Consider the following 57,671-nt stretch of genomic DNA (forward strand, 5'->3'; position numbering starts at 1 on the left):
AGAGATGAACCTAGTGAAAGAGGAGCGCAACCTGCTGATGGAGGACTGGCTTCAGGAGCTGAAAGAGCAGGGAGAAAAGGTGCTGTTTATCAGTCAGGATACAGCTGTGCATAAGGAACGGATCCTTGAAGTGCTCGGTGACAAGGCTGTCATTCCGGCCGCACCTTACCAGTTCGCGAGACCTTCCCTGGTCGCAGCTGCTGGAGCTGACAAGGAACCGGGGCCGCTGCATGACCTTGTCCCGAATTATCTCCGCCTTCCTGAAGCAGAGGCCAAATGGCTGGCCCAGCAGGAGAACAAGTAAAATGGCGTCCGTCCGGCGAATGACCATTGACGATGTCGAAGCTGTGATGCAGGTGGAGAAAGCATCTTTTGCTGTGCCGTGGTCACAGGAAACATTTGAAAAAGAAATGACCGACAATCCATACTCCTTCTACTATGTTGTGGAAGAGGATGAGAAAATCATCGGATATTGTGGATTGTGGTTAATTATCGATGAAGCGCATATAACCAACATTGCCATTCTTCCTGAGTACCGTGGATACAAGTACGGGGAACTGCTCTTCGGGCATACGTGCCGGGAAGCCGTCGAGCGGGGAGCTGTACAGCTTTCCCTTGAAGTCCGTGTCTCCAACATGGCTGCCCAGCATCTATACCGGAAATTCGGTCTTGTTCCCGGTGGTGTACGGAAGAGGTATTATACAGACAATGGAGAAGATGCGCTCGTTATGTGGGTGGGATTAAAATGAACGAAGATCAATACATTCTTGCGATTGAAACGAGTTGTGATGAAACAGCCGTCGCTGTCGTGAAAAATGAAACCGAACTGATTACAAACGTCGTTGCCTCACAAATAGAAAGTCATAAGCGCTTTGGCGGCGTCGTCCCGGAAATCGCGTCAAGGCATCATATTGAGCAGATGACCCTCACGCTTCAGCAGGCACTGGATGAGTCGGGTATGACGATTGATGATATGGATGCGATTGCTGTGACAGAAGGACCGGGGCTGGTCGGCGCGTTATTAGTCGGTGTGAACGCCGCGAAGTCGATAGCTTTTGCCAAGCAGAAGCCACTCGTTGGCGTGCATCATATCGCCGGCCATATCTATGCGAACCGTCTGGAAAAAGAATTTCAGTTTCCACTGCTGGCGCTCGTCGTTTCCGGTGGACACACAGAGCTCGTACTGATGCGCGAGCACGGTTCGTTTGAGATTATCGGGGAAACGCGCGATGATGCCGCAGGAGAAGCCTATGACAAAGTGGCCCGGACGCTGAAACTTCCCTATCCAGGTGGGCCGCATATCGACCGTCTCGCTCATGAAGGGGAAGAAACGATTGATTTTCCACGGGCATGGCTCGAGGAGGGTTCCTACGACTTCAGCTTCAGTGGATTGAAGTCAGCTGTCATCAACCGTCTTCATAAGGCGAAGCAGCGTGGGGAAGAGTTAAAGGCCGAGGACGTTGCGGCCAGCTTCCAGGCAAGTGTTGTCGATGTTTTATCTACGAAAGCTCTCCGGGCTGCGGAGGAATACGGTGTGAAACAGATGATCGTTGCTGGTGGGGTGGCCGCCAACAAAGGGTTAAGAAAAGCGTTGGAGGAAAAATTCCAGAACAGTGAGGCAGAACTGCTGATTCCGCCCCTTCATTTGTGTACGGATAATGCAGCCATGATTGCAGCAGCTGGTGCCGTAGCTTTCAATCAAGGCCATCGTTCCGGCTGGGATTTGAATGCCAACCCCGGGCTCGATCTTGAAAGGTACGGAGCAAGGAAAACAGGCTCTCCTTCCTAAAGGGGAGCCTTCTTTTGTTCAGTTATCCACATGTGTATAAGTTCTTTTTCCAGTAAAAGGCTGTGGGCAAGTAGATATTGGAAAGAAAACGTTACCATTATACGTGGATAAGTACGGGTTTTTCTGTGGATAATGTGAATAACCCTGTTGAGAACTGTAATTACGCGTGTGGATCTGTTGAAAACTTTGTGGATATTGAATAGTGGTTCACAGGGTTATGAGAAGGATCGCAGGTTGTCGGGAATTTTCTCGGCAGTTCATAAAAAAGACCGTTACTTTTTCTACAGTCTAAAAAAGCCGGCGTATGAGCGCCGGCTTTCTTGTTTACTCATGAAGAGCTTCCCATTCTTCCATTAAAGCTTCTAAACGAGCGTTCTTTTCTTTATTGTCTTCCGTAATCTCAAGAGAGCGTTCGTGGTCCTGGTAAATATCCGGATCACAAAGCAGTTCTTCGTTTTCTTCCAATACAGCTTCTACTTCTTCGATTTCCTTTTCGATTTCAGCAATCCGGCGGTTTTTCCGGCGTTCCTCACGCTTCGCAGCTTTATCCTCTTCAAAGCTGTTTTTCGGAGGCGCCTGCTTTTCCGCCGGTTTTTCCTGGGCACGTTCGGCTTCTTCCAACTGCTGCAGTTCGTATTCTTCCTGCTTCTTCTCCACATAATAGTCATAGTCCCCGAGGAACAGGCGTGTGTTCTCCGGTTTCATTTCCACGATTTGATCGGCAATCTTGTTGATGAAGTAACGGTCGTGGGAAACGAACAGCAGAGTGCCTGGATAATCGACGAGTGCCGCTTCCAGGACTTCTTTACTGTCCAGGTCCAGATGGTTGGTCGGCTCGTCGAGAATGAGGAAATTGGCTTCCTGCATCATCAGCTTGGCGAGGGACAATCGTGCTTTTTCCCCACCACTCAATGCGGAGACCGGCTTCAGCACGTCCTCCCCGGAAAACAGGAAGTTGCCGAGAATCGTCCGGATATCTCTTTCATTTTTCATCGGGTAATCGTCCCACAGCTCATTCAGCACCGTTTTCTTAGACTGAAGTTTGAGCTGTTCCTGGTCATAATAGCCGATCTGGACGTTTGTGCCAAGGAGTTTTTTCCCTTTCGTGCCTTCCAGTTCACCGACAAGCGTCTTCAGAAGGGTCGTTTTTCCGACCCCGTTCGGTCCGACGAGTGCTACAGAGTCCCCGCGGTTCAGATCAAGCGTCAGGTTATCGAATAAATAGGACGAGCTGTCCGAATAGCGGAAGGCATAGTCTCTCAGCTTCAGCACATCATTGCCGCTTCTTCTCGCAGCCTGGAAACTGAACTTCGCTGACAGGTTGTCTTCTTTTGGTTTGTCGAGCTTATCCATTTTCTCGAGCTGCTTGCGGCGGCTCTGCGCCCGTTTACTCGTTGTGGCCCGGACAAGGTTCTTCTGGATGAAGTCCTCCATCCGTTTGATTTCTTCCTGCTGCTTTTCAAAGCGTTTCATTTCCTGTTCGAAGTCGGCTTCCTTTTTCTTTAAATAATCGCTGTAGTTGCCATGATATTTCTTCGATGATTGAAAAGCGATCTCGTATACGGTATCGACGATTTTATCCAGGAAGTAGCGGTCGTGCGAGACGATGACCACAGCACCGGAATAGCCCTGAAGGTAGTTTTCCAGCCAGCTCAGCGTATCGATGTCCAGGTGGTTGGTCGGCTCATCAAGAATCAAAAGATCGGGACTGGTCAACAGCAGTTTCCCGAGTGCCAGCCGTGTTTTCTGACCGCCACTTAATGTAGAAATCGGTGTAGTCCAGTCAAAATCCTTGAAGTTAAGTCCGTTCAATACAGCCCGGATATCGGCTTCATAGTGGTAGCCGCCGGCAGTCTTGAACTGCTCCTGCTTCCGGTCGTAGTCCTTCAGCAGCTGCTGATAGCGGGTCTGATCTTCCACCAGGGCGGGATCGGCCATCTGCACTTCCATGGAACGGAGTTCTTTCTCCAGTGATTTCAAGTGGTCAAAAACCTGCTCCATCTCGTCCCAGATCGACTTTTCGGACTGCAGACCTGTATGCTGCTCCAGGTATCCGACCGATGCATCTTTCGGTTTGAACATATCTCCGGAATCGTAGCTCATCTCTCCGGCCATAATCTTCAACAGGGTCGATTTTCCTGCCCCGTTCCGGCCGACGATGGCAAGCCGGTCATTCTTTTGTACTTCCAATTTAATATTCGTTAAAATCAACTCGGCGCCGAAACGCTTCGTCAGTTGATTCAGCTGCATGAGAATCATGTCGTTTCACCTCGATGAACTAAGTGTATCTTATACGGATACCTGCTAGCAACAGAATGCCCTGTGTGAAAAGCGATCGTTGACGACTCCGGATTGATTTTTTGGTAGAATAAGAGTAGTGTTTCAATCAGAACCATGTAGAAAAAGGGGAACGTGCCAATGGCGGAATTTAGTCATTTCAATGAAGAGGGCCGTGCCCGGATGGTGGATATATCCGGCAAGGAAGATACCGTAAGGACAGCGGTCGCCTTCACAAGTGTAGAAGTGAACAAGGAGATTTATCATAAAATTACAGAGCGGACGATGGAAAAAGGGAACGTTCTGTCTGTAGCCCAGGTGGCCGGGATCATGGCAGCCAAAAAAACCCCGGACTGGATTCCGATGTGTCACCCTCTGCCGTTGAAGGGTGTCGATATCTCCTTTGACTGGGAGCTTGATGGAGAGAAACCGCGTTTGATCATCGAGGTTTCCGCCAGGACGAAAGGAAGCACGGGTGTGGAAATGGAAGCGCTCACGGCTGCATCTGCTGCTGCTCTTACAGTGTATGACATGTGTAAAGCCGTTGATAAAGGGATGGTCATCGGACCGACGTATTTGTCGGAGAAGACCGGTGGCAAAAATGGCGACTATAAACGAACGGATCGGTAAAGGAGGTCGGAGCCATGGATATGGAACAAGCAAAAATTCCACAGGCGACAGCCAAGCGGCTGCCGCTGTATTACCGCTTCTTGAATAACCTGCACAGTCAGGGAAAGCTGCGTGTATCATCGAAAGAGCTGAGTGAGGCGGTGAAAGTCGACTCCGCTACGATCCGCCGGGACTTTTCCTACTTCGGAGCACTCGGGAAGAAGGGCTACGGCTACAACGTGGAATACCTGCTGTCCTTCTTCAGAAAGACGCTCGATCAGGATGAAACGACGAAGGTCGCCCTGATTGGTGTAGGGAATCTGGGAACGGCTTTTCTGAATTATAATTTTACGAAAAACAACAATACGAAAATTGAAATGGCCTTTGATGCCAACGAGGATCGGGTCGGTACGGAAGTCGGCGGTGTCGAAGTGCACCACATCGACGACTTGGAAAACCAGCTCGGTGACCTTGAGGTGGCCATCTTAACAGTACCGGCATCTGCCGCCCAGGGCATTGCCGAACGCCTTGTAGAAGCGGGTGTGAGCGGAATTCTCAATTTCACGCCGGCGCGGATCAGCGTTCCATCGCGCGTGCGGGTGCATCATATCGACCTTGCGATTGAACTGCAGGCACTCGTTTACTTCCTGAAGCATTATCCGCTGATGGAGGATGAGCCGCTGGATGAAGCATAAAAAAGACTTAGAGCGTCGTCTGCTCTAAGTCTTTTTTATTACTTCGTCGTTTCTTTCCAACTGTTGTCCATCAGCATTTTACCCGGCCACGTGTAGGCGGTCAGTCCGCCGTCCACAGTAAGATCCTCACCGGTAATGAACGAGCTTTCCTCAGAAGCGAGGAAAAGGGCGGCGGAGGCGATTTCCTCCGGCTTTCCTAACCGGCCCATCGGCGTCACCCATTTCTGCGCCTCCCGGAACTCACGACCTTCCTCTTCTTTTTTCGTACCGGCGAGTTCATCAACGAGCGGCGTTTCAATTGTTCCGGGGGATACGGCATTCACGCGGATGCCCTGACGTGCGTAATCAATCGCCATGGCCCTGGTGAAGTTTGTGATTCCGCCCTTGGCTGCGTTGTAGCCGGAACGATCCAGGTCGGCCGCCTGTCCCGACATGGATGATGTATTGATGATCGAGCCACCATTTTCGAACATAAGCGGAAGTAGATATTTACTGACTAAAAAGGTGCCGCGGAGGTCGACAGAAATGATCTGGTCGAACAAATCGACCGGATATTCGTGCACCTTGCCGCCTTCTTCATCGACACCGGCGTTGTTGAACAGCACATCAATCGTTCCGTACGTTTCCTCTACATAATTGGCAAAGACGCGGACACTTTCCTGCTCGGATACATCCAGGGCGTAGGATTCCGCCTGCCCGCCATGGATGTTGATTTCCTCCACAGTTTTGCGGACATCCTCTTCATCGACGTCAGCACAGATGACGCGGGCGCCCTCCTGGGCAAAAAGCTTCACGGTAGCTTTCCCGATTCCTGTCGCGGCTCCTGTAACGACTGCCGTTTTATTGTTTAAACGTCCCATATGATCTTCCTCCTTTATTCGTCTGGTTGTATGGTACCCAGGGGTTAAAGACTGGAAACATAAGGGAACGCTTACACCGCTCATTTGATGAAAAACAAACTGGAACGGCCGATGGAAGGGGTTAATCCGGCTACGAGGTGGTATAGTAGATAATAGTGTACGAATCGACAGAAAGTGAGGGACATCTATGAGTAAACTGCCGAATAAATGGCTTGTCGTCATATCGGTTTTGTTTGGAACGTTTACCGTCATCTTAAATAATAGTATGCTGAACCCGATTTTACCGCGGTTCATTGAAATCTTTGATTCCAACGCCGTAGCCGTCGGGTGGATTTTAACGATCTTCATGGTCGCCATGGGGATGACGATGCCGCTGACGGGCTATTTCGGAGACCGGTTCGGGAAAAAGAAAGTCTACCTGACCGGTTTGTTTATTTTCATCCTTGGGTCGTTATCCGGATTCTTTTCCTCCACGCTCAGTATGGTGATCATCTCCCGGGCGATTCAAGGAATGGCCGGGGGCTTGATGCTGCCGATCGCCATGGCGCTCATTTTCAACTCGTTTCCGAGACATGAGCGCGGGCTGGCCGTCGGTGTATACGGGGTTGCGGCGATGGTCGCTCCGGCGATCGGCCCGACCGTCGGGGGGCTGCTTATTCAGTATGTGGACTGGCCGTGGCTGTTTGCCTTTAACATTCCATTCGGACTGACAGGTTTGATTCTATCCGCCAAGTTTCTGGAGCGGACGGAAACGCATCCGGAAAAAAAGTTCGACCTTGTCGGGTTTCTTATCATTACCTTAGGTATCGGGTCCGTGTTGTTTGCGCTCGGACGGGGGCGGACACTGGATAAATTGATGGATCCGCTGAACCTGACGCTCGTGGTGGTCGGCTTACTGGCGATTGTCCTGTTTGTTTTTTACGAAAACCGCCAGGACGACCCGCTTCTCAATTTATCGGTCTTCAAGGTGCCGACCTATTCCGTGTCCATCCTTGTCACCTCGGCTGCATCGATCGGATTATTCTCAGGAATTTTCCTGCTGCCGCTGCTCATTCAAAATGTCTACGGCTTGAATGAAGTCATGACAGGACTGTTGTTCCTGCCGGCAGCCGCGGCGAGCGGGGTGTTCATGTCGATTGGCGGACGGATCCTTGATAAGAAAGGACCGAAGTACGTCGTTCCGCCGGGTCTTGCGATTATGGCCCTGGCGACACTGGGTCTTGGGATGCTGAAGCTTTCCACCCCATACTGGATGATTCTCGCCTTGAACACGGTTCGCGGTCTCGGCATGGGGATGGGGAACATGCCGGCGACAACGTCGGGGATGAACGCCATTCCTGAGCATTTGGTCGCGCAGGGAAGTGCGATGAACAACATCATCCGGCAGATTTCCTCTTCGCTCGGTATCGTCTTTTTCTCTATTTATTATGAAGTCCGCCGCGCGCAGATTTCCGCAGGAGGGGATATCGATATGCAGGCGGCCACCCTGCAGACATTAAATGAAGCTTTCCTCGTGTCGGCGGTTGTGCTGCTGATTGCGCTGCCGTTTTCCTTTATTCTGAAGGGCGTTCCGGATGAGGACGAAAAACAAGCATAAATAAAGGGCTTGTTCTCACCTGGAACGTATGTGGAAGCTTGCCGCGGGCACGGCCACCTTAATAAACATAAAAAAACGCAGGCATCGCGCCTGCGTTTTTCTTATTTCTTCGTATTCTTAATTTTGTTATGAAGGTTGTATAAACGAACGGCCACGGCAATGTTAAAGGTGGCGACAAGCGACAAAATGATCGTCGTTGCATTCCAGATCGTTTCAGCCGCTGCCTGAGCGGCAATATACGTAAAGGCAATCCCTAAGGAAAAATACAGCAGCGCCATGAATAATGGAGATGTTTTCATAAGTTTAGAATAACCCTCCAATGAAGATCGTCTCGACCTGCTCCTGCATGCGGCGGATATCTTCCTCTGTCAAAAAGTACTGGGTGGCGACAACAAACGAGTTCATCGCCATATGAGCCACGATTGGTGTAATAATTCGTTTTGTTTTGACGTAAAGGAAGGCGAATACCACACCCATGGAGAAATAGACTAACATGTGCTTAAAGTCGAAGTGGAACGCACCGAATACAAGCGCGGAAACAAGAACCGCAAGCAGGAAGTTCGTGCGTTTGTAAATTTCTCCAAAAATAATTTTACGAAAAATAATCTCTTCTGTAATCGGAGCGAATACAACAGGGAGTAGAATGAAAAGCGGGGCTTCCCGGGCAATTTCCATCAAGCCCATCGTATTTTCCGAACCGGCCGGCACACCAAACACCTCACGTTCAATGGTGGCGGCAATCGCCTGTGCGAATAAAGCGAGAAACACCCCGGCGATCGACCAGAGAATGACTTTTCCGGCACCGGCTTTTTCATCGCGTGCGTACGTATTCTGTCTTTCCGGACGGAGCAGCAGCAGAATGATCAATGTCGCGATCGTAAAGCTGACGACAGACCAGATGGCAATCGCGTCAAACTGCTCAAGTCCCGCAGCCATCAGAAGCGGAGCGAATACAACTGTGGAAAGCTGTGTCACTACATAAGTTAAAATGATATACCAATATCGTTTGGGCATACGTTTACGACTCCTTTTATTCAGCAGCAGGAACACTTCCTGCACTACATACTTTATGTATTTTATCACAGTTTCAAAACCACACGTAAGCGATACGCAGGAACGTGCGATTTTTGTCGAAAAACTTGGATAAATTTCTAGAGTTTCTACTTGAAAAACAGTAGTGAATTGATTATGATAAGAATTGTGTTAGCACTCACCTATGTCGAGTGCTAATAAACGACTAAAATCTGAACAACCATATCAAGGAGGGTGTCCTAATTGTTAAAGCCACTTGGTGATCGTATTGTCATTGAACTTGTTGAAGAAGAGCAGACTACTGCAAGCGGAATCGTACTTCCGGATTCTGCGAAGGAAAAGCCGCTGGAAGGTAAAGTTGTTGCTGTCGGTAACGGCCGCGTAACCGAACACGGCGAGAAAGTAGCACTTGAAGTCGCAACCGGCGACCGCGTGATCTACTCCAAATTCGCAGGTACCGAAGTGAAGTATGAAGGCAGTGAATACTTGATTCTCCGCGAATCCGACGTACTTGCTGTCATTCAGTAAATTCTTCAAAAATACTTAAACATACGATATTAATGAGGAGGGCATTTTAAATGGCTAAAGAAATCAAATTTAGTGAAGACGCACGCCGCTCTATGCTGCGTGGTGTAGATACATTAGCAAATGCTGTTAAAGTTACACTCGGACCAAAAGGACGTAACGTCGTTCTTGATAAAAAATTCGGTTCTCCACTCATTACTAATGATGGTGTAACCATCGCAAAAGAGATCGAGCTTGAAGACCATTTCGAAAACATGGGTGCTCAGCTTGTATCTGAAGTTGCTTCCAAAACCAACGACGTTGCCGGTGACGGTACGACGACAGCAACGGTTCTTGCTCAGGCGATGATCCGTGAAGGTCTTAAAAACGTAACATCCGGTGCGAATCCTGTCGGTATCCGTAAAGGAATCGAGAAAGCGACAGCTGTAGCAACGGAAGAGCTTCGCAAAATCTCCAAGCCGATCGAAGGCCGCGATTCCATCGCGCAGGTCGCCAGCATCTCTGCTGCTGACAACGAAGTCGGCCAGCTGATCGCTGAAGCTATGGAGCGCGTAGGTAACGACGGTGTTATCACGATTGAAGAATCCAAAGGCTTCAACACCGAGCTTGAAGTGGTTGAAGGTATGCAGTTCGACCGCGGATATGCTTCTCCTTACATGGTCACTGACCAGGATAAGATGGAAGCGGTTCTTGAAGATCCTTACATCTTAATTACAGATAAGAAGATCAACAACATCCAGGAAGTTCTTCCTGTCCTTGAGCAAGTGGTTCAGCAGTCCAAGCCGCTTCTATTGATCTCTGAAGACGTTGAAGGCGAAGCACTTGCTACACTTGTAGTGAACAAGCTGCGCGGTACATTCAACGCAGTAGCTGTTAAGGCTCCAGGCTTCGGCGATCGTCGTAAAGCGATGCTTGAAGACATTGCAACACTTACGGGCGGCCAGGTCATCACAGAAGATCTTGGTCTTGAATTGAAGAATACAACCATCGATCAGCTTGGACGCGCGTCCAAAGCGGTCATTACTAAAGAAAACACAACGGTTGTCGAAGGTGCCGGAAACCCTGAGCAGATCTCTTCCCGTGTTGCTCAAATCCGTGCTCAGGCAGAAGAAACCACTTCTGAATTCGACAAGGAAAAACTGCAGGAGCGCCTTGCTAAACTTTCCGGCGGCGTAGCTGTCATCAAAGTCGGCGCTGCTACAGAAACAGAATTGAAAGAGCGTAAACTACGCATCGAAGACGCCTTGAACTCTACTCGAGCAGCTGTAGAAGAAGGCATCGTAGCCGGTGGTGGTACAGCGCTTGTCAACATCATTACCTCTGTCGAAGGCCTTGGCCTTGTCGACGACGAAGCGACAGGTGCAAGCATCGTTCTCCGTGCGCTTGAAGAGCCGGTCCGTCAGATCGTTCACAACGCGGGTCTTGAAGGATCCATCATCGTTGAGCGTCTGAAAGGCGAAGAAGTCGGCGTAGGCTTCAACGCAGCCACAGGCGAATGGGTAAACATGGTTGAACAGGGTATCGTTGACCCAACAAAAGTAACTCGTTCTGCGCTTCAAAACGCAGCTTCCGTAGCCGCTATGTTCTTGACTACTGAAGCGGTCGTAGCGGATCACCCAGAAGAAGATAACTCCGGTGGCGGTATGCCGGATATGGGTGGCATGGGCGGAATGGGCGGCATGATGTGATAGCTCCCAAACCCCTTTCAACCTAGACTTTGAGTACAATTAGACTGGATTATGACCGGTTTATAAAATCGCTTACTAAACCTAAAAGCCTCTCAAGAGTTAATAAACTTTTGAGGGGCTTTTCTTTTATTCTTAAATATAATTAGTGGGACAATAGTTTACACTAGGATTAATATTTTGGAGTTGCTTACAAGAAGAAAGTGAAGTCTACTTTTTAACATAAGTTGTTTGCTTTGGTTGCAGAAATATTTTGAGGCGCACACGGACCAAATGGATCGTTATTAGAGAGAGGGATTAAGAAGAAAATGAGTAACTTAATCTTCAACCAACGGTAAGGAATTCACAAAGTTGCTAGTGAATGATAATATATCGCTTTAAATACCTTATTCTCTATTCATAATAGGATATTGTATATTTTGTGCGTATTTTTACAATTCTACTAGGACTCACGTAGTGGAAGTTGGTGTGTTTTATAAAAAAGATTGAAAAGTAAATGGGTGAATATGGGAAATGAAAGTGTGTTAAAATCTTACTTTTATAGTGATCTATAAGTTATTCGTGTTATCATAGTTTATGAAAAATGTTTACTTCTGATAATTCGTATTAATAAATAAAGTTGAACCATTTATGATTGTGGTTGAAGTTTAGCTGGAGGTGACGATATGGCTGATAAGTCAAAAAAAATTCCTAAATATAAAAAAATCGAGAACTATTTATTACAAAATATAAAAACGGGTTACTATACACAAGGACAGCCGATTGAAACGGAACAGGAGTTAGCTGATAAATATGGTGTAAGTAGAGTGACTGTGCGACAAGCTACCAACAATCTTGTTGCGAGAGGGCTACTGTCTCGCAGCCAGGGCAGTGGTACTTACGTGTCTAGTCAAAATGTCGTGGGTAGGGCCACAAACGTGAAAAGTTTTACTGAAGAAATGGAAGAGATGGGAAAAGAGGTTACTTCTGAAATTCTGGATTTTAAGATCACCCCATCAAACAACGAAATAAGTGAGAAGCTTAAGGTTGACCCGGAAAGTCCTATTTACTTCATCAAGAGACTGAGAATGGCAGATGGTGAGCCAATGATGATTGAATCGACGCACATGAATGTGAAGGATTTTCCTGATTTAACTTACGAAAGTATCCAACAATCCAAGTACAAGTACGTGGAAGAAAAGAAAAAGTTAGTAATCGATCATTCCCACCATATTGTAGTTCCTGTTATGCCGACAGATGAAGATGTCAAATATTTTGATTGTGACCCCGGAGCGCCATTGTTGAAAATATTGAATACGACTTACTTATCTTCGGGAAACATACTCGATTTTACTGAGCTAATAATCAACGTTGAAAAATATCAATACCAATCAATAAGGGCAAAATAAAAGAGAGTGCTATGCTTATCGGTTTAGCACTCTTTTTTTATCGTTAAATGTTAATACAAATATTTTTTGTATTGACAAATAATTTAAGTTTGATAGTATTGAAACATGAAAACGTTATCATGAAACTTGTACTAGTACTGTTAGAAGGTTAGACCATATCTTTGGGAAATCTAAAAACAAGCAGGATGGTGAGGTAATGAAAGATAAAATTATGGGGTTTGGTCAGCAGCTCGGTAAAGCCATATTACTTCCTGTGGCAATACTGCCTGTAGCAGGATTGTTGCTTGGAATATCAGCCGCTTTGTCTGGACAGGCAGTTATTGAAACCTATTCATTCTTGGACAACGATGTGTTACAAGCGATTTTGAAAATAATGAATGCAGCTGGTGCTGGAGTATTCAATGCACTACCACTCATATTTGCAGTCGGAATTGCAACTGGTCTCGCTCGAAAAGAAAAGGGACCGGCAGGATTGGCTGCAGTAGTTGGTTACTTTGTATTAATAATCACAGTCAATGCTTTGTTGGAAATCACTGGTCAGATTGCTCCTGCTGATGTGGACCCCAGGACGTTGGGGCAAGGTACACAATTTGGGATAATGACACTGCAAATGGGGGTGTTTGGTGGTATTCTTTCAGGGATTGTAACGGGACTAGTCCATAACAAGTTTTATAACATTAAAATGCCTGAATTCCTTGCCTTTTTTGGTGGGTCGAGATTTGTCCCAATAGTAAATACATTCATATTCTTGGCTGTCGGTGCAGTCATGTTTATTGTTTGGCCTATCATCGGAAACGCTATTGCATCGTTTGGGGAGTTTGCTACCGGCCTAGGTACTTTTGGTGCTTTCTTGTATGGTTTAATGTTGCGGGTTCTTTACTTATTCGGATTGCATCACGTATTCTACCTGCCTTTCTGGACTACTGCCGCTGGTGGTTCAATGGAAGTAGGGGGACAAGTATATGAGGGGTTCCAAACCATCTTTTTGGCACAATTGTCAGACCCGAATACTACGAAGTTCTTCGGGAACTTGGCATTATTCAATAGTGGACGCTATCTGCACATGATGTTTGGAATGCTTGGAATCGTCTTGGCGATGTATAAGACTATTCCTAAGGGTCCTAAGCGTAAAGCGACTTCAGGATTCCTAATTTCAGTCGGATTAACTGCTTTTATTACAGGTGTAACTGAACCAATTTCCTTTGCATTACTGTTCGCTTCTCCTATCTTGTTTGTAGCAGAAGCATTGTTATTTGCAACTAGCTTTGTTGTAGCAAGTTTGTTTGACATTACCATCGGTTCCACATTTTCTGCCGGTGTGATCGAGTTCTTATTATTCGGTGTATTCCAAGGTGATGAAAAAACAAATTACTTGTGGGTTCTGGTTCTCGCAGTCCCTATTGTGTTGGTTTATTATTTCGTGTTTAAAACTTTGATCTTGAAATTAGATGCCAAGACTCCAGGACGTGATGAGGAAGAGGTTGGTGAAAATGAAGAACAGCATGTTATAAATACGGATATGACTCAAGCAGAAACGATTGTTAGCGCATTAGGAGGCCTTGATAACATCACCGAAATCGATAATTGTGCTACAAGATTGAGGGTAACTGTCCGTAAACCAAATGAAATAAGCGCTGACACGTTGAAGCGTACAGGCGCAATGAACACAGTTGTCAGAGGGAAGTCTATCCAGGTCATTTATGGACCGAAAGTTAACATGATACGAACGGACATAGATGAATTTTTGGAACATAAAGACGTTTCGAACAATCAATAATCCTGACATTAACGCTCGGAGGATTTATTCAACATTTTGGAAGGAAGATATAAAATGAGGAAAAATATCATCTACATTCATACACATGACAGCGGGAAGGTTTTGAGTCCGTATGGTTATAATGTGCCTACAGGATCCCTTCAAAAGTTTGCTGAAGAAGCTACACTTTTTAGACAGGCATACTGTGTCGGACCGACATGTTCGCCCAGCCGGGCAGGGATGCTAACTGGAACTTATCCACACAGCAATGGAATGTACGGACTGTCACAGCGCGGTTTCAAGTTACACAATTATAAGCAGCATATTGTGAATTATTTGAAGTCTAAAGATTATGAAACCATCTTGTGCGGCATTCAACATGAAGCAGGTAACTACACGGATCATGAGAAAGGAGCACGAATCATTGGTTACGACCAAGACATATCTTCTGATAATAAAAATTTGACTGAAGAAGAATTAGTTGAATGGGATTACAATAACGCGCTCAATGTAAAAGAATGGTTGAAAGAGTCAGAGAAAGAAAAGCCCTTCTTTTTATCATATGGTCTCTTTGCGACACACCGAAAGTTTCCGGAAGAAGGATATGACGGTGAATCATTTGATGAAAGGTATGTAATGCCTCCTAAGCCGCTACCAGAAAATGAAGAAATAAGAAAGGATTATTCAGGCTATCTTAATTCAGCTTCATGGTTCAATCATTCCTTCGATATTGTAATTAATGCATTGAAAGAGGAAGGGTTTTACGAAAATTCCATAATTATATTCACTACGGATCATGGAATACCTTTTCCGTTCAACAAATGCTCGTTGAATGATTCAGGTATTGGTGTTTCCTTAATCATGCGTGTTCCAGGAAGTGGTATGAACGGTGAATCTGTTGAATCATTGGTTTCACAAGTGGATGTCTTTCCTACCTTGTGTGACTTGCTGGGCTTGGAAAAACCACCTTATTTACAAGGAATCTCTTTTGCGGATATGTTCAAGATGAAAGGTATAGAGACTCGCGAAGAGGTTTTTTCTGAAATTAATTTTCATACTTCTTATGAACCTGCTAGAAGCATTAGAACAAAAAGGTATAAATATATCAGGTTCTATGATGATGATTATCTTAAGGTCAACCGTTCGAACATAGATAATTCCCCGACGAAGACTTTCTATCATCAAAATCGACTTACCGATAGGAGAAAGTCAAAAGAGAGCCTGTATGATCTTCTAATTGATCCGACTGAAAGAAACAATATAGCACATGAAGAAGAGTATTTAGAAATTCTTAAAGAAATGAGAGAAAAATTGAATATTTATCAACTTAGGACGGAGGACCCCATCGTAGCAGGACACTTTAAAATCAGTCCAGATTGGAAAGTGAATAAAAAAGGTACGTACAATCCCAGTTCGAAAAATCCGGATGATTATGAAGCTCCTGAAGAGAGGGATATACATGTTAAATAAGTGGTTCAGCAAGAAAAGTGTAATTGTAAGTCCTGCGGATGGATGGATAAAGAATCTTGAGGAAGTAGATGATGAAACCTTTTCTTCTAAAGTGATGGGAGATGGTTTTGCAATAGCCCCAAGTTCTTCTAATATTCATTCTCCGGTAAATGGATTCATTGATTTCGTATTTAAGACAAAGCATGCTGTTGGTTTGAAAACGAGCGATGGTATAGAGGTGTTGCTTCATATAGGAGTCGATACAGTAAGTTTAGAAGGAAAGGGATTCACCTCACACGTGGAGTCCGGAGACCGGGTGAAACAAGGCGATTTATTATTGTCGGTGGATTTCGATTCTTTCAAAGATTCAGTACCCTCAACGGATATCATCGCAGTGCTCACTAGCGGTCATAAGTGCAGTGTGAAAAGCCCCAATACATTCGTATCCAGTTTGGACAAGAACATCATCCATATATCTTGATCTCCAAATGAATCCGGTAGTAGCATCTTCTGCAACGGTTGTGTAAAACTAGGTAAGTCAAAAAGGAATTATATTCGCGTTTTACAATATGAAACGAATTTTAGATTTAGACAAAAAAGAAGTACTCAAAGTTGGGTAGATGAATTATGTCGTTAATTGTATTGCTATATTTCGTAATTGGGCTTTCTGCCTCTATGCTTGGATCCATGGCAGGTTTAGGTGGCGGGGTTATTATAAAGCCTATCTTAGATTTGCTTGATCACTACAACCTCGAAACTATAGGAGTATTATCGGCCTCTACTGTATTAGCCATGGCCAGTGCTTCATTATTCAAAATGAGAAATAGCAATGTTCGGGTAGAGGGTAGAATCAGCTTCATTATTGCAATAGGCTCTATATTTGGTGGAGCAGTAGGGAAATCGATTTTTAACTATAGTGTAGTAACTCTTGAGATGAACGGGGAAGTTGGATTGTTTCAATCCAGTTTCCTTGTTGTTATACTAGTGGCTATCTATCTTTATATCAGGTATAAGAAATATATCAGGACTTTTATGGTAGAAAGTGCATCAGTAATTTTCATAATGGGGATCCTACTAGGTATGATTTCCTCCTTTTTGGGAATAGGAGGTGGGCCTTTGAACGTTGCTATGCTGAGTTTCCTTTTCTCTATGAATATTAAACAAGCAGCCATGAATTCTTTGTTGATTATATTCTTTTCCCAACTTTCTTCACTGGCACTAACTTTATATGCAACTGGTTTCGGAGCTTATGATTTGACGGTCTTACCTTATATGATTGTGGGCGGTGTACTTGGCGGGGGTATTGGTAGCCATATAGTGAAGAATATTAACGATAGGATGATTGAGAGAATTTTCAACTTCACTCTTGCTTTCATAATCATGATTAACGTGTATAACGTTATTAAGTCAATATTATAGTGAGGAGGTTATAGACATTATTGAGAGTAATTGGTGTACTATATCCTAGTCGTCTGTAAAGACAGGGTACAAGGAAGAAAATAGCTCCCAGAATGTAAATCCAGCCAATAATAATAAGAGATTTTCAATATTGACCTCTTGGAATTTGCTATTCGAAAAATAATAAGGGAGAACTTTTCTCTCGTATGGGTCCTTCTTGATTAATGATATTCGCTTTCTTCAGACCCCGCCCAAAAGCCCCTCCTTCAATGAGCTGCATGTCTTTTCCACCAAATAATCATTTTTAAGCATGTTCATACCGGAAAAAAACAGGTTAGCATGTTACTTAAGCACCTAAAGGGAGCTTTCAAAAGGTCCAGATTCTACCATCGATGACTGATGGGTCTTCCAGTTGTTCATATGTTTTAATAAATAGAAACAAATCCGTAAAAAACATCCATACGCCAGATTAAATATCCGATTTGAAATAACCCCTTAAATATATAGAACATTGCATTTCTGGAGTGTTTATTAGCAGATGTGAACAAAATTTATCTCTTTTTCATAATGAAGATTAACGTTTTCAATAATAGTTCTGGTGTGATTCCTATATTAAAAAAATACCCATTTACTATGATGGAGTTTTGGTATACTTAGTGTATTATTTTTCCAATAATCCCCTTTTAATAACGGGGAATTTTTGCTTCAAAAATATGATTACATGTAAAATTCTGTAGATATTTCAAGTTGATAAAGGGTGGGATATTCTATGAATGATAGAAAACACAATTCATCGTGCTGTACCGGAGACCGAGCGATGGTACAAAGTGCCTTTGGAAAAGTGAAAACCGAAAATGAGCACGAAGCCTCTAAAAGAGAGGGGATACGATTCAAGGATAAGCTGGAATATATCCCGGGAGGGGAGTTTCTTATGGGCACAAATGATGACGAAGGGGTTAAGTCTGACGGGGAAGGTCCTGTACGAAGGGTGGAAGTATCCCCCTTTTATATCGATTCTTATACAGTTACAAACCTAGAATTTGCACAGTTTGTAGAAGAGACAGGGTATCAAACGGAAGCCGAAAGGTTCGGGTGGTCGTTTATATTTTATAAATTTCTTACTAAAAAAACTGAAATGAAAGTGCAACAGTTACCATCCATACCCTGGTGGTATGCTGCAGAAGGTGCTTACTGGTTTCAGCCGGAAGGACAAGGTTCTTCTATTGAAGATCGTATGGAACACCCGGTAATCCATGTCTCATGGAATGATGCTATGGCATTCTGTGACTGGGCGGGAAAACGGTTGCCAACAGAAGCAGAGTGGGAAATGGCAGCACGTGGAGGTTTGGAACAAAAGAAATTTCCGTGGGGTGACGAACTGACTCCGGGGGGAAAGCATTACTGTAATATATGGCAAGGAGTTTTTCCGAAAGTAAACACGGAAGAAGATGGGTGGATAGGAACAGCACCTTCTCAATCGTTCCCTCCCAATGGATATGGACTCTATAACGTGTCGGGGAATGTATGGGAGTGGTGTTCGGACTGGTTCGCAAAATCTTTGGAGTACCAGTCTTTTGAAAACCCGACCGGTCCTATGAAAGGTGAATCTAAAGTGATGCGCGGAGGCTCTTATCTTTGTCATCATTCCTATTGTAATCGGTACCGTGTTGCTGCACGAAGTTCCAACACTGTCGATAGCTCTTCTGGTAATATTGGGTTTCGGTGTGTGGTTGATTCGAATCTTAAACAGTAATCTTATTCAATAATAAGAGCTGAAGGTGGATGGCTTATGAAATTGGAAAGCTAACGAATGTTTTGCCGAGTAGTAGATAAAGGAAGCTTTGGTAAAGCAGCACGAATAGGATTCGTTTCTCAACTAGCAGTCTTTATTCAATCTGAATGAAGGGAAATTAAGGTAACGAAGTCCGGGAGAATTCTCTATCCATACGCCGAAGAAGTTATTGAGTTGGAGTACAGTTCTTATGAAGCAATTCAGGAAATCAAGGACAATCAAGAGTCGACTTGATGTAGGTGCCAGTTTAACAATCGGTGAATATTTGATGGCCGATTTACTAGGACAATATAGGAATCAATATTCAGATGCAAAATTCAGTCTATTGATTTGGAACACTCCGTCCGTATATGTTATCCAAGTTAGATGACAATGAAATTGATATCGCCTTGGTTGGAAGTGAAGTGGAGAAAGAAGATTATAAGGTGTTGAAAATAATAAGAATGGCTATCTACTGAAAGTCTCTTTAAAGGTGAAAAATACGGGGGGATCGGTCAGGAAAAGAAATTCCTGTAATCTAAATCCCTAGGTAATTTTTTTTGACTGGATTATGACTGGATACTGTTTATAATGTATTACAACTTATTGTGTCTAATTAATTTAATGGCTAAGAAAAACCTTGTGATATTAAGTTTCTAAAGAACTTAGTATTATCCTATTAACTAGACGAGTGAATGGGCGGCATGATGTAACAACCGCTCGAACCCTTGATAAGTAGAGGTTTATAAGGTGTAGCTACCAAAATGTTAATATACTTCTTAATAGTAGAGGATTCTCAATAGTGACGTCACTATTGAGAATCCTTTTTTGTTATCAGTTTTATTTTTAAATTAGCAAACGGTTTCGGTTAATTTCTGAGACTTAATAGAAATGATTATACAACCCATGAAATTATAAATGTGCCTCATGGCAAACATGGTGTGCATCTTTTTGATTTCCGTTTTTAAAAAGTAATGAACAATGTTCAAATGGAATAAGCAGTTTAATAAGTTGAAGGTTTACATTGAGTTTTTTCTTGAATTAGCCTCACTTGCCGGATGAGATGAGGCTTTTTCTATTTTTCTTTCAAACTATATTTTACAAATATAACCAATAATGGTAGAGTCGGGGCATAGTTTAAAGGGGGAATACATATGTTGAAAAAAACAACTTTGTTAATCATGTCTTTGGTCATACTTATTAGTTTCACTGTTCCGACTGCTGCTTTTGCGAAAGAACACGAGGGAGCAACTGGTGCATTTGCGAATGAATATGAAGGGCAAGTTGATTTAGAAGCTATTGAGAATTACGAGTTGACTCCAGAGGAACAAGAACGCGCGGATCTATTATGGGAGCAATACGTTGCAATTGATGGTATCTTAAAAAACTTAAATGAGGAAGATAAACAAACATTTTTAAACGGTTTGTTTGACCCTGACTTTGATAAAGAAGAATTTAAAGAGGATATTATCCTAGCCAAGGACAAGGAAGAAATAGAAGAATTGAATAAAATGTTTGAAGTACTTGGGTCTTCTGTACAATTTTCATCAGACGTTGAATCTGTTAAGGTGGAAAATAACGGAAACCTAGTAGCCTCTAAATCTACGGGAAGTCCTGATGTTGTTTCGCTTGGCTTCTGGGGAGGCGTTTGGGATGCCACTAAATGTACAGCTTCTATTGCAGTTGTTTTTGTTCCAGGAGCAAAAGCATATCGAGCTATTAAAGCACTTGGTGGAGTCAAGAGCACTGTGAAATTATTGGCTGGAGCATCAAATGTGGATGATTGGTTAACGATCGGTGGAGGAGCAGCAGCTGAAATTCTTGGCATTGCAGGTGTTAAAAAATACTGCTTTGGCTAATAAAAAGGTAGGTGAAATCTCAAATGGCTACTAATTCTTTTCAAAAAGCAAGCGGCGTTTTAAATCCTATTACTCATGGGTTTATGTCAGTTTTAGTCTATGGAATGATCTTCGTTTCGTTAATGGTTGCCTTTAATGGCCCCATTACCTTTGAAACACTTTTTATGCCAGCTTTCTTTATATACGTTGTGGTTAGAGTATCCGAATATCTAACTGTGAAGAAAATGAATAGAACACCAAGTTGGCTTGCAATTGGAGCATTCGGTATAGCCGTATTAACAGCTTCTGGCATGACAATGTTATTATTAAGTTAAATGTGAAGATAATGCACTTCCAACGTATTCTATATTAATGGCATTTAGCCTTAATCGAATGAGTAGGCCTGAGCGATATAAGCTCAGGCCTATTCTTATAATCTCCATTCATTCTTACTCCACAATTCAAAGAGGAGATCTTCGGATTCTCCTGTATTCCCATTAATAACAAAAGTTTTTGTAAGGTAAGGACTGTCCACTTCCACTTTCCATAAAGGCAGGTAGACGACTTCTATTTCTTTGATGTCATATCTGGGTTTCTTTAATACATAGTTTCTGTTGATTTGTTTTTCTTGAATATCCGTTACGTATTTATTGAGTACGTCCTGTTTAGTGATATCTGCGCTCCGCACTTTGGAATCCAACACTTCTTTTTGAGTGATAGGGGGGACATCAGGGAATAAACCGCGGTAACCGGATCGGCCATCAATGAAAGCCATATTGGGTTTCACCTTTGAAGGAAATGGCTTTCTGTCTGCGATGACGAGCATTTTCACGATCCACATAGGATGATACATTTTTTCTGATTTGGTAATCCCTTGTTCAATAGCTTCCTCATTCAAATTCCTGTTCCATTTCAACGAGGACTTCAAGCTTTTATACATATGACCGGGCAGGTCTTTTTCGACTACGCTTTCTTCTCCTAAAATACGAATTTTCATGATGTCACCTACTTATGCATTAATATCCATATGGTAACGGTCGACTTTTAATTGCTTCTCCTCAGACGGCGGTGCTGTCAGTAAGCTGACAACGATCGTCAACAGGGCTGAGACAGGGGCGGAAACTAAGTGCTCGGATACTAAAGCGGAAGGAAGCAGGGCCATGATAATAAAAGTAACCGTTCCTCCAATCATCCCCGCCAGGGCTCCTGGTGTGTTGGCGCGTTTCCACCATAACCCAAGAACAAGCGGGAAACCGAATGCCGATAACATCGCTCCACTTACCCAGCCGACCATGACAGCAATCAATTGAGGGGGATCGATGGCAAAAATAATTCCTACAATACTGGCGAGGATCATAACGACGAGTCCCAGGCGTGTGACGGTCTTTTCTGATGCATTTTTATTGATGTGTTCTTTATAAATATCGTGGGCAATCCCGGCGGCGACTGCTAGAAGCATGGCATCAGCAGAAGACATAATCGCGGCCAGCAGTCCGGCTAACATGACGCCTGCTAAGAGGGCGGGCATGTAATGTTCAATAACGGAAATGAATATCATGTCCTGGTTTTCCAAGGTGTCAGCAATACCGAGGCTGGCACCGGCAGAGGCGATCACAAACCCAAAGATAAAGACGGTTACATACAGAAAACATGCGCCTAATGCAGAACGACGGGCTGTTTTCGCATCGCGGGCCGCAAAGTTTCTCATGACCGCAGATGGCGAAACGACTCCGAACCACAAAAACGCAATAAACAATCCGAAATAAGACATCCACGGCTGCGTAATGGAACCGAATTGAGGGTCGACAGCCAAAGCATCTTGAATTAATGTGCCAACACCGCCGTGATCCATTAGAATGATGATCGCCAAAATGAACATCCCGATGACCATAACGGCTCCTTGAATCAAGTCTGTATATGTAATGGCCCACATGCCTCCGAGAGCGGCATATAATGTAAACCCAAGTCCCAGAATGATGACCGCTGTTACATAGTCAATGCCGAGAACATAGGATCCGATAAGCCCTGAGGCAGTTAATTGAGGGATCATATAAAACGTCATACTAAGGACGACGAGGATGGCAGCTACAATCTGCACAGATTTACCGTACCTGCTTTTGAAAAACTCAGGCAGCGTCTTTACTCCCGTCCTTCTAATTTGCCCGGAGATTAAAAACATCGCAAAAGACGGGATGGCCACGGCTCCAAATCCATAAGCAAGTAAGAAGGGGACGCCGAGGGCAACTCCAGATCCGACGGCACCCATCAAAGAACTGGAGCTTGCCACGGCTGCAAAAAAAGCAAAGGAACCGACAAAACTATTGATTTTACCACCGGCTGTCCAGTAGTCTCCTTCTGATGAGTGAGCCCGTTTGGCAAACCAAATGCCAATGCCCGTCATAATCAGTAGATAGATTCCCAATATCGTTGTTTCCATGATCTGCATCGTTTCTCACTCCTTTATTTGATGGCTCTATTTTCTGATGACTGCGCAGATTCAGCTTCTCTTTTTTCCAGCTTTTCCATCCAGACCACGTAAGTGATGGTTAAACCCAACCATATGAAAAAACAGGCGAACATGGCCCATCCAGCAAGGGAAATACCAGCGGCATAGGTATCAGTCGGCCACCATATCCAGAACAATGAAGCAATGACCGATAATAGAATAACCATGACAATGCCCGGATCTTTCCATTTCTTCCGCGTCAATTTGCGCATCTTTCTCCTCCTTTTTTACTTATACAGCTTTTCATAAATCGATTGAACCACAACTAAATCAAAGATGGCAGCCCCTACAGATTTGTACACGATCGTCTTTTCGTCTAAATCCTGCGGCGGATCATTTTCGGTGATGATTTTTTCGAGGTCCCAGGAGTTCTCTAAGTCTGAACGTAAATGCCCGGCCTGGATCATATCCCCGGATTCATGCAAGGCGGATCTGGCATCTACAAATACTTCATCAGCGATTCTTAGTACTTGATCAGAGATTTCCTGCATGGAAGGGCGGAAGGAGCCGACTCCTACAATGAGTTTGCCTTTCCAATCTGATTCGTGTAATTCAGGAAGTACAGGTGTGGTGGAGGTCGTAGTTGTTACGATAATGTCTGACTTTACGGCTAATTCTTCGACAGAGGAAACGGTAAACGTGACTTGCGGAAAGCGGGTCTCTGCTTTTGCTTTAAACTGATGGGCTTTCTCTTCGGTGCGGTTATAAATATGTACATGTTTGATATCTCTGGCAGCGAGGGCTGATTCCAGGTGACTCCATCCTTGTGTACCGGTTCCGATAATGCCTAACGTTTCCGCGTCTGCTTTAGCCAGGTATTTGATTCCCAGTCCTCCCAGAGCGCCTGTACGCAGGGCCGTAATGGCAATAGCATCACACAAGAAAAGGGGTTCCATCGTCTTGCGGTCATTCAGAACCATCAAGCCGTGGATTGTGTCTTTTCCGGCATTCCTGTTTTCAGGAGCAACGCCTACAAGTTTCGTAGAGTAATAGTTTCCATAAAAGGCCGGCATCAGCAAAGCCGTATTCTCTCCATCCTCTATGTGCATCCGGTCCGGTGATATGAATTCGCTTTCTTTTTTGGTGTAAAAAGATTCGATGCTGTCCATCGTTTCCTTCATAGAAAAATTCCTCGTAATCTCTTCTTTTGATATGACTTCCATGATTATCCCTCCTTTATGATGTACTACAGATACTATCAAACTTTTCTGAAAAAGTGAAAGTGCCATAAAATTCTGGTGTACGACTATATCAGGAAAATACACACCAGAGAAAAACCTGGTGTGTAAAGATATAACCTAATGAAGGGTAACTAATTCTACAGGCCCGTGGTCATCACAATGATCGCCATGGACATGGTGTAGACGTCCATTCACCAAGTAGTCCATATGGTCACCATGTGGGACTAATTCATGACCGCAGTCACGATCATGATTACATCCACAATTCATAGGAGCACACTGATCAGGGTTGGTTTCTGTAACTGGAAGCTTACATTCATCCCAGTGACCATTATGCTCATGATGAAGATGGCCGTTATGCACATAATCAATGTGATCATCATGTTTTATTTTTGTATGACCGCATGAAAGGCTGTGCTTGTGAGAGTGCTGCTCATGAATTTCGTGTCCGTTCTCCATAATTAAACCTCCTTTGTATTGGTTTTAACCTTACTTTTATAAGGTCTCCAGAATGAACAGGTAATAACCATAAAATGATGCCATGGCTTGCATACTCTAAATGAATTTTTACAAAAAAACCTCTCAATTTTATTGAGAGGTTTTCATGCTGTAGAAAAATCCGTGTTATCCAGTTAGAGTTGTCCGCATGTCGTGTTGAGGGGGACACATTCCGCTTTTCGGTGGATGATTGCCGCGGGACGGCCTCAGCTGACTTAGTCAAGAAAACCATTTGACCAAGTGGATTTTTCGGCTCGCGCTGTTCCCGCAGGCGTCACCACCGAACGCTCCTCGTGCCAATGCCTGTGGGAAGACAGCTTTACCCTATGATAAAAGAGAACGTTGAGCATAGCTCCTTCGCCGTATCAAAAGAACGGCATGGGCTGCGTTATTGCCGCTTGCGCGGAAAAGAAAAAGTGAAGGAGCAGGCGCTGACGACGGCTGCCTGCCAGAATATGAAAAAGATTGTCCTCCATCTAGCGAGGGTGAGCTGGGTGAAGGAGAGTCTTTTTCGATGTTAAAGAACTCCCAAAGAGCGGTGCCCCTTCCACTCCTGCGGAAGAACGAGTGGGCCGAGATCGCCGAGCGTGGGTTTTGCGAGGAAGCTCGGGCGCTCGTCCGCGGAAAGGGAAGGGGCTTTGGCTCCTGGCGGTAAGATTGAGAGGTTTTGTTTTCATGAGTATTGTATTTGATACTCTCTATTCTTTCATGATTCTTTTTCAACATCACCTGCCTCGATGTCTGACCATTCTCTTGACATTATTTATTTGGCATTCCACTTATACGTACCATGATCTTGTTCAATATACCCCAGACCTGGAAATGGGTAATGACATACAAAAAGCATGAGGCCCTGCTGTTCCGCATACTCTATGATGTCTTTTCTCGTTTCACGACCTTGTTCTGGTGATATTTCCAACCCAATATGAGAGGAGGGATGGTTGAGTGTGCGTGGATCGCTTAATATGTCGGAAACGACGAGCAGCTTTTCATCTTCTGAATGGATCATGACAGCCAGATGCCCGTTCGTGTGCCCAGGCGTAAGGAAAAGTTTAATTCCCGGCAGGATTTCGATGTCTTCCTGGATAATGTTGATAGAACTCTCTAAGTTAGACAGAATTTCATGCTCTTTTGAAGATGGTCTGGACGCCCACATTTCCCATTCTGCTGCATGAAGATAATAATCTGCATTAGGAAAGGAAGGGTTCCCCTCAGATACAGCTCCGCCAATATGATCTAAATGCCCGTGGGTCAGAATGACGTGATCAATGTCTTCCCTGGTGATCCCGTGATTATCCAGCGCCTGAATGAGCTGACCTGCATCTTCGCATTCTGCACCAAATCCTGCATCTATTAAAATATGCTCATTATCTACTTCAAGATGAATGAAATTAAGGGGAGCATGAAACTCTTCAGGAAACTGTTGAGTAATATGATCAGGTGTATTGGCTAGAAAAAACTCTCTAGTCACAGGCATACCGCCGTCGGATATCACCAAAGCATGATAGTTACCTATAGTAAAAGGATATGTATTCATCATTAACCTCCTTTGTATTAGTTGATCCGTTATACCAATCCCTTACTTATTCTTGATGCGTTTCGTAAGGTTAAATCATGGACTGTATTCTTGTCATTAAAACGTAATCATTACGAATTTTAAACCAATAAAAAGAGGCCGTCAATAAATAGAGAAGGATTGTCGTAGAGTCAGCTGACAGATATGAGTCCCGGAAGGTAGAACACTTAATAAAATATAAGAAGGGCGAACCCTAATGCTGTGGTTCGCTCTTTTCGTTAAACAGAGGTCAGTATGGTTCCTAAATGGCTTGCGTTTTTCACTCAATCCAATATAACTGTCCGCGAACGCTCGGTATGATTATTCTACTTGTACGCACACCACTATAACTGATGTACAGTACTTCAAACGACCAGTCCATTCCGGTCATTTTCATGAAATTCCTTTATCGTCAAGCATACTTTGTCTCTTTAAATAATAGAGTGGAGTAAATAGTATTGGTTACTATTTATTTACAAAAGGAGGGTGTTTCCTATGGCTGTACCGACGTACACCATTAGTGGGTTTTTGGGAAGTGGAAAAACGACGGTTTTACTGAAAATGATAGAGGAATGTGAAAAGAATCATAGACGGGTAGGTGTGATTTTAAATGAGCTGGGAGACGTAAATATAGAGAAACCACTATTTAAAGAACAAAACGTGAAAGAACTATTAAATGGCTGCATATGCTGTACGATAAAAGAGGATTTGAAATCGACGTTAGATGAATTTATCAAGGAGATGCATTCGAATAAACTGGATCTGCTATTCATTGAAGGGACAGGCGTTTCCAACCCTTTGGAAGTGAAGAGAGTATTAGAGGATCCTATATACGCTGCTCACTTCGATTTAATTTCTATGATCAGCCTGATTGATTCTAGTACCTTTTTGGAGTATCAAAGTATTTTCTCAAGCACTGCCGACATGAGAAAACTGTTAGAAGAACAGATTACCAGTGCCGATATCATTTTGTTAAATAAACAGGATCTTGCTAAAGAGAAGGTGTTAAATAAATCCATCAAGAAAATTAAAGGTCTTGTTGGAGAATCCGTTCCCATCTTTCAAACGTCCCATGGAAATGTCCCATTGTCAGAGTTATTCAAGAGACGGAACGGTCATCTTCCTACTTCTATACATTCAGATATTAGAGAAGAGACTAACCATTCCCATCATCACCATCACCACCATTCCGGTCTGCACGCCGTGAAGATTGACCCGGGGCCAACCATTAAGAAACATGATTTGGAAAATTGGTTGAGCCACTTACCTAAAGCTGTATTAAGAGGAAAAGGAGTGATTAATCTTGAAGGCAGTGAAGGGCTTTATTCCTTTCAACTTGCCTCCAATACCCTTATCTTTGAAAAAATTCCGCATCCGGCCGGTATGCGTCCTGCGATTATCTTGATTGGTGATCAACTAAAGGAAACAGAACTGTTGAACAGCTTCAACCGGTTAGTGAAGGCATGAAAATTGTAAATCAGCTTCATCGTCAAGGGTTGCTTTATGAATCCTTGACGATGGGTTGAAGAGGGAGTAAAGAAGAGGAGGAAACCATGACTTTCAGGCTTTACAACACATTGCTGGATGTGACAGCCATCTTGGCTTTTGTCCTTGTTGCTTACTTTGTTATGTATAGTCAAAGGGTCGGAGAAAGCACGTTGATGATTCTTCCTGATTCTTTCAAGCAGCTGAATACAATTTTTCTCAGCTTAATTATAGAGGCCATTCCGTTCGTGCTCATTGGTGTCCTCATTGCAGGGTGTATTCAAATATTTGTCACAGAGGAACATGTGAAGCGGTGGATTCCAGAAAACAAGTATCGTGCCATCATGATGGGGTGTCTCGTAGGAGCTGTATTTCCTGCCTGTGAATGTGGAATTGTCCCGATCGTCCGGCGATTAGTAGCCAAGGGCGTACCATTGCATGCAGGAATTGGATTTCTTCTAACAGGACCATTAATTAATCCTATTGTTATTTTATCGACGTTTATGGCCTTTGGAAATGATATAAGAATGGCAGGTTTACGGATGGGCGTGGGATTTATTGCGGCGCTGCTAATCTCCCTCTTCATCAGTTCTTTTTTTAGATCAAACCAGCTCAAACATACAGTTTCCGGCTTGTATGGATCTGAGAACACTTCCACAGGAGACGTGTCCTTTATGGACAAGCTCAAGGGTATGTGTGTGCATTCCATCGATGAGTTTTTTGACATGGGCAAGTATTTAATTATAGGAGCCTTTGTTGCTGCTTTCGTTCAAACGTATGTACAAGCACAGTCGCTCTTTTTGTTTGGAGAAGGAATGATGGGGGCGACAGGTGTCATGATGGGCTTGGCTTTCTTTTTATCCCTATGTTCAGAGGCAGACGCATTTATCGGAGCTTCCTTTAGCAGTTTATTTCCTCCCACCGCTGTTTTGGCCTTTTTAATTTACGGACCTATGATTGATTTGAAGAATACGATCATGCTCCTGAGCGTATTTAAATCCAAATTTGTTTTCATCTTACTCCTGACCATTACTGTCGTTGTTTTTGTCTGTACGATTACTATATCTTTGGTGGGCAGGTGAGCAGGTAGTGCGCTTTCATTATTATCAATTTTTGAAGCTGATTCTATTGGCCGCCTTTGCTTTTTTTCTAATACAATTGCATCACACCGGGGATGTTGAGAAGCTGATTAACCCTAAATATGTACGGATGAGTCAAGTGGCCGCAGGGGTTATCGTCCTTCTGTTTTTCGTTCAGCTTGGGAGAGTATGGGAAGGGAGTTCCGGTGAACATGCCTTCTGTCCTCCCGGTTGTAAGGAAGACCATGATCATAAGCAATCGTATATAAAGAGAGGTGTGAGTTATTTGGTTCTCCTTTTCCCTTTGTTTACAGGATTTGGACTGAACCTGACATCCTTGGACGCAGCGATTGCCAAGAATAAAGGCTCTCTTCTCCCCCAGGAAGAAAGCTCATATCAAGTGGATCCCTCATCCAATTCACACACGCTTGATGAGAGCATGCCGATCCCGAATAACAACTATTTAACAGATGAAGAATATGAACAAAGAATGGATCGTTTAAACCAAGATGACATTCAGATGAATGAGGATATTTACGCTTCTTATTATCAAGAAATACAAGACAACCCTCATAGGTATAAGGGGAGAACGATTCAAATCAAAGGTTTTGTGTACAAGGAAGAAGGGTTGGAGTCTAATCAGCTGGTCGTGGCAAGATTTCTAATCACCCACTGTGTTGCCGATGCCAGGGTCATTGGATTGTTGAGTGAGTCTAACGAGGCAGGCAGCCTTAGTGAAAACACGTGGGTGGAAGTGAACGGGAGGATAGATGTACAAAGCTACAATGGTGTAGACATCCCATTCATCGAAGTGAAGGAGATCAATCAGATTCCTGAGCCGGCGAACCCTTATATTTTTCCTATATTAACGAAGGTTCTTTAGACAAAACCATCTGCCCCGATCCATGCTCGTCCAAAAGTTCACAAGGAGGGGGCAGATAGGTGTCTCAATAACCTCATAAACGACGTGAGGAGGGTGACAAACGGACAGGATCCACTAATGTGTGACCAACAAAAAAAGAAGCCGATTAATTTACATCAACACTGAATTTTTAAATGAATGTACAAGAAAAGTGTTGCCAAAGAATTGAAATTATGATTTAATAACAGTATTCTTCATTAAATCGTAACGATTACTATTAATTGTACATAGTTAAACTTACTGCAGGTTGTCTATGAGGAGAATAAATGGAGTGTGTCACGAAATGAAAACGGCAATCGTAACTCAGCTTCTCTAAGTGGCCAGGGTTACATATAGAGGTGAAATCATGAGTGAATATCTACAGAAAATCCTAACGGAGAACATTCTCAGCACGCTGCCTGAACAACAGAAAGACATCTATCATTATGTGATAAAGATGGAAGATGATATTGCAGAGGAAGTTGATTCTGAAGAACAATTTATGAATCATCTCAGGAGTGTTTCGCCGCATAAGCGCGCAGCGAAACATTTCAATATGACTTTGTTTGAACTTCTGAACGTCATGAAGCAGGTAGAAGGAGAGATCAGCCGCCAGCTTATACCGATGATGGACGCGGTTAAGTGGAAAGATTGCACGGAATTTGTTCTTTCCAGGTCACAGTTGAAAGAAAATCAAAAGGTGTTTTTTGTATCCATTCCCAGTGTTGACCGTTTACAGAAATGAAATTTTTTTGTCTTAAATTAAATCGTAATGATTACATTTAACCTGAATCCGTATACCGTATAACGAACCATTACGAATCATAGGGGTGGAAGGATGTTAGACGATTTATACCGTCAGGTCGTCATGGACCATGCGAAGTATAAACGGAATTATGGAACGATGGAAGACGACACGGGTGTTGATAAAGTTCATTATAAAAACCCTACCTGCGGGGATGTGATGGTTTTACATGTGAGGGCAGGAAAGGAAGGGATTGAAGAGCTAGCCTTTGAAGGTGAAGGCTGCAGTATTAGTATGGCTTCATGCTCCATGATGACGGAACTCTTGAAAAACAGCAGCATGGAAGATTGCCTGAATAAGAAACAGGCCTTTGAACGCTTGATCAGAGAAGGTGAAATGGAAGATGAAGTTGATCTAGGAGATGCAGCTTCTCTTGAGGGCGTGCACAAATTACGCGCAAGACATAATTGTGCACTTATGCCTTGGAAGGCATTTGAAAAATGGGCGGAGGAACAACGGTATGATGGAAATTGACTCAAGAATACCTGTAACCATAGTGACGGGTTACTTAGGAGCAGGGAAGACTACCTTTCTTAACCACATTCTTAATCAAACTGAAGAAAAGGTCGCTCTCATTGTGAATGAGTTTGGAGATATAGGGATTGATGCTCAGCTTATTGAACAAACCACAGAAGAAATCATAGAAATCAATAGCGGGTGTATCTGCTGTAATGTACGTAAAGATATCGTTGATACCCTATCGATGCTTGCTATATCAAGGGAAGAAAAGATGATTGAGTTTGACCGGATAATCATTGAAACTACAGGGCTTGCTGACCCTGCTCCCGTTGTACAAACGTTTCTAATGGATAAGGAAATGGTTGAAGATTACTATATTGATGCGGTTTGTACGCTTGTTGATGCCAGGCATATTTCCAATCACTTAGATCAACAAGGAGAAGCGATCAACCAAATTGCTTTTGCAGATGTCATTCTTGTCAACAAAGTTGATTTGATCACACAAGATCAACTCACAGATTTACGAAATAGACTGGAAAGTATAAATCCTACTGCCTCTCAAAAAATTTGTGAGAACAGCCGGATTCCACTGGGTGATGTTCTGGACATTCGTTCATTTGATTTGCAGGAAAAAATAAAAGTGAATCCGGATTTTCTAAACAATCACCATCATCACCACGATGATGAAATTTCCTCTCTGTCTTTACGAGAAGAGAGACCCTTGGATATGAAAAAACTAAATCTCTGGTTATCTTTTTTAGTTCAAGTTCAGGGTGAACGTTTATATCGTTATAAAGGTGTATTGAACATAGACGGAGTGGATCACCGCTTTGTCTTTCAAGGTGTTCATATGCTTTTTGCAGGAGAAGAAGCTGCCCTGTGGGGAGATGATGACCGGGTAAGTGAACTTGTGTTTATTGGTAGGAACCTGGATAAGAAAAGTCTTACAGAACAGTTCGAGCAGTGTATAATGTCCTGAAAAAATTATGTTTGTTTTTAAATCGTAATCATTACTATTTATCAGGAAGGAGGATTTACATGAAACATTACGATGTCCTCATAGTAGGTGCAGGTGCTTCTGGAATTGGGTTAGGGATTCTCATGAAGCAGATGGGGTGTGAAAACTTTAGTATCATGGATCGCGGGGAGATTGGGGAAACATTCCGGAGATGGCCGAAAGAAATGAGGTTTATTACTCCATCGTTTCCTTCTCAAGGATTTGGTCAAACAGACTTAAATGCAGTGGCTCCTAAAACTTCACCGGGGTATACATTGAACGAAGAACACCCAACAGGAGAAGATTATGCGGAATATCTGGAGCTGCTGGTCAGCCACTATGAATTACCTGTCCAAACCGGAATTGAAGTGAACAACATAAATAAATCGGAGAATGGTTCTTTTGAGGTCCATACGTCACAAGGAGCGCTCACCAGTACGTTTGTTGTGTGGGCTGGCGGGGAGTATCAATATCCGAATCAAGAGACGTTTCCTGGTGCAGAACTATGTACTCATAACAGTCATGTTCGTTCCTGGGAGGATATGAAAGCAGATGAGTATATTGTCATCGGTGGATATGAAAGTGGACTTGATGCCGTTTATCAACTGAATAGAATGAAGAAAAGTTCTCGTCTTTTAGCAAAGACGCCTACATGGAAAATTGATAGTAGTGACCCGAGCACGGTTTTATCTCCCTATACATTTAAGCGGATGCGGGAAGCAATACCTGAAGAAAGAATTAAAATCTATGAGCAGACGGTCCAGTCCGTAGCTAAGGACGATGGTGTGTATTATGTGAATACGGCTGATGGAAACCAATTAGCTTCACATACGGCGCCAATCTTAGCGACAGGTTTTAAAGGAAGCACCTCTATGATTTCTCATTTATTTCAAAACGGAAAACATGGAAAACCTTTAGTAAATGATCAAGATGAATCTACCAAGAGTCAAGGTTTATTCCTGTGCGGGCCCGAACTTCGTCATGATAGTCATGTGTTCTGCTTCATCTATAAGTTCCGCCAACGTTACCCTGTCGTTGCCGAGGCAATCGGCTCCCGTTTGAATTTAAATATGGAAATTCTGAATCTATACAGAAAAGAAAGCTTTTATCTGGATGACCTCTCTGATTGTGGAGAGCGTTGTGAATGCTGACCGAACACAAAAGCGAATCGTTAGAAGCGGCAGCTTTAGCAGGACTTGAATCAGTCGGGAAAACAGCTTTGTTCAGACATCTGACGGGCCATCAAACGGGCGTAGAAACCAATGTTAAGGGTTCCACTGTAACCATATCAAGTGGGGCGCTGAAAGACGATTCTACGGTGAAAATCTTTGATACTCCAGGTATTCGTTTCAAAGATGACAGCGTCACTACCCGAATGGCATTAAATCAAATGAAAGATTTGAATAAGATCATATTGGTCGTAAAGGCTTCAAATCTTAAAGATGACCTGCTCGTGTTGGAAGAGCAATTGGGATTAAGAGGGAAGAACGTGGTGGTGATCGCTACACACAGCGATAAATATCAGCCAAATGAAGAAGAAAAACAGTATGTCCGAACATTGTTGAATGTTCCTGTCGTATGGTGTAACAGCCGGTCACTGAGTCATGAAGAACAACAGGAGATAGGAAAGGCTGTTCAAACTTCTTCTGTTTGGGAATTGAACAATAATTTACTATCTTTTTTACCCTCCGGTGTAGAAGGAGAAACCACCAACTGGCTGGAAAAACTACTGGCTAAGCCGTTGGTCGGGCCTGTCTCTGCCTTATTTATGGTTATCAGCATGTTTGCAGGTCCGGTTTTTGCCGCCTATTTATTTTCCAGTTACCTTCAACCTATATCCGAAAAGGCATGGTTAAATCCTGTGAAAGAAAGCCTCATCAATGCTCCGGATTTTATTCAAGTCGTATTGATAGGGAATTATGGTGCATTAACTCTTGGATGGTACTCTTTTTTATGGGCGTTTCCAGTGGTTTTTCTTATCGGTTTAAGTGTGGCGGTAACGGAAGAGACCGGTATCCAGGAACATATCACCTATGCTTTAAATCCATGGCTGATGAAGATTGGATTATCAGGGAGAGACCTCATTCCTGTTTTAACTGGTTTCGGGTGTAATGTTGTAGCTGTTATGCAGAGCAGAACCTGCAGCAGTTGTACAAGAGCGTCGTGTATTTCTTTGATTTCTTTTGGTTCAGCTTGCAGCTACCAAATCGGTGCATCTTTATCGTTATTCGGTTCAGCTGGTCATCCGCTTATGTTTATTCCGTATATTTTCCTATTGTTTATAGTAGGGGCGGTGCACACTCGAATTTGGGAGAAGCGCTCTGTCTCTCTTGCGCCTGTTCCTTCCCTTCCATACTTGCAATCCGTTACATGGCGAGGGGTGAAGTTTCGATTAATGGGGATTATGAAACAATTTTTAAAGCAGGCGATGCCTATTTTTATAGTCATTTGTATCGTGGCTTCTCTGCTTGAATTTTTTGAAGTTATGAAAGCTATGGCTGCTCTCTTCTCTCCTTTACTGACGTTGTTTTCATTACCTGCAGAGGCAGCTCCAGGAGTCATTTTTTCTATCTTCCGAAAAGATGGAATGATGGTGCTGAATGAAGGAGAAGGTGCACTTCTTCATACCCTTGAAACGTGGCAGGTGTTTGTAGTCGTGTACTTGGCTTCTACATTGTCTTCCTGTCTTGTCACTTTGTTCTCCATTTACAAGGAGATGGGTTTGATGCACGCATTTAAAGTGTTAGGGAAGCAGATGACCACTTCGGTAATAAGTACGCTGCTCCTGGCGGTCTTTTTGTCTGCTTTGTTCCATTAAAACAAGGGAGGAATTTGAATGGAAAAGAAAATACCTGTCACCGTCTTGAGTGGTTACTTAGGTTCAGGGAAAACCACGCTGCTTAATCATATATTAAACAACCGGGATGGACTGAAAATCGCTGTTATCGTCAATGATATGAGTGAAATTAATATCGATGCCGACTTAGTAGAAAAAGAGGGGCATTTCTCCAGGATAGATGAAAATTTGGTCGAGATGTCCAACGGCTGCATTTGCTGTACATTGAGAGAAGATTTACTTATTGAAGTGGAGAAGATTGCAAAGGCGGGTGACATTGACTATATCGTTATTGAATCAACGGGAATCAGCGAGCCTGTGCCGGTAGCTCAAACTTTTTCTTATATCGATGAGGAGCTGGGCATTGATCTTACCCAGTTCTGCCGTTTGGATACGATGGTTACAGTTGTAGATGCTTATCGGTTTTGGCATGATTATGAATCCGGAGATCGTCTGCTGGACAGAAAACAGGCCGTAGGGGAAGAGGACGAACGAAACCTTGCAGATCTGCTTATCGACCAAATTGAGTTTTGCGATGTCCTTCTCCTGAATAAATGTGACATGGTAACGAAGGAGCAGCTGGATTCGTTGACAAAAGTAGTGAAGACATTACAGCCGGATGCTGAAATCATTCCAACAACGTTTAGTGTAATTGATCCGGAAAAGATTCTAAATACGCATCGTTTTAATTTTGAGAAGGCAAGTCAATCGGCTGGCTGGCTTCAGGAATTGATGGCAGGTCCCGAAGCTCATACCCCGGAAACCGAAGAGTATGGAATTCAATCGTTTGTGTACAACAGAAGACTCCCATTCCATTCCAAACGCTTCTCCGACTGGATCAGCCGGATGCCGGCATCGATTTTCCGGGCTAAAGGTATTAGAACAATTTAGTTTTTATAGGGGTTGAGCTTGACAGAAAAGCGATTACCAAAGAGTTGGACGAGTGCTTGTTAACCCCGGAAGAGATGAATGAAAAATGGTCCGGGATGGAAGATCCTTTTCAGTGGGAAGTAAGATCACCCTAATCGAACAAAGTAGGTGCCAACATGATATTATCCAGTGAAACTATATTGAATAAGGTAGAGAAGGCGGAGTTGGAAATTGCTCCATTCATTCCGGAACATGTTCAGCCTGCATCGATTGACTTGACGTTGGGCAGTCACTTTATGACAGTGGATGAGCATAGTACAGGATGTATTTCTGTAAGGAAAAAAGCCCCTTATCGTGATATTTATATCGGCCGGGGAGAATCCATCATGATCCCTCCTCATTCGTTTGTGCTTGCGACTACGAATGAATGGGTCCGGCTGCCCAATGATCTTACCGCTTTCGTAGAAGGTAGAAGCTCCATTGGAAGGATGGGTTTGTTTGTTCAGAATGCTGGCTGGGTGGACCCGGGGTTTGAAGGACGCATCACTCTGGAATTGTTTAATTCGAACCGTTCCCCAATCGAATTGATTGAGGGGTGGAGAATTTGTCAATTAGTACTCGCCCAAATGGATCGACCTACAAAAACTTATGAAGGCAAATACTTCGGACAGTCTAGTACAAAGGCCAGTGCAATCTATGAAGATAAAGAAAATCATTTTTTTAATTTTTAAATCGTAATCATTACTTATAAAAGGAAGGTTGATTTTAAATGGCTAAGAAATCAAAAGTAGCAAAAGAAAAAAAGAGACAAGAAATGGTAGCGAAATACGCTGATCTTCGAAGAGAACTAAAAGCGAAAGGAGATTACGAAGCCCTAAGGAAGCTTCCACGTGATTCTTCTCCTACTCGTTTGACCGGCAGGTGTGAAGTGACCGGGAGACCGCGCGGCTATATGAGGAAGTTCAAAATGTCCCGCATTGCTTTTAGGGAATATGCTCATAAAGGCCAGGTTCCCGGTGTGAAAAAAGCAAGCTGGTAAGTAAAAGGGTAGGAGTGTGCCTGAATAAGTAAATCATCATTGGTGGTGAACTTCAAGGGTGTTGGCTGCAGGCATTCCAGAACGTGTGCAGCTGACTATTACCCTTGAATTTAAATGAAAATATGGCAGGGTGCTGGAAAAGCGGTAGATTAAACCGTATCATCCGCTTAGGAGGAGAAAAGATGTCAAAGAAGATACCAGTAACCGTTTTGAGTGGTTATTTAGGGTCCGGAAAAACGACGTTATTAAATCATTTGTTGCACAATAGAGAAGACCTCAAAATTGCGGTCATTGTAAATGATATGAGTGAAGTCAACATAGATGCAGATATGATCAAGCAAGGTGGATTCAGCCGGACAGAAGAAAAGTTGGTTGAATTACAGAATGGCTGCATCTGCTGTACGCTGAGGGACGATTTAATTAAGGAGGTAGAAAAGCTTTCCAACCTGGATATCGATTATATCGTTATTGAGTCCACCGGAATATCAGAACCCATTCCCGTTGCCCAGAGCTTTACGTATGAAGATGAAGAACTGGGAATCAACCTTGGTAACCACTGTCGATTAGACACCATGGTAACCGTCGTCGATGCCAATCGCTTCTGGGATGATTATGGATCAGGAGAAAACTTACTGGACCGTAATCAAGGGGCTGATGAAAACGATGCCAGGGAAGTGATCGACCTATTGATCGACCAAATTGAATTTGCGAACGTTATTCTATTGAATAAAATCGATTTAGTAGAAGAAGTCAATAGAGAGGAATTAAAGGCTGTTATCAAACAATTAAATCCTCACGCCAAAGTGGTGGATACGACTTACAGTCAAGTGCCTCTCCATGAAGTTTTAAATACAGGTTTATTTGATTTTGAACAAGCAAGTCAGGGAGCAGGATGGATTAAAGAACTAAATGAAGAACATGTCCCGGAAAGTGAAGAATACGGGATTGGCTCTTTTGTTTATCGGAGGAAGAGACCATTTCACCCGGAGCGCTGGATGAATTGGCTGGAGAATTGGCCGGAAGGAATCGTTCGATCCAAAGGATTCTTCTGGCTGGCTTCGAGAAATGACACGTCTGGGTTATTATCTCAGGCTGGAACTTCTCTCGCTATCCAAGGAGTCGGAGACTGGATAGCTACGTACCCAGAAGAAGAACAGGAAGAGATTTTGAAAGAAGAACCAGAGTTAGCGGAACGATGGGATGATAAGTATGGAGACCGCATGACGGAATTGGTATTTATCGGTATAAAAATGAATAAAGAGGAAATCATCAAAGGACTCGATCAATGTCTGCTGACAGACGAAGAAATGGATAGGGACTGGCATGACCTCCATGATCCACTACCAGCTTTTACTGGTTGAGAAAACAAAAAAGAATCACAGCCTTAGATAGGTTGTGGTTTCCTTCCCTTACACAATGTGCCGCTTGAAGCTTTCCTGGATTGTGATTGGTGCGATGATATCGAGGTGAAAATATTCTTGAATCGCTTATATTTCTCCTTTAAAATTAATATGAATTAAATAGTAATGACTATGAATTAGGTGTTCTTTCTATTAACCAGGTATACAACGCGTGCTAATCGGAATGGCTGAGTGATTTGTCTGCGACGTATTGTAATAGATGTGGGCATCATCTATGATTTTTAATTCAATCAGCACACAAATGTGGGTAAGGGGTGAAGAATGATGAATTTGAATACAGCTATCCAATTGTTAAAAGAAAAAGGGTACAAACATACTAAGCAGAGAGAACGTATGCTTGAGATTTTTGTTAGTCAGGATCAATATATAGCAGCTAAAGAAGTGTTGAGAATGATTCAACAGGACTTTCCCAGTGTGAGTTATGATACGATCTATAGAAATTTATATCTTTTAACGGATGAAGAAATGTTAGAAGCGACTGTGCTTCATGGAGAAAAACATTTCCGACTTGCATGCGATTCTAATGAGCATCATCACCATTTCATTTGTAACAGCTGTGGGAGTACGAAAGAGGTTGAGTTCTGTCCTATGAACGTAATAGAAAAGCTGCAGGGTTATCAAATCGAACATCATAAATTTGAGATTTATGGAGAATGTCCACAATGTCACTAAGCCGGTTGGAATAAACCGGCTTTATTTTTTGGGATTCATCGTAATGATTACTGTTTACAATTCGTAATGATTACGATAGAATGATTTAGGAAATAAGGAGGAGAAAATATGTTAAAAAAAATAATTGGCGTAGTGAGTTTATTTGCTTTCATATTCGTACTTACAGCATGTGGAGAAGAAGAATCAAGCAATAGTGAAGAAGGAGAACAATCCGATGGTTCAAGTGAAGCGTTGAGTATTTATACGACGGTTTATCCCCTTCAGTATTTTGCTGAGCAGATTGCAGGGGGGCAGGCGGATGTGCAATCGATTCTGCCTCCGGGTTCAGATCCTCACACATATGAACCAACATCAAAAGAAATGATTGAAATGGCAGAAGCAGACGCATTTATTTACAACGGTGCCGGATTGGAACCCTATGCAGAAAAAATCTCAGATTCTATTAAATCTGAAGATGTGAAAATTCTGGAAGCATCCACGGGGATTGAATTAAAAGAGCATGCCCATAACCATGAGGAAGAAGAAGGAACTCACGAGGAGGAACATGCTCATGAAGAAGAAGAAGATCATGAGGGCGAACATGCTCATGAGGAGAAAGAAGGAAGCAGCGAAGATGAACACGCTGGACATAACCACGGGGACCAGGACCCGCACGTCTGGCTTGATCCCATCCTTTCTATTCAGGTAGCTGAGAATATTAAAGATACACTGGTTGAACTGAATCCTGAGCAGGAAGATACCTATAATGAAAACTTCGAGGAACTAAAAAGCAACCTTGAAGGGCTGGATCAGGAATTCCACGATCAATTGGAAGCAGCACCAAAGAATAAATTCATCGTTTCTCATGCCGCTTATGGATATTGGGAACAATCCTACGGTGTTGAGCAGGTTTCTGTTTCTGGTTTAAGTCCAACCAATGAACCTTCTCAAAAAGATTTGGAAGCCATAGTTGAAACGGCTGAACAGCATAACATCAACCATGTATTCTTTGAGCAGAATGTTACACCTAAAGTTGCGGATGTCGTTAGAAAAGAAATCGGGGCAGAATCTCTGCGTCTTCATAATTTGTCTGTGTTGACGGAAGAAGATATCAACAATGAAGAAGATTATTTCACCCTCATGAAGCGGAATTTAGAAGTATTGACAGAAGGGTTATCCGGAGAACCGTCTGATTCAGAGGAATCTTCTGAATCAGACGAGCACAGCGGCCACGATCATAATCACAGCCATGCGGAAGACGAAGAAGCCCAGCAGATTTATGATGGGTACTTTGAAGATGAGCAGGTGAAAGATCGTGAACTGACAGACTGGGAAGGGGACTGGCAGTCTGTATATCCATACCTTCAGGATGGAACACTTGATGAAGTGTTTGCTCATAAGGCTGAGAATGACAGAGATATGACAGCAGAAGAATATAAAGAGTACTATAACATCGGTTACGAAACCGATGTGGAACGCATTATTTTTGATGGAAATGATGTAACGTTCTTCGAAGATGGAGAAAAGTCGTCGGGAACCTATACCTATGATGGTTATGAAATCCTTACCTATGAAGCGGGTAATAGAGGGGTCCGTTATATTTATGAATTAACAGAAGAGGATGGGGATCTTCCTCAATACATCCAGTTCAGTGATCACAGTATCACTCCAACTGACGCGGATCACTACCACCTTTACTGGGGAGATGACCGTGAAGCACTATTGGACGAAGTGACAAACTGGCCGACGTATTATCCATCAGACATGGATGGTCAGGAGATCGCTCATGAAATGATGGCGCATTGATCATCATTGTTCACGATAAATATATATGCGAGGAAAAGCTGGAGACCATAATAATGGTCTCCAGCTTTTTTGATTGGTGTTCCTCTTGTGTGTGGGGATATGATTCATGTTTGAAAATAATGAATTAGACAAGAACGACGTCTGTCCGTATAATCATGTTTTACGTATAAGATTGAAGCTGAAGTTAAAGCTTCAATCATAAAAGAACACATGGAGGTATATGCATGGCTGACTTAACGGACCAAGTCATTTTGATCACGGGAGCCAATCGTGGACAGGGAAAAGCGATGGCGGAGCACCTTGCCTCTCTTGGGGCAAAGGTGATGGTAGGCGCAAGGAAATGGGAAGATGCTCAAGCAACAGCGAACGAAATCGATGAGGCTTATCCCGTAAAACTGGACGTTACGAAAGATTCGGATTGGGACGGGGCTGTAGAAGAAATTGTAGAGAACTTCGGAGCCATTGACGTTCTCATCAATAACGCAGGTGTCTTGATCCGCAAACCATTTGAAGAGATTACGATGGATGAATACCAGCAAATGATTGATGTGAATCAGCTCGGGGTCTTTCGAGGGATGAAGGCTGTTGAGCCTCAAATGGAAAAACAGAGAAAAGGGTCCATCATCAACAATTTATCCATCTCCTCGTTTTCTCCGATTGCCAAGTCATCGGCGTATGCCGCGACGAAAGCATCGGTGGTCGCGATGTCCAAAGCGGCAGCGATTGAGCTCGGTAAGAAGGGAATCCGGGTGAATATGATTCATCCCGGCGGTATTGAGACGGAAATGGCTACCCAGGGGCAGGGAGTTCCCTCGTTTTATGATTCGGTCCCCCTTGGGCGTATCGGCCAGCCGGTTGAAATCGCCCGTGTGGCTGCTTTTCTAGCCTCAGATGAAAGTTCCTACTGTACCGGAACGGAAATTGTGGTGGATGGCGGTATGACGCTTGGAGTGAATGAAGAAGAGTAGACGTGGATATCGGTCCTCCTTACTAAAAGCCTTTCAGGAATTACCGTCCTCTTGAGAGGCATTTTTTTGGGATAGACAGGACGAGACTGTTCTGGAGCCGAATATAAAAAGATAGGAGCCTTTGAAGAACAAATCGATGCCTGATTTTCGGCTGCGGATGGTGGAATTCCCTCTATAATAAAGAAAAGCATCCTGGTTTTGATCAATTGTAAAGAGGTGTTCTTATGATAAGTGATGATAAGAGAAAAGAATTCTACCAAGCCTTACTCGAAAGAAATGCAGCCTATGAAGGGCTTTTCTTTGCAGGGGTCACAAGCACGGGAGTATTCTGCCGTCCCACCTGTCCGGCAAGGAAGCCGAAGTATGAGAATTGTGAATTCTTCCTTACCCCGCAGGAAGCGCTTCTTGCATCGTTTCGTCCCTGCAGAAGATGTACCCCGCTTTCCCACCCTGACCAAGTCTCTGCGCTTGTGCAGAAACTGGTCCAGGCGGTGGAGGAAAACCCGGAGAAGAAATGGAGAGAAAAGGACTTCCGCGAGCTCTCCGTCGATGAGTCCACCGCCCGCCGCCAGTTTAAAAAACGTTTCGGCATGACCTTTGTGCAATATGCACGGGCCCGGAGAATGGGCCTTGCGATGAAGGAAATCCGGTCAGGGAAATCAGTCATTGATGCGCAGTTGAACAGCGGTTACGAATCCAGCAGCGGGTTTAGGGACGCTTTTTCCCGAATCATGGGGGAGTCCCCGGCCTCTGCTCAGGAAAACCAACTGTTGAAAGCATCGTGGCTGGACACCAGGATGGGACCGATGATTGCTGTTGCGGATGAAACGCATCTGTACTTATTGGAGTTTGTGGATCGGCGAGGATTGGAAAAAGAAGTGGAAGTGCTCAGGAGAAAAAAGAAGGCTGTTATCATCCCAGGGAAAACGCCGCCTATGCAAACCATTGAGGAAGAACTGCATCTGTATTTTGATGGAGAATTAACCGAATTCACAACACCTGTGGCATTCACAGGCACTCCTTTTCAAACGAGGGTATGGGACGAACTAAGGGAAATTCCTGCAGGGGAAACCCGCACATATACAGAAATTGCCCGTGCCATCGGGAAGCCTGCGGCTGTCCGTGCCGTTGCTGGAGCGAACGGGGCTAATCAGCTCGCCCTTATTGTCCCGTGCCACCGAGTCATTCTCAGTGATGGTACGGTCGGCGGATATGGGGGAGGAAGCGCGAGAAAGAAATGGCTTTTAGAATTGGAACGTGGAGGGAATGTGTGGAGGGAAGATAGTAAGAATCTCTAATCATTCAGGAGGCAGTAGTATGGGACAAATCGTCTTATCGACAGAAAGCGGGGCCGATATCCCCTCTGATTTAGCGGACAAGCACAAGATCCAAGTGGTTCCTATGCACATTATTATGGACGGCAGGGATTATTTAGATGGCTCTCTGCCTGTTCAGGAGATTTATGATTATTATACCCGCACGAAACAAATTCCCACGACGACCTCCACCAATGTTTATGAATATGAGCAATTCTTTACAAAGATAAGAGAGCAGTACCCTGGCTGTACGATCATTCATATTGGTTACACATCAAAAGCGTCATCTTCTTTTCAACATGCCGTCATCGCTTCTGAAGAATTCGAGGATCTCCATCTCATTGATGCTCTGAATGTGACTGGTGGATTAGCCGCAATCGTCCTGTATGCCGCAGAGTTATTAGGCCGGAATCCTGACGTGAATGCACAGCAGTTAATGCAGGAAATCGAGGAAGTGGTTCCGAAAACAAGGCTGGCCTTCATTCCCGGCAGCCTTGAATTTTTGAAAGCTGGAGGCCGGGTAAGCAATACCGCTTCTCTTGTAGGCACGTTGTTGAAAATAAAGCCCTGCATAGAGTTGAAAGATGGAAACCTCATGTCCACTAAAAAGTACAGAGGAAGGGTGATGGGAGCGGCTGAAAAGCTCCTGAGAGATTACCTGAGTGCATTCGACTTGGATACTCGTCAGCTTTATATGATCTATTCCATCGGACTTGATGAAAAGGTGAAGCAACGGATGGAAGAAATCGCTGAAGAGTATGGGTTCCACCATACAACATGGATCCAGGCGGGGGCCATGATTTCAACACATTCAGGTCCCGGAGGATTTGGCGTGGCTGGATTGGAGAAGTAGGTTTAACGATGATGATCGATACGCGGGCTCATTGAAGGAAACCTATAGATAGGAAAAGGGAAGCTGTGACCGTTGGTAGCCGCAGCTTTCTTTTTTTATTGGTATCAACGGTACGTAAGACTCGTATGCCATTAATTATTTCCTACCTATAGAGGAAAAAGCATACGTGTAAATGAAAGCGCTTTTAAAATACAATGGAATTAAGGTAAAACAAACGAATCAAGGGGGACGCACAAATGAAGAACATTTTATTAGCCTGCTCATCAGGCATGTCTACAAGCTTATTGGTTTCAAAAATGGAGAAGGTCGCTGAAGAAAAAGGATTGGACGTGAACATATGGGCGGTCGGTCAGGATAAGGCTTTAACAGAAATGGAGCAGGCCGATATCCTGCTTATCGGTCCACAGATGCGCTTCATGAAAAAGAAATTTTCCAAAGCTGCTGAAGCAGTGGGCATCCCTGTTGAGGTGATCGATCCAGTCGCCTACGGAAGAGTCGATGGTAAAGCTGTTTTAGAAAACGCGCTTGGTACGATCGAGAACCATTAATATCCATTCAGGGGGCATCCAGCATGAATAAATTTATGGAGTTTTTAGAGGGGTTTTTGCTGCCGATTGCAGATAAGCTGAATAACAACCGCTATTTAACTGCGTTAAGAGACGGCTTCATGGTAGCTCTGCCTTTAATCATTTTCGGTTCGATCTTTGTAGTTATAGCTAACTTTCCATTCCTTGACAAAATGATCAGTGAAGAGGCGTTTGCAGCGTATCAAAATGCACTCGGACCTGCTTCGGCCTCCACCCTGAGTATCATGGGAATGTTCGTCATTGTCGGAATCGGTTATAAATTGACCGAGCATTATGAGTTGGAGTCCATCTATGGAGGCGTCGTAGCCTTGGCCTCCTTTCTCATTTTGACCCCTCAGATTCTGGAGGGCGTCAACGGCGTTATTCCGACCTCCAGTCTAGGTGCAGAAGGAATGTTCCTGGGAATATTCACTGCCTTTATCTCCGCAGAGCTTTACCGCTTCTTTGTTCAGAAGAATTGGATGATTAAAATGCCTTCGGGTGTTCCTGGTGCGGTTTCCAAGTCCTTCAGCGCACTGATTCCAATAACGTTGACATTGTCCGTGTTTTTGCTCGTACGTATTTTATTCAGCTTCACACCATTCGATACGGTTCAGAACTTTATCTATACGTTGATCCAGGAACCATTGACAGCGTTGGGAAGTGGACTGCCGGCTACAATCGTAGCGGTTATTATGATTCAGGTCTTCTGGTTCTTCGGGCTGCATGGTCAGATTATCGTCAACTCTGTATTCGACCCGATCTGGTATGCCTTGAATGAACAAAATCTTGATGCCTTCCAGGCTGGAAATGAACTTCCGAACGTTGTTACAAAGCAATTCATCGATACATTTCTTGTCGGTATGGGTGGAACGGGGATGACGCTTGCGGTTATTATTTTAATCTTTGTTATAGGTAAAAGCCGACAGTTGAAAGAACTGGGTAAATTAGGGGCACCAGCGGGATTGTTTAATGTGAACGAACCGATTATTTTCGGTTTACCAATTGTCATGAATCCATTGATCCTTATCCCATGGTTAGTAGCTCCTGTTGTTATAACACTGGTTACATTTTTTGCAATGTCGACAGGACTGGTGCCAAAACCTGCAGGAATCATTGTCCCATGGACAACACCGCCGCTTCTCAGTGGTTTTCTGGCAACAGGGAATGCGTGGCAGGGCGCAGCGCTTCAAGCATTCAATCTGTTTATCGTCTTCATCATCTGGTGGCCGTTTCTGAAAATATTAGATAAAAAATACTATGAAGATGAAGGTAAGGGAGACATGGTTGAATAAAGGATCAGGGGTAACTTCAGAATGATATAAGGTGGATTGATGAGAAATGAATGAAGAAATGAATCCGGCAACAGAAACAGCCTTCCAGATCATCCTGCACGCAGGGAACGGAAAATCCAGTGCGATGGAAGCGATCCAAGCCGCTAAGGAAGGAAAGTTCGATGAATCCGACCGGCTGATCGAGGAAGCCAATGATGAACTGGCAAAGGCTCACGGCTTTCAGACAAAGCTGCTTCAAGAAGAAGCGGGCGGAGGGGAAACAAAAATCAATGTGTTTTTAATCCATGGGCAGGATCACTTAATGACTTCCATGACGGTTAGAGATCTTGCTGTGGAAATTATTGAAATTTACCGTTTGAAATAAAGGAGGAGATCATGATGAGTGTAGAGTATTCATTTCCAGAAGGGTTTTGGTGGGGGAGTGCCACCTCTGCCACGCAAATCGAAGGTGCAGCAAAGGAAGGCGGGAAAGGGGAAAATATATGGGATCATTGGTATAAAACTGAGCCCCATCGTTTTTTCCAGGATGTAGGACCGCAGACAACTTCAGATTTTTATCACCGCTACAAAGAAGATATCGGGTTAATGAAAGAAATCGGCCATAATACGTTCCGGCTGTCGATTTCCTGGTCAAGACTAATTCCTGAAGGGCGCGGCTCGGTCAATGAGGAAGCAGCTGCTTTTTATAATGATGTCATTGATGAATTGATCGAAAACGATATCGAACCCTTCGTGAACTTATTCCACTTTGATATGCCGATGAAACTGCAGGAGGAAGGGGGCTGGGAGAGTCGTCAGGTTGTCGAAGCATTCAGGGCATATGCAGAAGAAGCCTTCCGTTTGTTCGGAGACCGGGTTTCCAAGTGGTTTACGTTCAATGAGCCGATTGTACCTGTAGAAGGTGGATACTTGTATGACTTCCATTATCCAAACGTCGTGGACGCGAAGCGGGCAGCCCAGGTCGCCTACCACACAGCTTTGGCCAGTGCAAAAGCTGTAGAAGCTTTTAAAAGGAATGAGCACCAGGGGGAAATCGGGATCATCCTGAACCTCACTCCTTCTTATCCGCGTAGCGGAAACCCTGCTGACCAGCGTGCTTCCAGGATCGCTGACTTATTCTTTAACCGCAGTTTTCTGGATCCCGCTGTCCTTGGTGAATACCCTCAGGAATTGATCAAACTTTTATCCGAGCATGGCTGTCTCCCAGATTCGCAGCCGGAAGATCAAGCCCTGTTGAAAGCCAATACGGTCGATATTCTAGGAGTGAACTATTATCAGCCTCGTCGTGTGAAAGCTAAGGAAAATCTGCCAAACCCTTATGCTCCTTTTCTTCCGGAATGGTATTTCGACCATTACGAGATGCCGGGCAGAAGGATGAACATCTATCGCGGGTGGGAGATTTATGAAAAAGGAATCTATGATATTATGATGAATTTGAAGGATCACTATGGAAACATCCCGTCATTTATTTCGGAGAATGGCATGGGGGTACAAAACGAAGAGAGATTCCTGCAAGGCGGAGAAATCCAGGATGATTACCGTATTGAATTTGTATCGGAGCATTTGAAGTGGCTCCATAAAGCTGTTCAGGAAGGGTGCAATGCCAAAGGGTATCATATGTGGACGACGATGGATAACTGGTCCTGGTCCAATGCCTATAAAAACCGTTATGGATTTATTTCCATCGATGTGGAAACGAAGGAACGAAGCTTGAAAAAGAGTGCGCACTGGTTTAAAAATGTGGCGGCTAATAATGGGTTTTAACTCTTCTGCGCGGTGAAGCGTAGTTCAATCGGTTACCACAGTATGGATCAGTAAGGAGAAGCGATATGCTGAACTCTCGATTGGAAAATATATTGCGTAAATTAATGGCGGTGGATTATCCGCTTTCCAGTTCTTACTTAGCCAGTGTTAATCACGTAACTCCACGTACCACAAGGGAAGATATTAAAGCTCTGAATGGGTGGTTACAAGAGAACGGGGCGGAGATTCATACCATTATGGGAAAGGGATATCAGTTGGAGATCCATGATGTTCCCCTTTTCCATGAGTTTTTAAAGAGGACGGATGATCCTGGTGAAACGGCTGGGAATCGACTGCCGGAATCTCCGGAAGGCCGGGCCGCTTATCTTTTGAAAGAGTTGTTATTAAGTGAAGGGTATGTCAAATTGGATGATCTTGCCGAGGAAATGTTCATCAGCAAGTCTACGATTCAAAATGATTTGAAGGAAGTCAAAAAGCAGTTATTCAATTATGATCTTTCATTAGAATCCCGCCCGAATTATGGGCTGAAAATCAAGGGGGAAGAAATGAAGGTCCGGTTCTGCCTGAGTGAATATTTATTTAACCAGCAGAATACAGGTATTCCGGACAAGCTGGAATCTTTTTCTAAAGAAGATAAAGAGAAGGTATTCGCTATTCTCATCCGAAAAATCAATGAGCATGACATGACGCTATCCGACATCGCGGTGAACAATCTGCTGATTCATATCCTGATCGCTTACAAACGTGTCCAAAGTGGCAACTACGTAGAGATGTATCAGGATGACCTGATGGAAATAGAAGAACAGGAACAGTATCAGGTAGCCGCAGAAATTTTAAAAGAGGTGGAGGATTCTCTTCATGTCGAGTTTCCGAATATAGAGATCGCTTATATAGGGCTGCACCTTCTTGGAACGAAATTATTGACCACATCCAGTGAGGTTGTAGAACAGGTTATGGATCAGCAGGTCATCGATCTGGTTAAAGCTATCTTGGAAAAGATCGATGGGGAATTCAATTTAGGAATCCGAGGAGATCAGGAATTAATCGTGGCTCTCCGCCTCCATTTGAAACCGGCCATCAACCGCTTCAAGTATGAAATGAACATCCGCAACCCGATGCTGGAGGATATCAAAAAAAATTATCCGTTAGCCTTTGAGACGGGAGTGACAGCCGGCGTGGTCATTGAAGAGCATACAGGGGTCAGTATTGATGAAAACGAAGTAGGTTACCTGGCCCTCCATTTCGGGGCAGCTATAGAAAGAAGGAAATTGGAAACAGGACCAAAGAAATGTTTGATCGTCTGTGCTTCTGGAATGGGGACAGCGAAACTGATTTATTATAAATTGAAATCACATTTCGGCAGTCAGCTGGATATTACCGGAACGACGGAATACTATAAACTGGACGAATATAACTTAGCAGACATTGATTTTGTGGTGAGTTCCATCCCAATTCAAAGGTTGGAGATTCCTGTGATCGAGGTGAATACGATTGTAAGTGAATCCGACCTGCTCAGGATTGAAGAAACCGTGGTGGGAGGAAAAAAGGCATTCGTCGATTATATACGTGAAGATCTCGTCTACTTACAGAAAGAATGTCAGTCAAAACAGGAAGTCCTTGAATTTATGAGCGGCGAACTATTGAATAAGGGTTTGGTAGACGATACTTTCCTCAAGGCCGTTCTTGAAAGAGAAGCAGTCGCACCGACCTCTTTTGGAAACTTAACCGCGATTCCTCATCCTATTACCCCTCAATCATCGGAAACGTTCTTAAGTTTTTGTACGCTGAAGAATCCTGTTTTATGGGAGGGAAAGCCTGTCCAATTGATTTGTTTTCTCTGTGTGAAAAAGGACAGCCAGGAGGATCTGCAGGTATTATATGAAAAACTCGGGCAGATGATTGATCGTCCATCCACTGTACAACCATTTATTAAAGCCGGGACGATGTCGGAGTTTTTCCATGCCTTTAAAACGATGTAGACAGGAATATGGAAACCCCGGGAGCCTCCTCTGCGTCAGGGAGGCTTCCGGGGTTTTCTATATTCCTTTATAATAATCGACCGTCTTCTCCAGCCCCTCATTCAAATCATGCGCTGGAGTCCATGTGAGTTCGCTCCGTGCCTTTGCATTGGAAAGTCGGCTGTGCCGGATGTCACCTTCCCGTTTTTCATAATGAACAGGCTCCGTTGATATCCCACACTTCTCGGAAAGCCGGGAGTATAGATCCTTGATCGACGTTTGTGTATCGCTGCCGATGTTAAGGGTTTGGTTATCTGCCTTCGTCATGGCAAGCAGGTTGGCCCGCGCGACATCATCGACGTAGACAAAGTCGCGGGTCTGGCTGCCATCCCCGAAAATGACCGGGGGTTGGTTCTTTAACAGCTGCTCAACAAAAATGCTGATTACACCACCTTCCCCGTCGGAGCGCTGCCCGGGACCATAGACATTCGCATAGCGGAAGATGGTGTAGGGAAGGCCGTGAAGTGTTTGGAACAATCGGATATACGTTTCGGCTGCTGATTTTGAGGCCCCATAAAAGGACAGGGGGCTGGTTGGGTTTTCCTCGTGGAGGGTGTCACAGCTCTCCCCATAAACGGCGCTGGTGGAGGAGAAGATGAATTTTTTCACGCCATAACGGCTGCTGTATTCCAACAGTTTTACGGTGCCTGAAATGTTAACGGCAGCGTCTTCCGCTGGTTTTTTAAGGGATTCCGTCACATTCACTTGAGCAGCGAGGTGCATCACGAAATCGGGCCTCTCCCTTTCGAATATATCCTTCACTTTTTTTGATGAAAGGTGTCTTTTGAAAACCTTCACTCCACATGGAAGGTTTTCTTTCCGTCCGTTGGAGAAATCGTCTAAAACAATGGGAATGTGACCTTCTGACAATAGCAGGTGGACAATTCGGGAGCCAATGAATCCGGCTCCGCCGGTCACTAATACTTTCACTGAAAACCCTCCTTTCTATATAAATGATTCTGGTAAACGGCTTCGATTTTTTTAGTCATGATATCGCTGGTAAGGTGCCTGCGTGCGTAAGACTCGGCGGCCGCGGCAAACCGCCTGCGCTCTTCTTTGCTGGTTATAAAACGCCTGAGCGCCCGGACCAGTTCTTCTACATTCCCCGGTTCGCAGAGAATGCCGGTTTTTTCAGGATGGACCATTTCCGGTATGCCCCCACATGTAGTGGAGATGACCGCCTGCTTCGAATGCATAGCTTCGATGATGGATAAAGGGAAGTTGTCATTGATCGTAGGCAGAACATAGATGTCTGACTGCGAGAGAATGGACGGGATATCGTCTCGTCTGCCCCAGAAGGTGACGTTATCCAGCACCCATTCTTCCGCTTGTTTCATCAGGATTTCTTTCATGACACCATCTCCGACAATCCATACGTCCATATGATTCCTATACTCCCGCAGACGTGCCAGCGCTTCTAAAAGGTACCCATGACCTTTCCGTGGGGACAGTCGGGAAACGCAGGTTATGGTGAGTTTTTCGCGGGGGCGGTTCGGGAGTGGTTGAAAATCGATGCCGGTATGAACGGTCACCAGCTTTTCTTCCTCTGCTCCAAAATTCATCAGGTTGGGGCGGAAGGAATCAGCGATCATGATAATTTTCGTACTGGCTGCTATCCCGCTTTTTTCAATACACGTAAAATAGGCTTCTTCAAGGGACCCTTTATGGATTTTGTTGAATGTCAGGCGGCTTTTCGTAAAAAAACCGTGCGGGGTGAAAAATAGTGGTTTTTGGTACGTTTGATTCAGATCGCCAAGAAGGAAAAGGGCAAACAGATCCTGGGCGTGGATAACGTCATACTTCTCAAGGTTCTGGGTTTTGAGAAACGCTGAAAACACATGAAGAAAGCTGAGGTTCTTTATGATTTTTTCGTTTGTTGATCCGTAACGGTCCATCATGAACGCCCGGGCGGCGGCTGCGGCTTCCGGAATCCACTCCTCCAGCTGCACGGAAGACATGTGCCCGGGGGCCAGTACATCAACGTGATGACCTGCAGCCTCCATGCCGTTTTTCAAGGAGGTGATGTAATGGGACAGCCCGCCGGTATTGGGATATCGAAAAAACGTTACATATAAGATGGTCAAAGACTTCGGCGGCCGGTATTCCATTGACTGCTGGTGGAAGGAATGGGGGGAGTTGGGAGCGGCGTCTTTCTTCTTTAAAAAATACTGATCCATCACAGCAGTAAGAGCGGGATGAATGCGGAAGGATGGCATTTCACTCACGTTTCCTCGTCCTTTCTTATCTATTTGTAAATTCCCAGCTCTTTCCCCCATGCAGCTATTTTCTCCAGATGGTAGGGCAGGAGTTCCCCTCCACGGTTTTCAAGGATGCGCCTCAGCTGGGTGTGCAGTCCTTTTTCAAGGGTCCGCTGGAGATAGGCCATTTTATAAAGCTTCATGGGCGGTGTTTGGAACTCAATGCCATGCTTTTTCATTTCCTTTGTATAAACATCCACGACTCGAGTGCGGATGTTGTCAGCGTCGTTCTGCCAGTCTTTGCGGAAGGCGATCAAAATCTCGACCATGACAATCATATCGAACCAGGACGGGGCGAATTTCGCTGATTCCCAGTCAATGAATTGAATGGGCCAGGCGGTAGGTTTCTGGACATCCTTTGAACAGATATTCTGCATGTGAAGGTCACCGTGGGTGATGGAGAACCCGCTTTCCAGAAGTTCAGGGAAAAAATCAGGGCCCTGCTTATACATGTTTTTCAATGATTTGTAATGAGGTTTGATGACATCCTTCCACTGCTTTTCCTTTTTGGCCTTCGTCAGCATGGTTAGTGTATTGGACATGAATTTTTCCCGGTCTTTTTTCATTTCGGGAGAGTCATACATGGGAAACCAAGGCTGCAGAGCCGCGGACTCCCTTCTGAACTTTTCCTCATACGTGTGGGCGTGCAGCTTGGCAAGGGCAGGGATGATGAGATCGAAATGGTCGGGGGTGAACGTCAATTGTCCCCGGATCTGCCGGACAAACTCCATAAACACCCACGTATTGGACCCGTGTCTCTCGACCAGATAGATGTTGGGGAGGAATTCTTTCAGGAAAGGATAGGCCCTGCTGTAGATATTGATCTCAATTTCATTTTTATATTTGGTCGAGTGATAGATTTTGAAAATGATCGGAAAGGTTTGGTTGTGTGATTGAAGGTCGAGCTGATAAATGCTGCTTCGCTTCGTGGACTTCAGGTTTTGTACCGAATTCTCTATGAGCGACACTTTTTTTCCAAGAGAGGCAGTGAGCTTCTCTTCAATACGGTTTTTATGAAACATCGACGTCAGTTCGGCGCCGGAATACATGGTTACTCACTCCTTCGGTTCTTCTTACAGGCATTCTTCAAATGGGACAAGGTGCTGCGTATAAAAGGCATCGGGTCATCGAGGGCAAGGAGAGCAAAAACCTTCTTCCCCCTGAACCCCTCTAGGAAATCTCGAACATTCATTTCGCCGTGCTTTCTTTTTTCAAGGAAGGTCAGGAAATAGCGGACAAGATAGATCCACTGAACGCCGTCTGTCTGCTGTAAGGATGGTGCGGGGTGATGCCCTGTCAGGTGCAGGTAGTAAAAATAGGCAAAATCAACGCCCGAAGCGCCGGTTAAGCTGTGGGTGAGCCAGAAACGAGGGTTGATTTCAATGAGCTTGTATCGGCCGTCGCGTGGGTCTTTTTTGTATTCGATCATTCCGATCCCTTTAAGGTTCAACGCTTCCAACAGCGGGAGGCCTTCCTCCACGAGTTCGGGAATTCTCCTGCTCACAATATGGGCGCCTGTTCCAAACCGGGCGGGGAACTGGTGATTTTTCTGCAGGGTGAAAAGGGCGAGTAACCGCATGTTCTCATCAAAAAAGGTGGCGATTTTGTAGAAGCATTGGTTATCGCCGGGGATGATTTCCTGTATGATCAGCTCTCCAAAGGCCCGGTATGCCGGGTAGACCTCCTTCAGCATGTCAGCATCCTCTATGTGAATCGCCTTTTTGTTGACGTGTTTCCGGAATTCATGACCGAATACGGGCTTTAAAATACACGGGAACTCCAACTGTGCAATGGCTTCATCCAGGTGCTGTTCATCTTCTATAAAAAAAGTTTTCGCTGTCGGTACGTGATGCTGGACGGCCAATTCATAGGTTCTCTTTTTATCGAGCAGATCCATGATGGTTGAATGATCGGGATATAAGAACAGATAGTAGGAGGACAGTTCACGGCGGTACTTGGAAATGAACACCACATAATCATCCGACCCGGCATAGAGAACGGGTTTATGATCGAGAGAATCGGAGGTTTGGATTAAAAAAGAAAGCAGTTCTTCCTCCTGGGTCAAGGGACTTGGGCAGACAGCGCAGTGGGCGAGCCGTGATTTTCCTTTGGCATAGGGCCCTTCTGTATCGAAGGCGTACACATCAATTCCTTTTCGGGCAAGAGTGTGGATGATTCCGACGCCGTTAGCACTTAAATCAAGCACGACAGCTGGGTGTGTGAACATCATTCTCCCTCCGAATCGAGAAGGTTATAGTAGAGTTGTTCTACGCGGCCGACCATTGCTTCCCGTGTCAGGTGCTTCTTGGCATAGTCATACGCCTCGCCGCTAAGCTTTCTTCGTAAGGCTTCGTCTCCAAGCAGTCGTTGGAGCTCGGTGGTTAACTGGCCGACATGTCCCGGTTCCACCACGAGACCGGTTTGATTGTGGTGGACAATTTCCGTGATGCCGCCACAGTCGGTAGTCAAGACAGCTGCCCCGCTGTGCATCGCTTCTATAATGGAAATCGGAAGGTTGTCGTTGACGGTGGGAAGGACGAAAATATCGGTTTTACTCAAAATGGCAGGAATGTCCCCGCGCTTACCTAGAAACTTCACGTTGGAGAGCTTCAACGATTGGACCTCCGCTTCAAGCGTTTCCCGCATTTCCCCGTCCCCGACAATCCACACCTCTGCCTGCTGGCCGATCCGCTTGATCATCGACAGTGCCTTGAAAAGATGCGTATGTCCTTTGCGGGGCCCCAGCCTTGCGATACAGGCGATGACAACTTTCTCATTCCTGTCCCTCCGCTTCAAGTCTTTGAATTCAATGCCGGTATGAATTGTAGTCAGTTTGTTCGGTTTGGCTCCGAGAGCACTCAACGGTTCACGGAAGGAATCACTCAAAATGACCATGTGGGTGGCGTAGTCGATGGCTTTTTCTTCGATTTTTTTGTAATACACTTCTTCGACGGATCCTGCCTCAATGCGGTTGAATTTGACCCTGCTGAAGGTGAACATGCCGTGGGGCGTAAAAAGAAGCGGCTTTCCTATGCCTTCATTCAATCTTCCCAGGATGTTGGCTGTAAATAAATCCTGGGCGTGAAGGATATCGTATTTCTCCACTTTGACGGATGATATCATCTGTTCATAGATATAAAGGAGACGTGAGTTTTGGATGATTTTACTTGTACTGCTGCCATAACGCCGTTCAAAGAAAGTCTTTAATTCAGGGACGATCGCTTCCCGGAGCTTTTGTACCTTTTTAGGTGAAAATTGGCTGGGTGAGATAACATCGACTTTATGTCCCATAGATTCGAGGCCTTCTTTTAATGTGGTGATGTAGTTGGAAAGTCCGCCGGTATGTGGATAATCCCAAAAGGTCGTCAGAAGTATGGATAATTTTTTCTGTCCGGGTTTGTGTTTTGTTTTCTTCTTCCGCCGTGGTTTTTTACTTTTTCCTTCGAGGAAAGCGTGGAGCGGCTTCGATTTGATTCCATAATAATCATCGAGAGCGGCGATCAGGTGGGGGTATGGAAAATAGGATTCCTTCATATCCATATCCTCCTGATTACTTCAAAGGCTTCCGCGTATGGAACACCGATAGTCATCCCGCGGACACTCGCCAGATGTTTGACTCCTTCATAGGAACGCGGATGGGGAAAGGCGCGCATTTCAACTTCGTAATGTTTCAAGGAAGCGATTTTTTCTTCAATCTTTGTAGATATATTCACATAATAGTTGGGCTTGAACTGCTTATCACTGCCCGGGGCATTCCACTCGCTTGAAGATACGGTTTCGAAGGTGATCAGCTCGATCGGCTGTTTACCAGGAAGGGGACGGACGGCTGTGAGTACAGCCTGGAACGTAATCTGATGATCGATATTCACATCCCCGTAGTGGTGGGTGAATACGATCGATGGCTGGTAAATCTCAATCAGTCTTTCAATTTCCTTTGTTAATAGATGGAGAGGCATCATTTCTAATTCCAAGTTCGGGTGTTCTAAAAATACCATTTCCTGAATTCCGATCTCTTGGTTTGCCTTGCGGGCAAGATATTGAATGTGATGAGCCTCTTCTTTTCTTCCGTTTGCTGTAATGATCGATACGACTCTACTTCCCTGGTCCACGAATCTTTTCAGCGTTCCTGCTGTGCCAAGGAGTTCATCGTCCGGATGGGCAGCGATGACCAATACAGTATCTTTCATTTTCATCACCTCATTCTAATCTCTATTACGTTACTATATGTCTTCCGAATGATAGTCGAAACAGACACGAGCACAGGGCGCCTGACTGTTTGTTCCCCTATTGGAATGCAGCCTCAGAATAAAAAAATAGAGAGAGGAGCCGGGGGCTGCCCTGAAAATAGGCTCTACAACCTTTTTCCGGCATCATATATTGATTAGGAACGAAAGCTCTAATGTAAAGAAGGTGAGCCGATGAGAAAAAATCACAGTCCATCGAACGCTGGGAAGGTCCCTGTAGATAAGGGGCGGGAAGATCATGCTCCCAGAAAGCCGCACAACAATGTCCCAGCCATGGATGATGTTTTAACGTCCATGTTTAAACTGGGGGACGATCTAGAAGTCTTCTTCCGGGATCAAGTGCTCGGAGAGGGAGGTACCTATATAACAGCGTTCCACAATGTTCTCGTCTGGGTGGATCGTAAGGGACATATCAATGTAACCAATGTAAGCGGTCCGGTCAGTGTAAGAAAAATCAAAAGGGACAGAAAAAAACGGGAGAAATCCAAAAAGCAGGCTGATCCATGTTCCATGCGGAAGGACAGGGGAAACCACTCCTGTGATAAAAAGGAGACCGAACACGCCGGGAGGAAGAGGCACGACATTTCTTCGGTGGATAAAGAGCTTCTGAACTTCGTCAAAATCGAGCAGAGTCAATCAGAAGGCGGCCTATCCTCTGATACGTACGAGAACGAATACACGTAAACGTGGTCATCTATCTATCAACGTATATCCTGTCCGGCAGCCGAAACGGAAAATCTATCAAGGGCTAATAGGAAAACATTCTCAAATTGAGCGATATGCCTGTACGCATTCCTTGACTCAGCATAGAAATAGAGTAAACAGTGAAAAGGAGGGAAATGATATGTATAAAGATAAAGAAAAAGATAAAGGCCAAAGCATGGCTGGGTTCCTTAACAAGATTTTGTCCATGGGTGATAAAATTGAAGTTCTATCCGGCGATGAAGAGCTGGATGAAGGTTCCTACGTATATGCGGACGATCACTTCTTAGTATGGGCTGATGATAACGGCCACATCAACACAACGAACCTTGATAATGTTACGGTTCGTAAAATCTAATTGAACGGAAAAAAAGACTGGGATAAATCCAGTCTTTTTTTTATGGGGAATCTAGTAGAAAGCACTCGATGCTATAAAAAGATCTCGAGTGCTTTCTTACTTATTTGGCTTTCTTCCAGGCTTGATAGACATCCGGACTCAGCGTTTTTACATGTTTCATGAATTCTCCGGAGAGACCAAACTTCTTCATACCCTTCATCAGCTTCGTTGGATAAGGGGCGTTCGATGTAAAGGCACGTTTGTGGTCGATCACTTTAAAATCGCCGGAGCCATCCATCAGCATGTGGCGGACTTCTGTATCCCAGCGGGTAAACCCCAACCGCTTGAACTCTGCCAAAACGAACAGGATTTTTTCCGTCATTTCATCATCGATGTATCCATGACGTTTCATATGCCGGGCAAGAGAGATGCCCTGAACGAACTCCATGACAATATAATGCTCTCCATATTCATAAAGGCGGGGCATAATGGTCGAGGTCTGTCCGATTTTCATCGCTTCCAGTTCCCGCTGCCACGTTTCCTCTTTAAAGAAGTATTTGACGACTTTGTCGTCGGCGACCTTGTAAATCTC

At 44.3% G+C, this 57,671-nt stretch carries 56 protein-coding genes and 2 pseudogenes (2 of these 58 only partly in view); 41 read left to right on the forward strand and 17 right to left on the reverse strand.

Annotated elements, in window-relative coordinates:
- The 3 genes in view from tsaB to tsaD are tightly spaced (at most 1 nt apart) and all read left to right on the forward strand, a layout consistent with a single transcriptional unit that may run on beyond the window.
- Window positions 1-304: the final stretch of a tRNA (adenosine(37)-N6)-threonylcarbamoyltransferase complex dimerization subunit type 1 TsaB gene (tsaB, locus tag ACXAGL_RS09475; protein ID WP_474990913.1), read on the forward strand. The gene continues 383 nt to the left of window position 1, outside the view; 304 of the gene's 687 nt are visible here — the last part of the coding sequence; its start codon lies beyond the left edge, outside the window; its stop codon occupies window positions 302-304.
- A 1-nt stretch (window position 305) separates the two neighbouring features.
- Window positions 306-749: a ribosomal protein S18-alanine N-acetyltransferase gene (rimI, locus tag ACXAGL_RS09480; RefSeq protein WP_027955823.1), complete on the forward strand. Its 444-nt coding sequence runs from the start codon at window positions 306-308 to the stop codon at window positions 747-749.
- Entirely contained in the window at window positions 746-1,789 is a 1,044-nt protein-coding gene (gene tsaD, locus ACXAGL_RS09485) for a tRNA (adenosine(37)-N6)-threonylcarbamoyltransferase complex transferase subunit TsaD (RefSeq protein ID WP_474990915.1), read from the forward strand. The genes rimI and tsaD overlap by 4 nt, the downstream gene beginning before the upstream one ends.
- Before the next feature lie 324 nt (window positions 1,790-2,113).
- On the opposite strand, the gene ACXAGL_RS09490 is transcribed toward tsaD, so the two are convergent.
- Window positions 2,114-4,048, reverse strand: coding sequence for an ABC-F family ATP-binding cassette domain-containing protein (locus tag ACXAGL_RS09490; protein ID WP_474990917.1), 1,935 nt, complete (start codon window positions 4,046-4,048; stop codon window positions 2,114-2,116).
- A gap of 159 nt (window positions 4,049-4,207) precedes the next feature.
- Here ACXAGL_RS09490 and moaC point away from each other — a divergent pair, with 159 nt between their 5' ends.
- Window positions 4,208-4,696: a cyclic pyranopterin monophosphate synthase MoaC gene (gene moaC, locus ACXAGL_RS09495; RefSeq protein WP_474990919.1), complete on the forward strand. Its 489-nt coding sequence runs from the start codon at window positions 4,208-4,210 to the stop codon at window positions 4,694-4,696.
- Between the two features lie 14 nt (window positions 4,697-4,710).
- Entirely contained in the window at window positions 4,711-5,370 is a 660-nt protein-coding gene (locus ACXAGL_RS09500; protein ID WP_474990921.1) for a redox-sensing transcriptional repressor Rex, read from the forward strand.
- 38 nt (window positions 5,371-5,408) lie between these two features.
- Here ACXAGL_RS09500 and ACXAGL_RS09505 read toward each other — a convergent pair whose 3' ends face one another.
- Complete coding sequence (locus ACXAGL_RS09505; RefSeq protein ID WP_474967208.1) at window positions 5,409-6,230, reverse strand: SDR family oxidoreductase; 822 nt, start codon at window positions 6,228-6,230, stop codon at window positions 5,409-5,411.
- Between the two features lie 187 nt (window positions 6,231-6,417).
- Between ACXAGL_RS09505 and ACXAGL_RS09510 the strand changes: the two genes are divergently transcribed.
- Window positions 6,418-7,827 (forward strand): MDR family MFS transporter, encoded by a 1,410-nt coding sequence (locus ACXAGL_RS09510; RefSeq protein WP_474972223.1) that lies wholly within the window; start codon window positions 6,418-6,420, stop codon window positions 7,825-7,827.
- A 101-nt stretch (window positions 7,828-7,928) separates the two neighbouring features.
- Here the strand turns inward: ACXAGL_RS09510 and ACXAGL_RS09515 are convergent, their stop codons facing one another.
- Both ACXAGL_RS09515 and ACXAGL_RS09520 read right to left on the reverse strand, forming a co-directional pair.
- Window positions 7,929-8,126, reverse strand: coding sequence for a YdiK family protein (locus tag ACXAGL_RS09515; protein WP_474967210.1), 198 nt, complete (start codon window positions 8,124-8,126; stop codon window positions 7,929-7,931).
- A gap of 4 nt (window positions 8,127-8,130) precedes the next feature.
- Window positions 8,131-8,841 (reverse strand): lysostaphin resistance A-like protein, encoded by a 711-nt coding sequence (locus ACXAGL_RS09520; protein WP_474972222.1) that lies wholly within the window; start codon window positions 8,839-8,841, stop codon window positions 8,131-8,133.
- 261 nt (window positions 8,842-9,102) lie between these two features.
- Here ACXAGL_RS09520 and groES point away from each other — a divergent pair, with 261 nt between their 5' ends.
- From groES to ACXAGL_RS09570, 10 genes are all read left to right on the forward strand, one after another.
- Window positions 9,103-9,387, forward strand: a complete 285-nt coding sequence (groES, locus tag ACXAGL_RS09525; protein WP_027955522.1) for a co-chaperone GroES — start codon at window positions 9,103-9,105, stop codon at window positions 9,385-9,387.
- Between the two features lie 50 nt (window positions 9,388-9,437).
- Complete coding sequence (gene groL / locus ACXAGL_RS09530; RefSeq protein ID WP_281658997.1) at window positions 9,438-11,072, forward strand: chaperonin GroEL; 1,635 nt, start codon at window positions 9,438-9,440, stop codon at window positions 11,070-11,072.
- 662 nt (window positions 11,073-11,734) lie between these two features.
- On the forward strand, window positions 11,735-12,457 hold the full coding sequence (locus ACXAGL_RS09535) for a GntR family transcriptional regulator (RefSeq protein WP_474990923.1): 723 nt from the start codon (window positions 11,735-11,737) through the stop codon (window positions 12,455-12,457).
- Window positions 12,458-12,653: 196 nt separating this feature from the next.
- On the forward strand, window positions 12,654-14,234 hold the full coding sequence (locus tag ACXAGL_RS09540) for a PTS transporter subunit EIIC (protein ID WP_474990925.1): 1,581 nt from the start codon (window positions 12,654-12,656) through the stop codon (window positions 14,232-14,234).
- Window positions 14,235-14,288: 54 nt separating this feature from the next.
- A complete protein-coding gene (locus ACXAGL_RS09545; protein ID WP_474990927.1) occupies window positions 14,289-15,683 on the forward strand; it encodes a sulfatase family protein in 1,395 nt (464 codons plus the stop codon).
- A complete protein-coding gene (locus ACXAGL_RS09550) occupies window positions 15,673-16,143 on the forward strand; it encodes a PTS sugar transporter subunit IIA (protein ID WP_474990929.1) in 471 nt (156 codons plus the stop codon). Before ACXAGL_RS09545 ends, ACXAGL_RS09550 begins: the two co-directional genes overlap by 11 nt.
- A gap of 146 nt (window positions 16,144-16,289) precedes the next feature.
- A complete protein-coding gene (locus ACXAGL_RS09555) occupies window positions 16,290-17,081 on the forward strand; it encodes a sulfite exporter TauE/SafE family protein (RefSeq protein WP_474990931.1) in 792 nt (263 codons plus the stop codon).
- Between the two features lie 748 nt (window positions 17,082-17,829).
- Window positions 17,830-18,813, forward strand: coding sequence for a formylglycine-generating enzyme family protein (locus tag ACXAGL_RS09560; RefSeq protein WP_474990933.1), 984 nt, complete (start codon window positions 17,830-17,832; stop codon window positions 18,811-18,813).
- 1,172 nt (window positions 18,814-19,985) lie between these two features.
- On the forward strand, window positions 19,986-20,690 hold the full coding sequence (locus ACXAGL_RS09565; RefSeq protein WP_474990935.1) for a hypothetical protein: 705 nt from the start codon (window positions 19,986-19,988) through the stop codon (window positions 20,688-20,690).
- Between the two features lie 23 nt (window positions 20,691-20,713).
- On the forward strand, window positions 20,714-21,004 hold the full coding sequence (locus tag ACXAGL_RS09570) for a hypothetical protein (protein ID WP_206933708.1): 291 nt from the start codon (window positions 20,714-20,716) through the stop codon (window positions 21,002-21,004).
- Window positions 21,005-21,099: 95 nt separating this feature from the next.
- Here the strand turns inward: ACXAGL_RS09570 and ACXAGL_RS09575 are convergent, their stop codons facing one another.
- The 5 genes from ACXAGL_RS09575 to ACXAGL_RS09595 form a co-directional block, all read right to left on the reverse strand.
- Window positions 21,100-21,666: a hypothetical protein gene (locus ACXAGL_RS09575; protein ID WP_474990937.1), complete on the reverse strand. Its 567-nt coding sequence runs from the start codon at window positions 21,664-21,666 to the stop codon at window positions 21,100-21,102.
- A 12-nt stretch (window positions 21,667-21,678) separates the two neighbouring features.
- Window positions 21,679-23,115, reverse strand: a complete 1,437-nt coding sequence (locus tag ACXAGL_RS09580) for a sodium:solute symporter family protein (protein WP_474990939.1) — start codon at window positions 23,113-23,115, stop codon at window positions 21,679-21,681.
- Window positions 23,116-23,129: 14 nt separating this feature from the next.
- Window positions 23,130-23,387, reverse strand: a complete 258-nt coding sequence (locus ACXAGL_RS09585; RefSeq protein ID WP_474990941.1) for a hypothetical protein — start codon at window positions 23,385-23,387, stop codon at window positions 23,130-23,132.
- Between the two features lie 15 nt (window positions 23,388-23,402).
- On the reverse strand, window positions 23,403-24,338 hold the full coding sequence (locus ACXAGL_RS09590) for an ornithine cyclodeaminase family protein (protein WP_474990943.1): 936 nt from the start codon (window positions 24,336-24,338) through the stop codon (window positions 23,403-23,405).
- A 135-nt stretch (window positions 24,339-24,473) separates the two neighbouring features.
- Window positions 24,474-24,815, reverse strand: a complete 342-nt coding sequence (locus ACXAGL_RS09595) for a hypothetical protein (protein WP_160841213.1) — start codon at window positions 24,813-24,815, stop codon at window positions 24,474-24,476.
- Between the two features lie 359 nt (window positions 24,816-25,174).
- Between ACXAGL_RS09595 and ACXAGL_RS09600 the strand changes: the two are divergent.
- Window positions 25,175-25,375, forward strand: a pseudogene (locus tag ACXAGL_RS09600) (transposase); the annotation flags it as partial.
- 242 nt (window positions 25,376-25,617) lie between these two features.
- Here the strand turns inward: ACXAGL_RS09600 and ACXAGL_RS09605 are convergent.
- Window positions 25,618-26,391, reverse strand: coding sequence for an MBL fold metallo-hydrolase (locus ACXAGL_RS09605; protein ID WP_474990945.1), 774 nt, complete (start codon window positions 26,389-26,391; stop codon window positions 25,618-25,620).
- Window positions 26,392-26,904: 513 nt separating this feature from the next.
- Here ACXAGL_RS09605 and ACXAGL_RS09610 point away from each other — a divergent pair.
- From ACXAGL_RS09610 to ACXAGL_RS09715, 22 genes and pseudogenes are all read left to right on the forward strand, one after another.
- Complete coding sequence (locus ACXAGL_RS09610; RefSeq protein ID WP_474990947.1) at window positions 26,905-27,876, forward strand: CobW family GTP-binding protein; 972 nt, start codon at window positions 26,905-26,907, stop codon at window positions 27,874-27,876.
- A gap of 86 nt (window positions 27,877-27,962) precedes the next feature.
- Window positions 27,963-28,976: a permease gene (locus ACXAGL_RS09615; RefSeq protein ID WP_474990949.1), complete on the forward strand. Its 1,014-nt coding sequence runs from the start codon at window positions 27,963-27,965 to the stop codon at window positions 28,974-28,976.
- 7 nt (window positions 28,977-28,983) lie between these two features.
- Window positions 28,984-29,856, forward strand: coding sequence for a TIGR03943 family putative permease subunit (locus ACXAGL_RS09620; RefSeq protein WP_160841217.1), 873 nt, complete (start codon window positions 28,984-28,986; stop codon window positions 29,854-29,856).
- A 385-nt stretch (window positions 29,857-30,241) separates the two neighbouring features.
- Window positions 30,242-30,619: a hypothetical protein gene (locus tag ACXAGL_RS09625; RefSeq protein ID WP_160841218.1), complete on the forward strand. Its 378-nt coding sequence runs from the start codon at window positions 30,242-30,244 to the stop codon at window positions 30,617-30,619.
- 93 nt (window positions 30,620-30,712) lie between these two features.
- Window positions 30,713-31,153, forward strand: a complete 441-nt coding sequence (gene sufU / locus ACXAGL_RS09630; RefSeq protein ID WP_027955553.1) for a Fe-S cluster assembly sulfur transfer protein SufU — start codon at window positions 30,713-30,715, stop codon at window positions 31,151-31,153.
- Entirely contained in the window at window positions 31,140-32,117 is a 978-nt protein-coding gene (locus ACXAGL_RS09635; RefSeq protein ID WP_474990951.1) for a CobW family GTP-binding protein, read from the forward strand. Before sufU ends, ACXAGL_RS09635 begins: the two co-directional genes overlap by 14 nt.
- 59 nt (window positions 32,118-32,176) lie before the next feature.
- Window positions 32,177-33,286, forward strand: coding sequence for an NAD(P)/FAD-dependent oxidoreductase (locus tag ACXAGL_RS09640; RefSeq protein ID WP_474990953.1), 1,110 nt, complete (start codon window positions 32,177-32,179; stop codon window positions 33,284-33,286).
- Window positions 33,280-34,953: a FeoB small GTPase domain-containing protein gene (locus ACXAGL_RS09645; protein ID WP_474990955.1), complete on the forward strand. Its 1,674-nt coding sequence runs from the start codon at window positions 33,280-33,282 to the stop codon at window positions 34,951-34,953. Before ACXAGL_RS09640 ends, ACXAGL_RS09645 begins: the two co-directional genes overlap by 7 nt.
- Before the next feature lie 18 nt (window positions 34,954-34,971).
- Window positions 34,972-35,996 (forward strand): annotated as a pseudogene (locus ACXAGL_RS09650) (GTP-binding protein).
- A gap of 21 nt (window positions 35,997-36,017) precedes the next feature.
- The gene (gene dcd, locus ACXAGL_RS09655; protein WP_160841223.1) at window positions 36,018-36,572 is read left to right on the forward strand and encodes a dCTP deaminase; all 555 of its coding nucleotides are present in this window, start codon (window positions 36,018-36,020) and stop codon (window positions 36,570-36,572) included.
- A gap of 38 nt (window positions 36,573-36,610) precedes the next feature.
- Window positions 36,611-36,880, forward strand: coding sequence for a 30S ribosomal protein S14 (gene rpsN, locus ACXAGL_RS09660; RefSeq protein WP_027955559.1), 270 nt, complete (start codon window positions 36,611-36,613; stop codon window positions 36,878-36,880).
- A 182-nt stretch (window positions 36,881-37,062) separates the two neighbouring features.
- Window positions 37,063-38,241, forward strand: a complete 1,179-nt coding sequence (locus ACXAGL_RS09665; RefSeq protein ID WP_474990957.1) for a GTP-binding protein — start codon at window positions 37,063-37,065, stop codon at window positions 38,239-38,241.
- 324 nt (window positions 38,242-38,565) lie between these two features.
- A complete protein-coding gene (locus ACXAGL_RS09670; RefSeq protein WP_160841225.1) occupies window positions 38,566-38,973 on the forward strand; it encodes a Fur family transcriptional regulator in 408 nt (135 codons plus the stop codon).
- A gap of 108 nt (window positions 38,974-39,081) precedes the next feature.
- Window positions 39,082-40,758, forward strand: coding sequence for a metal ABC transporter solute-binding protein, Zn/Mn family (locus ACXAGL_RS09675; protein ID WP_474990959.1), 1,677 nt, complete (start codon window positions 39,082-39,084; stop codon window positions 40,756-40,758).
- A 224-nt stretch (window positions 40,759-40,982) separates the two neighbouring features.
- Window positions 40,983-41,726: an SDR family NAD(P)-dependent oxidoreductase gene (locus ACXAGL_RS09680; protein ID WP_474990961.1), complete on the forward strand. Its 744-nt coding sequence runs from the start codon at window positions 40,983-40,985 to the stop codon at window positions 41,724-41,726.
- A gap of 224 nt (window positions 41,727-41,950) precedes the next feature.
- A complete protein-coding gene (locus ACXAGL_RS09685) occupies window positions 41,951-43,024 on the forward strand; it encodes a bifunctional transcriptional activator/DNA repair enzyme AdaA (protein WP_474990963.1) in 1,074 nt (357 codons plus the stop codon).
- A 19-nt stretch (window positions 43,025-43,043) separates the two neighbouring features.
- Window positions 43,044-43,895 (forward strand): DegV family protein, encoded by an 852-nt coding sequence (locus ACXAGL_RS09690; RefSeq protein ID WP_474990965.1) that lies wholly within the window; start codon window positions 43,044-43,046, stop codon window positions 43,893-43,895.
- A 236-nt stretch (window positions 43,896-44,131) separates the two neighbouring features.
- Window positions 44,132-44,443 carry a lactose/cellobiose PTS transporter subunit IIB gene (locus tag ACXAGL_RS09695; RefSeq protein ID WP_474972144.1) on the forward strand — a complete coding sequence of 104 codons (312 nt, stop codon included), beginning with the start codon at window positions 44,132-44,134 and terminating at the stop codon, window positions 44,441-44,443.
- Between the two features lie 23 nt (window positions 44,444-44,466).
- Window positions 44,467-45,756, forward strand: a complete 1,290-nt coding sequence (celB, locus tag ACXAGL_RS09700) for a PTS cellobiose transporter subunit IIC (protein WP_474967266.1) — start codon at window positions 44,467-44,469, stop codon at window positions 45,754-45,756.
- Between the two features lie 46 nt (window positions 45,757-45,802).
- On the forward strand, window positions 45,803-46,120 hold the full coding sequence (locus tag ACXAGL_RS09705) for a PTS sugar transporter subunit IIA (protein WP_474967267.1): 318 nt from the start codon (window positions 45,803-45,805) through the stop codon (window positions 46,118-46,120).
- Between the two features lie 14 nt (window positions 46,121-46,134).
- Complete coding sequence (locus ACXAGL_RS09710) at window positions 46,135-47,520, forward strand: glycoside hydrolase family 1 protein (RefSeq protein ID WP_474990967.1); 1,386 nt, start codon at window positions 46,135-46,137, stop codon at window positions 47,518-47,520.
- Window positions 47,521-47,585: 65 nt separating this feature from the next.
- The gene (locus ACXAGL_RS09715; protein ID WP_474990969.1) at window positions 47,586-49,499 is read left to right on the forward strand and encodes a BglG family transcription antiterminator; all 1,914 of its coding nucleotides are present in this window, start codon (window positions 47,586-47,588) and stop codon (window positions 49,497-49,499) included.
- 57 nt (window positions 49,500-49,556) lie between these two features.
- Here ACXAGL_RS09715 and ACXAGL_RS09720 read toward each other — a convergent pair whose 3' ends face one another.
- Genes ACXAGL_RS09720 through ACXAGL_RS09745 form a run of 6 tightly spaced genes read right to left on the reverse strand, consistent with a single transcriptional unit; the run spans window position 49,557 to window position 55,983 of the window.
- On the reverse strand, window positions 49,557-50,468 hold the full coding sequence (locus ACXAGL_RS09720) for an NAD-dependent epimerase/dehydratase family protein (protein WP_474990971.1): 912 nt from the start codon (window positions 50,466-50,468) through the stop codon (window positions 49,557-49,559).
- Window positions 50,465-51,754, reverse strand: a complete 1,290-nt coding sequence (locus ACXAGL_RS09725; protein ID WP_474992353.1) for a glycosyltransferase family 4 protein — start codon at window positions 51,752-51,754, stop codon at window positions 50,465-50,467. Before ACXAGL_RS09725 ends, ACXAGL_RS09720 begins: the two co-directional genes overlap by 4 nt.
- A 29-nt stretch (window positions 51,755-51,783) precedes the next feature.
- Window positions 51,784-52,845, reverse strand: coding sequence for a protein kinase family protein (locus ACXAGL_RS09730; protein WP_474990973.1), 1,062 nt, complete (start codon window positions 52,843-52,845; stop codon window positions 51,784-51,786).
- Between the two features lie 2 nt (window positions 52,846-52,847).
- The gene (locus ACXAGL_RS09735; RefSeq protein ID WP_474990975.1) at window positions 52,848-54,026 is read right to left on the reverse strand and encodes a carboxylate--amine ligase; all 1,179 of its coding nucleotides are present in this window, start codon (window positions 54,024-54,026) and stop codon (window positions 52,848-52,850) included.
- The gene (locus ACXAGL_RS09740; RefSeq protein WP_474972137.1) at window positions 54,023-55,330 is read right to left on the reverse strand and encodes a glycosyltransferase family 4 protein; all 1,308 of its coding nucleotides are present in this window, start codon (window positions 55,328-55,330) and stop codon (window positions 54,023-54,025) included. The genes ACXAGL_RS09735 and ACXAGL_RS09740 overlap by 4 nt, the downstream gene beginning before the upstream one ends.
- The gene (locus ACXAGL_RS09745) at window positions 55,327-55,983 is read right to left on the reverse strand and encodes a PIG-L deacetylase family protein (protein ID WP_474967274.1); all 657 of its coding nucleotides are present in this window, start codon (window positions 55,981-55,983) and stop codon (window positions 55,327-55,329) included. The genes ACXAGL_RS09740 and ACXAGL_RS09745 overlap by 4 nt, the downstream gene beginning before the upstream one ends.
- Before the next feature lie 231 nt (window positions 55,984-56,214).
- Here ACXAGL_RS09745 and ACXAGL_RS09750 point away from each other — a divergent pair, with 231 nt between their 5' ends.
- Complete coding sequence (locus ACXAGL_RS09750) at window positions 56,215-56,724, forward strand: hypothetical protein (protein ID WP_474990977.1); 510 nt, start codon at window positions 56,215-56,217, stop codon at window positions 56,722-56,724.
- A gap of 160 nt (window positions 56,725-56,884) precedes the next feature.
- Window positions 56,885-57,100: a hypothetical protein gene (locus ACXAGL_RS09755; RefSeq protein ID WP_035532206.1), complete on the forward strand. Its 216-nt coding sequence runs from the start codon at window positions 56,885-56,887 to the stop codon at window positions 57,098-57,100.
- Window positions 57,101-57,200: 100 nt separating this feature from the next.
- Here ACXAGL_RS09755 and ACXAGL_RS09760 read toward each other — a convergent pair whose 3' ends face one another.
- Window positions 57,201-57,671, reverse strand: the 3' portion of a protein-coding gene (locus ACXAGL_RS09760; protein WP_474967276.1) for an RIO2 family protein. The gene runs 78 nt beyond the window's last position; the window shows 471 of its 549 coding nt (coding positions 79-549); the start codon falls outside the window, past its right edge; the stop codon is at window positions 57,201-57,203.

It is taken from the genome of Halobacillus sp. ABA4_118, from assembly GCF_056160205.1.

What these genes read in the sequence shown, in the direction of transcription:
- ACXAGL_RS09520 (WP_474972222.1), bottom strand. Translation starts at nt 8,841, where the DNA reads ATGCCCAAACGATATTGGTATATCATTTTAACTTATGTAGTGACACAG.
- ACXAGL_RS09735 (WP_474990975.1), bottom strand. Translation starts at nt 54,026, where the DNA reads ATGATGTTCACACACCCAGCTGTCGTGCTTGATTTAAGTGCTAACGGC.
- ACXAGL_RS09545 (WP_474990927.1), top strand. Translation starts at nt 14,289, where the DNA reads ATGAGGAAAAATATCATCTACATTCATACACATGACAGCGGGAAGGTT.
- ACXAGL_RS09610 (WP_474990947.1), top strand. Translation starts at nt 26,905, where the DNA reads ATGGCTGTACCGACGTACACCATTAGTGGGTTTTTGGGAAGTGGAAAA.
- ACXAGL_RS09675 (WP_474990959.1), top strand. Translation starts at nt 39,082, where the DNA reads ATGTTAAAAAAAATAATTGGCGTAGTGAGTTTATTTGCTTTCATATTC.
- ACXAGL_RS09560 (WP_474990933.1), top strand. Translation starts at nt 17,830, where the DNA reads ATGAATGATAGAAAACACAATTCATCGTGCTGTACCGGAGACCGAGCG.
- rimI (WP_027955823.1), top strand. Translation starts at nt 306, where the DNA reads ATGGCGTCCGTCCGGCGAATGACCATTGACGATGTCGAAGCTGTGATG.
- ACXAGL_RS09740 (WP_474972137.1), bottom strand. Translation starts at nt 55,330, where the DNA reads ATGAAGGAATCCTATTTTCCATACCCCCACCTGATCGCCGCTCTCGAT.
- rpsN (WP_027955559.1), top strand. Translation starts at nt 36,611, where the DNA reads ATGGCTAAGAAATCAAAAGTAGCAAAAGAAAAAAAGAGACAAGAAATG.
- moaC (WP_474990919.1), top strand. Translation starts at nt 4,208, where the DNA reads ATGGCGGAATTTAGTCATTTCAATGAAGAGGGCCGTGCCCGGATGGTG.
- ACXAGL_RS09625 (WP_160841218.1), top strand. Translation starts at nt 30,242, where the DNA reads ATGAGTGAATATCTACAGAAAATCCTAACGGAGAACATTCTCAGCACG.
- ACXAGL_RS09570 (WP_206933708.1), top strand. Translation starts at nt 20,714, where the DNA reads ATGGCTACTAATTCTTTTCAAAAAGCAAGCGGCGTTTTAAATCCTATT.
- ACXAGL_RS09750 (WP_474990977.1), top strand. Translation starts at nt 56,215, where the DNA reads ATGAGAAAAAATCACAGTCCATCGAACGCTGGGAAGGTCCCTGTAGAT.
- tsaD (WP_474990915.1), top strand. Translation starts at nt 746, where the DNA reads ATGAACGAAGATCAATACATTCTTGCGATTGAAACGAGTTGTGATGAA.
- ACXAGL_RS09540 (WP_474990925.1), top strand. Translation starts at nt 12,654, where the DNA reads ATGAAAGATAAAATTATGGGGTTTGGTCAGCAGCTCGGTAAAGCCATA.
- dcd (WP_160841223.1), top strand. Translation starts at nt 36,018, where the DNA reads ATGATATTATCCAGTGAAACTATATTGAATAAGGTAGAGAAGGCGGAG.
- ACXAGL_RS09505 (WP_474967208.1), bottom strand. Translation starts at nt 6,230, where the DNA reads ATGGGACGTTTAAACAATAAAACGGCAGTCGTTACAGGAGCCGCGACA.
- groL (WP_281658997.1), top strand. Translation starts at nt 9,438, where the DNA reads ATGGCTAAAGAAATCAAATTTAGTGAAGACGCACGCCGCTCTATGCTG.
- ACXAGL_RS09565 (WP_474990935.1), top strand. Translation starts at nt 19,986, where the DNA reads ATGTTGAAAAAAACAACTTTGTTAATCATGTCTTTGGTCATACTTATT.
- sufU (WP_027955553.1), top strand. Translation starts at nt 30,713, where the DNA reads ATGTTAGACGATTTATACCGTCAGGTCGTCATGGACCATGCGAAGTAT.
- ACXAGL_RS09755 (WP_035532206.1), top strand. Translation starts at nt 56,885, where the DNA reads ATGTATAAAGATAAAGAAAAAGATAAAGGCCAAAGCATGGCTGGGTTC.
- ACXAGL_RS09645 (WP_474990955.1), top strand. Translation starts at nt 33,280, where the DNA reads ATGCTGACCGAACACAAAAGCGAATCGTTAGAAGCGGCAGCTTTAGCA.
- ACXAGL_RS09670 (WP_160841225.1), top strand. Translation starts at nt 38,566, where the DNA reads ATGAATTTGAATACAGCTATCCAATTGTTAAAAGAAAAAGGGTACAAA.
- ACXAGL_RS09605 (WP_474990945.1), bottom strand. Translation starts at nt 26,391, where the DNA reads ATGAATACATATCCTTTTACTATAGGTAACTATCATGCTTTGGTGATA.
- ACXAGL_RS09500 (WP_474990921.1), top strand. Translation starts at nt 4,711, where the DNA reads ATGGATATGGAACAAGCAAAAATTCCACAGGCGACAGCCAAGCGGCTG.
- ACXAGL_RS09690 (WP_474990965.1), top strand. Translation starts at nt 43,044, where the DNA reads ATGGGACAAATCGTCTTATCGACAGAAAGCGGGGCCGATATCCCCTCT.
- ACXAGL_RS09635 (WP_474990951.1), top strand. Translation starts at nt 31,140, where the DNA reads ATGATGGAAATTGACTCAAGAATACCTGTAACCATAGTGACGGGTTAC.
- ACXAGL_RS09575 (WP_474990937.1), bottom strand. Translation starts at nt 21,666, where the DNA reads ATGAAAATTCGTATTTTAGGAGAAGAAAGCGTAGTCGAAAAAGACCTG.
- ACXAGL_RS09710 (WP_474990967.1), top strand. Translation starts at nt 46,135, where the DNA reads ATGAGTGTAGAGTATTCATTTCCAGAAGGGTTTTGGTGGGGGAGTGCC.
- ACXAGL_RS09490 (WP_474990917.1), bottom strand. Translation starts at nt 4,048, where the DNA reads ATGATTCTCATGCAGCTGAATCAACTGACGAAGCGTTTCGGCGCCGAG.
- ACXAGL_RS09580 (WP_474990939.1), bottom strand. Translation starts at nt 23,115, where the DNA reads ATGCAGATCATGGAAACAACGATATTGGGAATCTATCTACTGATTATG.
- celB (WP_474967266.1), top strand. Translation starts at nt 44,467, where the DNA reads ATGAATAAATTTATGGAGTTTTTAGAGGGGTTTTTGCTGCCGATTGCA.
- ACXAGL_RS09685 (WP_474990963.1), top strand. Translation starts at nt 41,951, where the DNA reads ATGATAAGTGATGATAAGAGAAAAGAATTCTACCAAGCCTTACTCGAA.
- ACXAGL_RS09705 (WP_474967267.1), top strand. Translation starts at nt 45,803, where the DNA reads ATGAATGAAGAAATGAATCCGGCAACAGAAACAGCCTTCCAGATCATC.
- ACXAGL_RS09745 (WP_474967274.1), bottom strand. Translation starts at nt 55,983, where the DNA reads ATGAAAGATACTGTATTGGTCATCGCTGCCCATCCGGACGATGAACTC.
- ACXAGL_RS09715 (WP_474990969.1), top strand. Translation starts at nt 47,586, where the DNA reads ATGCTGAACTCTCGATTGGAAAATATATTGCGTAAATTAATGGCGGTG.
- ACXAGL_RS09590 (WP_474990943.1), bottom strand. Translation starts at nt 24,338, where the DNA reads ATGGAAGTCATATCAAAAGAAGAGATTACGAGGAATTTTTCTATGAAG.
- ACXAGL_RS09665 (WP_474990957.1), top strand. Translation starts at nt 37,063, where the DNA reads ATGTCAAAGAAGATACCAGTAACCGTTTTGAGTGGTTATTTAGGGTCC.
- ACXAGL_RS09555 (WP_474990931.1), top strand. Translation starts at nt 16,290, where the DNA reads ATGTCGTTAATTGTATTGCTATATTTCGTAATTGGGCTTTCTGCCTCT.
- ACXAGL_RS09695 (WP_474972144.1), top strand. Translation starts at nt 44,132, where the DNA reads ATGAAGAACATTTTATTAGCCTGCTCATCAGGCATGTCTACAAGCTTA.
- ACXAGL_RS09550 (WP_474990929.1), top strand. Translation starts at nt 15,673, where the DNA reads ATGTTAAATAAGTGGTTCAGCAAGAAAAGTGTAATTGTAAGTCCTGCG.
- ACXAGL_RS09680 (WP_474990961.1), top strand. Translation starts at nt 40,983, where the DNA reads ATGGCTGACTTAACGGACCAAGTCATTTTGATCACGGGAGCCAATCGT.
- ACXAGL_RS09730 (WP_474990973.1), bottom strand. Translation starts at nt 52,845, where the DNA reads ATGTATTCCGGCGCCGAACTGACGTCGATGTTTCATAAAAACCGTATT.
- ACXAGL_RS09585 (WP_474990941.1), bottom strand. Translation starts at nt 23,387, where the DNA reads ATGCGCAAATTGACGCGGAAGAAATGGAAAGATCCGGGCATTGTCATG.
- ACXAGL_RS09535 (WP_474990923.1), top strand. Translation starts at nt 11,735, where the DNA reads ATGGCTGATAAGTCAAAAAAAATTCCTAAATATAAAAAAATCGAGAAC.
- ACXAGL_RS09615 (WP_474990949.1), top strand. Translation starts at nt 27,963, where the DNA reads ATGACTTTCAGGCTTTACAACACATTGCTGGATGTGACAGCCATCTTG.
- ACXAGL_RS09510 (WP_474972223.1), top strand. Translation starts at nt 6,418, where the DNA reads ATGAGTAAACTGCCGAATAAATGGCTTGTCGTCATATCGGTTTTGTTT.
- ACXAGL_RS09640 (WP_474990953.1), top strand. Translation starts at nt 32,177, where the DNA reads ATGAAACATTACGATGTCCTCATAGTAGGTGCAGGTGCTTCTGGAATT.
- ACXAGL_RS09515 (WP_474967210.1), bottom strand. Translation starts at nt 8,126, where the DNA reads ATGAAAACATCTCCATTATTCATGGCGCTGCTGTATTTTTCCTTAGGG.
- ACXAGL_RS09595 (WP_160841213.1), bottom strand. Translation starts at nt 24,815, where the DNA reads ATGGAGAACGGACACGAAATTCATGAGCAGCACTCTCACAAGCACAGC.
- ACXAGL_RS09725 (WP_474992353.1), bottom strand. Translation starts at nt 51,754, where the DNA reads ATGCCATCCTTCCGCATTCATCCCGCTCTTACTGCTGTGATGGATCAG.